This window comes from Streptomyces sp. NPDC002643 (assembly GCF_053592555.1).
On sequence record NZ_JBSFVY010000012.1, the window covers coordinates 156,526 to 213,827 of the forward strand.

49 protein-coding genes and 1 pseudogene (1 of these 50 running past the window's edge) are annotated in these 57,302 nt (G+C 72.0%); 32 read left to right on the top strand and 18 right to left on the bottom strand.

All coding sequences use genetic code 11. The features are described from left to right. Positions 1–126 precede the first annotated feature (126 nt). The gene (locus ACWD4G_RS20035) at positions 127–870 is read right to left on the bottom strand and encodes a VanZ family protein (protein ID WP_451295142.1); all 744 of its coding nucleotides are present in this window, start codon (positions 868–870) and stop codon (positions 127–129) included. A 194-nt stretch (positions 871–1,064) separates the two neighbouring features. Between ACWD4G_RS20035 and ACWD4G_RS20040 the strand changes: the two genes are divergently transcribed. The 4 genes from ACWD4G_RS20040 (at position 1,065) to ACWD4G_RS20055 (ending at position 4,837) form a co-directional block, all read left to right on the top strand. Next, positions 1,065–2,489: a sensor histidine kinase gene (locus tag ACWD4G_RS20040; RefSeq protein ID WP_451295144.1), complete on the top strand. Its 1,425-nt coding sequence runs from the start codon at positions 1,065–1,067 to the stop codon at positions 2,487–2,489. A 161-nt stretch (positions 2,490–2,650) separates the two neighbouring features. Further along, positions 2,651–3,343: a response regulator gene (locus tag ACWD4G_RS20045; protein ID WP_451295372.1), complete on the top strand. Its 693-nt coding sequence runs from the start codon at positions 2,651–2,653 to the stop codon at positions 3,341–3,343. A gap of 172 nt (positions 3,344–3,515) precedes the next feature. Next, positions 3,516–4,427 carry a helix-turn-helix domain-containing protein gene (locus ACWD4G_RS20050; protein ID WP_451295146.1) on the top strand — a complete coding sequence of 304 codons (912 nt, stop codon included), beginning with the start codon at positions 3,516–3,518 and terminating at the stop codon, positions 4,425–4,427. A gap of 44 nt (positions 4,428–4,471) precedes the next feature. Further along, positions 4,472–4,837 (top strand): hypothetical protein, encoded by a 366-nt coding sequence (locus ACWD4G_RS20055; protein WP_451295148.1) that lies wholly within the window; start codon positions 4,472–4,474, stop codon positions 4,835–4,837. A gap of 6 nt (positions 4,838–4,843) precedes the next feature. Here ACWD4G_RS20055 and ACWD4G_RS20060 read toward each other — a convergent pair whose 3' ends face one another. Next, the gene (locus ACWD4G_RS20060; protein WP_451295150.1) at positions 4,844–5,575 is read right to left on the bottom strand and encodes a hypothetical protein; all 732 of its coding nucleotides are present in this window, start codon (positions 5,573–5,575) and stop codon (positions 4,844–4,846) included. 295 nt (positions 5,576–5,870) lie between these two features. Here ACWD4G_RS20060 and ACWD4G_RS20065 point away from each other — a divergent pair, with 295 nt between their 5' ends. The 3 genes from ACWD4G_RS20065 to ACWD4G_RS20075 all read left to right on the top strand — a co-directional run bounded on the left by ACWD4G_RS20065 (position 5,871) and on the right by ACWD4G_RS20075 (position 9,323). Then, on the top strand, positions 5,871–7,001 hold the full coding sequence (locus ACWD4G_RS20065) for a sugar ABC transporter substrate-binding protein (RefSeq protein WP_451295152.1): 1,131 nt from the start codon (positions 5,871–5,873) through the stop codon (positions 6,999–7,001). A 109-nt stretch (positions 7,002–7,110) separates the two neighbouring features. Next, positions 7,111–7,890 (top strand): ATP-binding cassette domain-containing protein, encoded by a 780-nt coding sequence (locus tag ACWD4G_RS20070; RefSeq protein ID WP_451295154.1) that lies wholly within the window; start codon positions 7,111–7,113, stop codon positions 7,888–7,890. A 275-nt stretch (positions 7,891–8,165) separates the two neighbouring features. Further along, a complete protein-coding gene (locus tag ACWD4G_RS20075; protein ID WP_451295374.1) occupies positions 8,166–9,323 on the top strand; it encodes a sugar ABC transporter permease in 1,158 nt (385 codons plus the stop codon). 59 nt (positions 9,324–9,382) lie between these two features. Here the strand turns inward: ACWD4G_RS20075 and ACWD4G_RS20080 are convergent, their stop codons facing one another. Then, on the bottom strand, positions 9,383–10,453 hold the full coding sequence (locus ACWD4G_RS20080) for a hypothetical protein (RefSeq protein WP_451295156.1): 1,071 nt from the start codon (positions 10,451–10,453) through the stop codon (positions 9,383–9,385). Between the two features lie 203 nt (positions 10,454–10,656). On the opposite strand from ACWD4G_RS20080, the gene ACWD4G_RS20085 reads away from it, so the two are divergent. The 9 genes and pseudogenes from ACWD4G_RS20085 to ACWD4G_RS20125 all read left to right on the top strand — a co-directional run bounded on the left by ACWD4G_RS20085 (position 10,657) and on the right by ACWD4G_RS20125 (position 18,605). Further along, positions 10,657–10,998 (top strand): SCO4225 family membrane protein, encoded by a 342-nt coding sequence (locus ACWD4G_RS20085; protein ID WP_451295158.1) that lies wholly within the window; start codon positions 10,657–10,659, stop codon positions 10,996–10,998. A gap of 208 nt (positions 10,999–11,206) precedes the next feature. Beyond that, on the top strand, positions 11,207–11,356 hold the full coding sequence (locus tag ACWD4G_RS20090; protein ID WP_451295160.1) for a hypothetical protein: 150 nt from the start codon (positions 11,207–11,209) through the stop codon (positions 11,354–11,356). Positions 11,357–11,393: 37 nt separating this feature from the next. Beyond that, entirely contained in the window at positions 11,394–11,576 is a 183-nt protein-coding gene (locus ACWD4G_RS20095) for a hypothetical protein (protein ID WP_451295162.1), read from the top strand. A gap of 68 nt (positions 11,577–11,644) precedes the next feature. Then, a complete protein-coding gene (locus tag ACWD4G_RS20100; protein WP_451295164.1) occupies positions 11,645–12,721 on the top strand; it encodes a helix-turn-helix domain-containing protein in 1,077 nt (358 codons plus the stop codon). A 17-nt stretch (positions 12,722–12,738) separates the two neighbouring features. Beyond that, the gene (locus tag ACWD4G_RS20105; RefSeq protein ID WP_451295166.1) at positions 12,739–13,407 is read left to right on the top strand and encodes an RNA polymerase sigma factor; all 669 of its coding nucleotides are present in this window, start codon (positions 12,739–12,741) and stop codon (positions 13,405–13,407) included. Then, positions 13,404–14,555 (top strand): CU044_5270 family protein, encoded by a 1,152-nt coding sequence (locus ACWD4G_RS20110; RefSeq protein ID WP_451295168.1) that lies wholly within the window; start codon positions 13,404–13,406, stop codon positions 14,553–14,555. Before ACWD4G_RS20105 ends, ACWD4G_RS20110 begins: the two co-directional genes overlap by 4 nt. Positions 14,556–14,686: 131 nt before the next feature. Then, positions 14,687–14,818, top strand: a pseudogene (locus ACWD4G_RS20115) (TetR family transcriptional regulator); the annotation flags it as partial. A 497-nt stretch (positions 14,819–15,315) separates the two neighbouring features. Beyond that, entirely contained in the window at positions 15,316–17,682 is a 2,367-nt protein-coding gene (locus ACWD4G_RS20120) for a BTAD domain-containing putative transcriptional regulator (protein ID WP_451295170.1), read from the top strand. Continuing rightward, positions 17,682–18,605 (top strand): peptidoglycan-binding protein, encoded by a 924-nt coding sequence (locus ACWD4G_RS20125; protein ID WP_451295172.1) that lies wholly within the window; start codon positions 17,682–17,684, stop codon positions 18,603–18,605. Before ACWD4G_RS20120 ends, ACWD4G_RS20125 begins: the two co-directional genes overlap by 1 nt. Positions 18,606–18,632: 27 nt before the next feature. Here ACWD4G_RS20125 and ACWD4G_RS20130 read toward each other — a convergent pair whose 3' ends face one another. The 4 genes from ACWD4G_RS20130 to ACWD4G_RS20145 all read right to left on the bottom strand — a co-directional run bounded on the left by ACWD4G_RS20130 (position 18,633) and on the right by ACWD4G_RS20145 (position 28,576). Next, the gene (locus ACWD4G_RS20130; RefSeq protein WP_451295174.1) at positions 18,633–20,045 is read right to left on the bottom strand and encodes a hypothetical protein; all 1,413 of its coding nucleotides are present in this window, start codon (positions 20,043–20,045) and stop codon (positions 18,633–18,635) included. Between the two features lie 118 nt (positions 20,046–20,163). Next, the gene (locus ACWD4G_RS20135; RefSeq protein ID WP_451295176.1) at positions 20,164–21,162 is read right to left on the bottom strand and encodes a hypothetical protein; all 999 of its coding nucleotides are present in this window, start codon (positions 21,160–21,162) and stop codon (positions 20,164–20,166) included. A gap of 2 nt (positions 21,163–21,164) precedes the next feature. Beyond that, complete coding sequence (locus ACWD4G_RS20140) at positions 21,165–22,991, bottom strand: sulfite reductase subunit alpha (protein WP_451295178.1); 1,827 nt, start codon at positions 22,989–22,991, stop codon at positions 21,165–21,167. 5 nt (positions 22,992–22,996) lie between these two features. Next, entirely contained in the window at positions 22,997–28,576 is a 5,580-nt protein-coding gene (locus ACWD4G_RS20145; RefSeq protein WP_451295180.1) for a glutamate synthase-related protein, read from the bottom strand. A 385-nt stretch (positions 28,577–28,961) separates the two neighbouring features. Between ACWD4G_RS20145 and ACWD4G_RS20150 the strand changes: the two genes are divergently transcribed. The 3 genes from ACWD4G_RS20150 to ACWD4G_RS20160 all read left to right on the top strand — a co-directional run bounded on the left by ACWD4G_RS20150 (position 28,962) and on the right by ACWD4G_RS20160 (position 30,679). Continuing rightward, positions 28,962–29,693: a polysaccharide deacetylase family protein gene (locus ACWD4G_RS20150; RefSeq protein WP_451295182.1), complete on the top strand. Its 732-nt coding sequence runs from the start codon at positions 28,962–28,964 to the stop codon at positions 29,691–29,693. Positions 29,694–29,761: 68 nt separating this feature from the next. Beyond that, positions 29,762–29,938, top strand: a complete 177-nt coding sequence (locus ACWD4G_RS20155; RefSeq protein WP_451295184.1) for a hypothetical protein — start codon at positions 29,762–29,764, stop codon at positions 29,936–29,938. Positions 29,939–30,169: 231 nt separating this feature from the next. Beyond that, a complete protein-coding gene (locus ACWD4G_RS20160) occupies positions 30,170–30,679 on the top strand; it encodes an AAA family ATPase (protein WP_451295376.1) in 510 nt (169 codons plus the stop codon). 8 nt (positions 30,680–30,687) lie between these two features. Here the strand turns inward: ACWD4G_RS20160 and ACWD4G_RS20165 are convergent, their stop codons facing one another. Beyond that, a complete protein-coding gene (locus ACWD4G_RS20165) occupies positions 30,688–32,730 on the bottom strand; it encodes a histidine kinase (RefSeq protein WP_451295186.1) in 2,043 nt (680 codons plus the stop codon). Positions 32,731–32,896: 166 nt separating this feature from the next. Between ACWD4G_RS20165 and ACWD4G_RS20170 the strand changes: the two genes are divergently transcribed. Then, positions 32,897–33,877: a CPBP family intramembrane glutamic endopeptidase gene (locus ACWD4G_RS20170; RefSeq protein ID WP_451295188.1), complete on the top strand. Its 981-nt coding sequence runs from the start codon at positions 32,897–32,899 to the stop codon at positions 33,875–33,877. A 90-nt stretch (positions 33,878–33,967) separates the two neighbouring features. Then, the gene (locus ACWD4G_RS20175; protein WP_451295190.1) at positions 33,968–34,474 is read left to right on the top strand and encodes a GNAT family N-acetyltransferase; all 507 of its coding nucleotides are present in this window, start codon (positions 33,968–33,970) and stop codon (positions 34,472–34,474) included. A gap of 38 nt (positions 34,475–34,512) precedes the next feature. On the opposite strand, the gene ACWD4G_RS20180 is transcribed toward ACWD4G_RS20175, so the two are convergent. From ACWD4G_RS20180 to ACWD4G_RS20190, 3 genes are all read right to left on the bottom strand, one after another. Beyond that, entirely contained in the window at positions 34,513–35,061 is a 549-nt protein-coding gene (locus ACWD4G_RS20180; protein ID WP_451295192.1) for a GNAT family N-acetyltransferase, read from the bottom strand. 91 nt (positions 35,062–35,152) lie between these two features. After that, entirely contained in the window at positions 35,153–35,695 is a 543-nt protein-coding gene (locus tag ACWD4G_RS20185; RefSeq protein WP_451295194.1) for an N-acetyltransferase family protein, read from the bottom strand. Next, entirely contained in the window at positions 35,692–36,978 is a 1,287-nt protein-coding gene (locus ACWD4G_RS20190) for an XRE family transcriptional regulator (RefSeq protein WP_451295196.1), read from the bottom strand. Before ACWD4G_RS20190 ends, ACWD4G_RS20185 begins: the two co-directional genes overlap by 4 nt. 240 nt (positions 36,979–37,218) lie before the next feature. Here ACWD4G_RS20190 and ACWD4G_RS20195 point away from each other — a divergent pair, with 240 nt between their 5' ends. The 5 genes from ACWD4G_RS20195 to ACWD4G_RS20215 all read left to right on the top strand — a co-directional run bounded on the left by ACWD4G_RS20195 (position 37,219) and on the right by ACWD4G_RS20215 (position 40,881). After that, positions 37,219–37,665, top strand: coding sequence for an ATP-binding protein (locus tag ACWD4G_RS20195; RefSeq protein WP_451295198.1), 447 nt, complete (start codon positions 37,219–37,221; stop codon positions 37,663–37,665). A gap of 242 nt (positions 37,666–37,907) precedes the next feature. After that, on the top strand, positions 37,908–38,069 hold the full coding sequence (locus tag ACWD4G_RS20200) for a hypothetical protein (protein ID WP_451295200.1): 162 nt from the start codon (positions 37,908–37,910) through the stop codon (positions 38,067–38,069). Positions 38,070–38,517: 448 nt separating this feature from the next. Continuing rightward, complete coding sequence (locus ACWD4G_RS20205; RefSeq protein WP_451295202.1) at positions 38,518–39,705, top strand: asparagine synthase-related protein; 1,188 nt, start codon at positions 38,518–38,520, stop codon at positions 39,703–39,705. 36 nt (positions 39,706–39,741) lie between these two features. Next, positions 39,742–40,257 carry a GNAT family N-acetyltransferase gene (locus ACWD4G_RS20210; RefSeq protein WP_451295378.1) on the top strand — a complete coding sequence of 172 codons (516 nt, stop codon included), beginning with the start codon at positions 39,742–39,744 and terminating at the stop codon, positions 40,255–40,257. Between the two features lie 486 nt (positions 40,258–40,743). Beyond that, positions 40,744–40,881 (top strand): hypothetical protein, encoded by a 138-nt coding sequence (locus tag ACWD4G_RS20215; RefSeq protein ID WP_451295204.1) that lies wholly within the window; start codon positions 40,744–40,746, stop codon positions 40,879–40,881. A gap of 23 nt (positions 40,882–40,904) precedes the next feature. On the opposite strand, the gene ACWD4G_RS20220 is transcribed toward ACWD4G_RS20215, so the two are convergent. Further along, positions 40,905–41,114: a hypothetical protein gene (locus ACWD4G_RS20220; protein ID WP_451295206.1), complete on the bottom strand. Its 210-nt coding sequence runs from the start codon at positions 41,112–41,114 to the stop codon at positions 40,905–40,907. A gap of 147 nt (positions 41,115–41,261) precedes the next feature. On the opposite strand from ACWD4G_RS20220, the gene chvE reads away from it, so the two are divergent. Then, positions 41,262–42,356 carry a multiple monosaccharide ABC transporter substrate-binding protein gene (gene chvE / locus ACWD4G_RS20225; protein ID WP_451295208.1) on the top strand — a complete coding sequence of 365 codons (1,095 nt, stop codon included), beginning with the start codon at positions 41,262–41,264 and terminating at the stop codon, positions 42,354–42,356. A gap of 65 nt (positions 42,357–42,421) precedes the next feature. Here the strand turns inward: chvE and ACWD4G_RS20230 are convergent, their stop codons facing one another. From ACWD4G_RS20230 to ACWD4G_RS20255, 6 genes are all read right to left on the bottom strand, one after another. Then, positions 42,422–45,052 carry a non-ribosomal peptide synthetase gene (locus tag ACWD4G_RS20230; protein WP_451295380.1) on the bottom strand — a complete coding sequence of 877 codons (2,631 nt, stop codon included), beginning with the start codon at positions 45,050–45,052 and terminating at the stop codon, positions 42,422–42,424. Positions 45,053–45,224: 172 nt separating this feature from the next. Further along, positions 45,225–46,049: an SDR family oxidoreductase gene (locus ACWD4G_RS20235; RefSeq protein WP_451295210.1), complete on the bottom strand. Its 825-nt coding sequence runs from the start codon at positions 46,047–46,049 to the stop codon at positions 45,225–45,227. Between the two features lie 50 nt (positions 46,050–46,099). Beyond that, positions 46,100–46,828 (bottom strand): thioesterase II family protein, encoded by a 729-nt coding sequence (locus ACWD4G_RS20240; RefSeq protein WP_451295212.1) that lies wholly within the window; start codon positions 46,826–46,828, stop codon positions 46,100–46,102. Positions 46,829–46,850: 22 nt separating this feature from the next. Next, positions 46,851–47,990, bottom strand: a complete 1,140-nt coding sequence (locus tag ACWD4G_RS20245; RefSeq protein ID WP_451295382.1) for an LLM class F420-dependent oxidoreductase — start codon at positions 47,988–47,990, stop codon at positions 46,851–46,853. Between the two features lie 116 nt (positions 47,991–48,106). After that, complete coding sequence (locus tag ACWD4G_RS20250; RefSeq protein ID WP_451295213.1) at positions 48,107–48,988, bottom strand: ABC transporter permease; 882 nt, start codon at positions 48,986–48,988, stop codon at positions 48,107–48,109. After that, positions 48,985–49,977 carry an ATP-binding cassette domain-containing protein gene (locus ACWD4G_RS20255; RefSeq protein ID WP_451295215.1) on the bottom strand — a complete coding sequence of 331 codons (993 nt, stop codon included), beginning with the start codon at positions 49,975–49,977 and terminating at the stop codon, positions 48,985–48,987. Before ACWD4G_RS20255 ends, ACWD4G_RS20250 begins: the two co-directional genes overlap by 4 nt. A gap of 201 nt (positions 49,978–50,178) precedes the next feature. Here ACWD4G_RS20255 and ACWD4G_RS20260 point away from each other — a divergent pair, with 201 nt between their 5' ends. The 5 genes from ACWD4G_RS20260 to ACWD4G_RS20280 all read left to right on the top strand — a co-directional run. Next, the gene (locus ACWD4G_RS20260; protein ID WP_451295217.1) at positions 50,179–51,933 is read left to right on the top strand and encodes a fatty acyl-AMP ligase; all 1,755 of its coding nucleotides are present in this window, start codon (positions 50,179–50,181) and stop codon (positions 51,931–51,933) included. Then, positions 51,930–54,122, top strand: coding sequence for an acyl-CoA dehydrogenase (locus ACWD4G_RS20265; protein WP_451295219.1), 2,193 nt, complete (start codon positions 51,930–51,932; stop codon positions 54,120–54,122). The genes ACWD4G_RS20260 and ACWD4G_RS20265 overlap by 4 nt, the downstream gene beginning before the upstream one ends. Next, the gene (locus ACWD4G_RS20270; protein WP_451295221.1) at positions 54,119–56,071 is read left to right on the top strand and encodes an acyl-CoA dehydrogenase family protein; all 1,953 of its coding nucleotides are present in this window, start codon (positions 54,119–54,121) and stop codon (positions 56,069–56,071) included. The genes ACWD4G_RS20265 and ACWD4G_RS20270 overlap by 4 nt, the downstream gene beginning before the upstream one ends. A 170-nt stretch (positions 56,072–56,241) precedes the next feature. Then, positions 56,242–56,529, top strand: coding sequence for an acyl carrier protein (locus ACWD4G_RS20275; RefSeq protein WP_451295223.1), 288 nt, complete (start codon positions 56,242–56,244; stop codon positions 56,527–56,529). Between the two features lie 2 nt (positions 56,530–56,531). Beyond that, positions 56,532–57,302, top strand: the 5' end (the start) of a protein-coding gene (locus tag ACWD4G_RS20280; RefSeq protein WP_451295225.1) for an amino acid adenylation domain-containing protein. It continues 16,122 nt past the right edge of the window; the window shows 771 of its 16,893 coding nt (coding positions 1–771); the start codon lies at positions 56,532–56,534; the stop codon falls past the right edge of the window.

The window sequence follows — 57,302 nt, forward strand, 5'->3', positions numbered from 1 at the left end:
CCTTCGGCCGCCGAACAGCCGTCAGCCCCCGAACGCCGATGTCCGCGGGCGGCCGAGGGGGCCGTCCGCGGGCAATGACATGCCTCTCGGGAAGTGTTTCGGAGGGGGAGCGGGGCGGACGGCCGGTCAGCTGTAGGAGAGGTGGGCGCCATCGGCGTCCTGCGTGCCGTTGGTGCGGTCGGTGCGGTCGGCGTCGCCGGTGCCGCCGGGGCGGCCGGGGCCGTTGAGGCCGCGGCGCGGGGCCTGGGCCACCGTGGCCATGGCCGAACCGGGGAGGGCGAGGGTGAGCAGGAGCCGGGCGACCGCCGGGACCCGGAGGGCCAGGCTGAGGACGATGTAGCCGATGAGACCGCCGAAGGTGCCGCCGATGATGTCGCCGATCATCACGGGGTGCGGGTCGCCGCCTGCGATGTACAGGATGTGCTGGCCCATTTCGAGGGCCAGGGCCGACGTCACCGCGAGGCCGGTGACCCGTTCCAGCGTGGTGGCCCTGGAGTACAGCAGCGGCAGCAGCATGCCGAGCGGGAGCATCAGCGCCAGGTTGGCGAGGAGACTGGCGCCGAAGCTGTTCTGCGGCGCGGACTCCAACTGCCCGGCCATGTGACCGCCGTACGTCCCGTAGGTCACGAGGACCGGGAAGACCGCGAGAGCGAGCACCCCGGCGACGTACGCGGCGGTCAGCAGCCGGGTCACCGCGTGGGCGCCGGTCCAGCCGGGCGTTCCGCGCCGGGCGAGTACGGCCACGAGCAGCCCGAACCCGGCCAGCAGCGGCCCGAGCGCGATCGCGGCACCGATCCCGGAGCCGCCGCCGGTGAGGAAGTCGAGGCCGAAGTCGCCGATGCCGATGCGGCCGATGCTGAAGACGCTCATGGGTGTGCTCCTCGCTCCGAGGGGGGACGGTCGGATGCCGGGCGGTGCCGGTGTTGGGTGCCGGTGCCGGCGTCGACGTCCTCCGGCGGCGAGAGCAACTCTCGTCCACCGCACCCCCGCCGCGGATCTTGCGAAAGGCAGAACTTCCGAGGCGCACTACGACTTTCGGCCGATCCCCCGGCTACGCTCCCGGCATGAGGTCCTGGCGATGGTCCCGGTCGGCGAGGTCGTGGCAGCGGCCCGGGGAACGGCCCCGGTCGGCGCGGGTGCGGCAATGGCATGGGAGTTGGTCCCGGCCGACGTCGCGGCTGCGGACGGTGGTGTGGCCCGTGGTCGCGGTGCTGCTGTTCGGCCTCGGTGCCTTCGACTACGGGATGGGCGTGTTCGGTCTGCTGGGCGACCCGTTCGCCAAGGCCGACGCCACCACGGCCGGCCCGCTGCTGCTGATCTCCGAACTGCTGTCGTGCGCCGCCCTGTTGCTCTGGCCGCGCCTCGGCGCACGGCACCTGTCGCTGGTGACCGGCGCCGTGGCGGCCCTGTCGCTCGCCACCACGGCCGTCGTCCACGTCGTCGCGGTGTGGGAACACGGCTCGGACTCCTACACCCCCGTGGGCTCGGTGGGCGGCTTCGCCGAACCGGCCGCGCTGGCGGGGCTGTTGGTCCTGACCGCCTGGCGTGGCTCGCCGCGGTGGGCGGTGCTCGCCGTACCGATGGCCATGGCGGCGATCGTCGTACGCCCGCTGGCCGCGAGGGTCGATGTGGGCGGGGTGCTCCTGGCGTTCTTCTTCACCCTGGTCGTGACGGCGGCCCTGGCCATCGGTCTGACCGCGCGGCTGGTGGCCGAGGACCGCCGCCGCCGGGCGTCGGCCGTACGGCTGGAGCAGCGCGCCGAGTTCGCCCGCGATCTGCACGACTTCGTCGCCCACCACGTCACGGGCATCGTCATCCAGGCCCAGGGCGCCCGCTCGATCGCCGCGCGCCGCCCGGACCTCGTGTCACCGGCCCTGGAGCGCATCGAGTACGCGGGCGCGGAGGCGCTGAAGTCGATGCGTTCGATGGTGGGGATGCTGCGCGACACCGCCGCGGAGGGCTCCACCGGGGCGGACGGGACGGACGGGGCGCACGGTACGGACGGCGGGGACCGCGGACGGGAGGCGGCGGCGCCCCTCGCCCCGCTCGCCGGGATGACCGAAGTCCGCTCCCTGGTCGAGGAGTTCGCGCCGGTGGGTGGGGCGCGGGCGAGCCTGCGGACGGAGGGCGACTTCGACGATCTGCCGATGGAGGTCGTCACCACCCTCCACCGCGTCGTCATGGAGGCGCTGACCAACATCCGCAAGCACGCCCGCGACTTCACCGAGGTCGAGGTGGACCTGGTCCGCACGGGCCCCCGCCTCACGGTCACGGTCACCGACGACGGCCACCCCCGCACCGGCCACCACACCCTCCAGGCCCTCGGCGGCGGTTACGGCCTGAAGGGCCTGAGCGAGCGCGTGGGCCTGATCGGCGGCCGGGTCGAGGCGGGCCCCGTGGAGGGCGGCGGCTGGCGGACCGAGGCCACACTGCCGGTGGGCGGCGCCGCCGCGCCGGCCGGGCGGGTACGGGTGGGGAACGCGGCGTGACGTACGGGAAGCGCGGCCTGACGTATATGACCCCGGATCAGAGTGTGAGCGCGAAGGTGGATGTGGATGTGGACGTGGACGTGGACGCTGTGAGCATCAACCCGAACCCGAACCCGAACCCGAACCCGAACCCGAGTGCGGGCGCGGCCGTGAATGCGGGTGTGACTCCCCACCAGACTCCGCAGGCGGGCCCGGCGAAGATCCGTGTCCTGCTGGCCGACGACCAGGCCATGGTCCGCACCGGCTTCGAGATGATCCTTTCCGCCGAGGACGACATCGAGGTCGTGGCCCAGGCGGCGGACGGCCTGGAGGCGGTGGAACTGGCCGAACGCCACCGCCCCGACGTGGTGTTGATGGACATCCGCATGCCGCGCCTGGACGGTCTGGAGGCCCTGCGCCTCCTCACCCGCCCCGGCCTGGTCGACCCGCCGAAGGTCGTGGTGGCCACCACCTTCGACGACGACGAGTACGTCCACCGGGCGTTGAACGACGGCGCCTGCGGATTCCTCCTCAAGGACTCGGGCCCTGCGCTTCTGATCGAGGCGATCCGGGCGGCGGCCTCCGGCGAGGCCCTGGTGAGCCCGTCGATCACCCTCCGCCTCCTGCGCGGCCGCACGGGCCCGTTGGCGACGGCCCGCCCCCACCAGAACCCGGACTCCGGCCTCTCCTCCCGGGAGACGGACGTGGTCCGCCTGGTCGCCACGGGCCTCACCAACGCCGAGATAGCGGCCGAACTCTCCATCTCCGTCGGCACGGTCAAGACCCACCTCGGCAACATCCAGACCAAACTCCCGGCCCGCAACAGGGTGGAGATCGCGGCGTGGGCGTGGCGGTCGGGAGTGGTGGAGGGGTGAGAGGGGCCTGAGCCGCCGTAGGCGTGCCCGGCCACATCTCGGGAGGCGGTAAGAGGATTGCCGTGAGGTGCGGGGAATGACCGGCTGCCGCACGGGGCAGCCGTCGGGGATACGGCGGAGCCGCCGGGCGGTTCGCTCAGCGCGGTGCCTCGCCGGCGAGGGGAGCCTCCAGGTGGTTCAGGGTGTGCGGGGCCGGTCGGGCGGGGTCGAGGTGGGGCGGCTCGGCGGGCTGTGGCGGGTGGCTCGGCCCTGGCACCCGGGGCTGCGGCCGTTTCTGCGCAGCTACGTCGGCTACTGGGAAGCCGTGGCCACCCCGTACGAGGCCCGGCTGGTGCCGACCGGGCGGGCGACGCTGCTGATCAACCTCGCGGAGCCGTTCACCGGGGTCCGGCGGCTGGGACTGGCGGGCGGGGACAGCGGAAGCATCGGGTCGCTGGTGGTGGGGGTCGAGGACCGGCCCGCGATCTGTGTGCACCCCGGCGGGCAGGAGGCGATCCGCGTCGAGTTCACCCCGCTGGGCGCCTATCGGCTGTTCGGCATGCCGATGAGCGAGCTGACGAACCTGGCCGTACGGATCGAGGACGTACTCGGGCCCGACGCGGGGAGACTGGTGGAGCGGCTGGCGGCCATGCCGGACTGGGCGGGCCGGTTCGATCTGCTGGACGCGGCGCTGCTCGCCCGGCTCGGCGGCGGCCCGGAGCCCGCCCCCGAGGTCGGCCACGCCTGGCGGCTGCTCACCGGCAGCGCGGGAGTCGTCCCGATCGCCCGTATCGCCGCCGAAGTGGGCTGGAGCCAGGGCTACTTGATCCGCCGGTTCACCCAGCAGATCGGGCTCACCCCCAAGGCGTCCGCCCGGGTGCTGCGCTTCCGCCACGCCGTGGCGATGCTCGGGCGCGGGACCGCGAGCCTCACCGAGATCTCGACGGCCTGCGGCTACTACGACCAGGCCCACCTCAACCGCGAGTTCCGCGCCATCGCCGGGACCACCCCCGGCCGGATGATCGCCGCCCGGCGCGTGGAGGGCGCGCTCTCCCTCTCGGGGAGTGCGAATTCGTCCAAGACGGCGCCGCCCAGCGGCCGATAACGTCGCGGCGTGCGGGGCCGGTGTCCGTGCAGGACCGTTGGACCATGTCGGGCCGTTGGCCGGTCGGGCGGCGCGGGGGACCGTCCGACCGGCCCGCAGGACTGGAAGCTCAAGGTCACATCCCAGGGGCCGAACTTGACCGACAACCGCACACGGCCGTACGGGAGTTCCGTCGCGGCGTACGACGACGGCTCCGCGCCCGAGCGTCGGCCGTTCTGGCGGCGCGGGGCAGACGTGCCGTCGAGTTCGGCGCGGCCTGGCTCATCGGGGGCCTGCTCGCCGCCGTCGTCACCCACGACCAGGCCGAGGGCGCGCTCGGGTATGTGGTGAGCTGGGGGCCGATGCTCTACGGCGTCCTCCGCATCGCCACCGGGGTCCGACTCCTCGTCAGGAGCCGTGAGTCGCCCTGAGCGTCGTCATGCCCGGCGGCGCCGGTTGCCGACCACGTAGGCGAGGGCGAACGCCGTGCCGGCGGCGAGGACCAGGCCGAGCGGGGAGGTCCAGTCGACCCCGCCGCTCCCCTCGTCGTTCCACCACGCCTTGGCCGGGAAGAACGGCTCGTAGGTGATCAGGTCCCAGGCGGCGGAGGGGGTCTCCTCGATGGCGAAGATCAGGGGGAGCGCGTTGGTGTAGCCGAAGAAGGCGGCGAGCGCGGCGATGATCGCCGCGGCGACCCGCGCGCCGGCGCTGCGGCCGCCGACCAGGCCGATCAGTGAGCCGACGATCGCCGCGTTGAGCAGGGCGTGGCCCAGGTAGAGGGCCGTGCTCGTGGCGAACGTCAGGTCCTCGTACGTGGTCGCGATGAGGATGGTGAAGAGGAACGCGACGAGGAACGAGACGGCGAAGCCGAGGAAGACCGCGCCGACCGGGTGCCCGCCCGAGTTCGGCCGCGGCGGCATGGGCTGCGGCCGGAACGGCGGCGCGGGGTGCCCCGGATGGCCCAACTGCCCCGGGTGCCCTTGGTGGCCCGGGTACCCCGGCTGCATCGGGGGCGGCCCGGCGGCGGGCGTGGACTGCGGTCCGTAGCCGGGCGGCGGCTGCTGCGGGACGGGCCCCGGCGGCTGCTGCGGGACGCCCGCTTGTGGTCCGCCGTACGGGTTGTAGGGGTGGTGCGGCGGCTGCGCGGGCGGCGGTGGTTGCTGGTTCATCGGTGTCCCCCGTTATGAGCTGATGGGGCAGCAAGCTATCAGTGCGATCCGAGGAGCCGGTCGGCACCGGGGGCGGGGCTTGTGAAGGCGGGTGAGGGCGGGGGAGGCCGGGCGGAAGCAGGCACGAAGCCGGGCGGGAACGGGGGTGAAGCCGGGCGGAAACGGGGGTGCAGCCGGACGGGAACGGGCGCGGGCGTGCGCCGACGGGCCGGGCCGATGGCGGGCGCTTCGTTACGCTTGGGGGCAAAGGTCCAGTACATGGATGTATCGGACAAGCCTCCCTAAGGAACCGAAAATGGGTCTCGGTGTCTGGGTTTCGGTGGTGCGGCGCGGCCCCCTCGCGCGTGGGGCGGCGGCGCTCGCGGTGGCTTCCGCGCTGGCGCTGGCCGCCGGGTGCGGAGGGGGCGGGGACGGCGGCGGGGTAGGGAGTGGGGGCGACAGCCTCAGTGTCGGGGTGCTGCTGCCCGGCGGCGGGGCCTCCCGATTCGGGCAGTTCGACCAGCCGTTGATCGAGGAGCGGCTGAAGGAGCTGTGTCCGGACTGTCCGGACCCGGCCGTCGCGGCCACCCCCGAGGCGTCGACCCAGCGGCAGCAGCTCGAAGCCATGATCACCCGGGGCGTCGACGTCCTGATCGTCGCCGCCGTGGACCCGGAGGCGCTGCGCTCCTCGGTGGAGGCCGCGGAGCGGGCCGACATCCCGGTCGTCGCCTATGACCGGCTCGCGGAGGGGCCCATCTCCGGTTATGTCACCTTCGACGGCGAGACAGTCGGCGAACTCCAGGCCGAGGGCCTGCTGAAGGCCATGGGCGACAAGGCGGACGGCGGCCAGATCGTCATGATGAACGGCGCCACGGTCGACCCCAACGCCGCCTGGTACAAGCGGGGAGCCCTCTCCGTCCTGGAGGGCAAGGTGAAGATCGGCAAGTCGTACGACACCGTCGGCTGGCGGCCGGAGAACGCCTACGCCAACATGAACGGCGCCATCTCGGCCCTGGGTGCCGAGAACATCGACGGCGTGCTCTCCGCCAACGACACCATGGCCGGTGCCGTGATCTCCGCCCTCAACGCCGCCGCCGTCAGGCCGCTGCCGCCGGTCACCGGGCAGGACGCCGACCTCGCGGCCGTCCAGCGGATCGTCACGGGCGAGCAGTACATGACCGTGTACAAGCCGTTCAAGCCCGCGGCCGACGCCGCCGCCGAGATGGCCGTCGCCCTGGGGCGCGGCGACAGCGTCGACTCCATCGCCACCGGCACCGTCGACAGCCCCACCGACCAGGACATCCCGGCGGTCCTGCTCCCCTCGGTCTCGGTGACGGCAGGCAACATCGAGGACACCCTGGTAAAGGATGGTATGTACACCATCGACCAGATCTGCACCCCGAAGCTCCGGGCGGCCTGTGAGGAGGCCGGACTGACGGCCGGTTGAGCACCGGACTGACGAACGGTTGAGCACCGGACTGACGGCCGGTTGAGGCGGGAAGCCGGACCGATCGGGCGCAACGGGGAGACCGGCTGAGCGGAAGGAGGGGACCGGAGTGGTTCAGCCTCTGCTGGCGTTGCGCGGCGTCTCCAAGCGCTTCGCCGCCGTCCAGGCGCTCGTGGACGTCGAACTGGAGATCAGGGCCGGGGAGGTCGTCGCCCTGGTGGGGGACAACGCCGCCGGGAAGTCCACCCTGGTCAAGGTGATCTCGGGGGCCGGTCCCGCCGACAAGGGCGACATCGAGTGGGAGGGCTCGGCCGTACGGATCAAACGGCCCCAGGACGCCAAGGAGCTGGGCATCGCCACCGTCTACCAGGACCTCGCGATGTGCGGGAACCTCGATGTCGTCGGCAATCTCTTCCTCGGCCGGGAGATCCACCGGTTCGGCGTCCTCGACGAGGTGGAGATGGAGCGCCGCACCCGTGAGCTGCTGAAGATCCTCTCCATCCGCATCCCCGACGTACGGGTGCCGCTCGCCACGCTGTCCGGCGGGCAGCGGCAGGTCGTCGCGCTCACCCGCTCCTTCCTCGACCCGCCGAGACTGCTGATCCTCGACGAGCCGACCGCCTCGCTCGGCTTCGAACAGACCAACCAGCTCCTCGACCTCATCGAGGAACTGCGCGACCGGGGCGCCGGGGTCCTCCTGATCAGCCACAACATGGGGGACATCAAGGCCGTCGCCGACCGGGTGGCCGTCCTGCGCCTCGGCCGCAACAACGGCGTCTTCAACGTCAACACCACCTCCCAGGAACAGATCATCTCCGCCATCACCGGCGCCACGGACAACACCGCCGCCGCCCACCACCCGGCCCGCCCGGAGGAGACGTGGCCGTGAGGGGCGGGGGGAAGGGGATCGGCGGCGGGGAGGGGATCGGCGGGGGGAAGGGGATCGGCGGCGGGGACGGCGTCGGCGAGGAGCGGCCCCAGGGCGGGGACGGGGAGTCGGGCGGCGAGCCCCGCCCACCCCGCCCGCCGACCGGGCGACGGCCCTACGGCGCGCACCTCCGACCGCGCTTCCGGTCGTACGGCGCACGCCTCCGGTCGTACGGGGCGCACCTCCGACCCCACTTCCGGTCGCACGGCGGACACGTTCGGGCGTACGCGGGCAGGGTGCGGCGGCAGGTGCGTGAAGGGGACGTCGGGCCGGTGCCCGCGCTGCTCGCCCTCGCCGTCACCTGGATCGTCTTCCAGAGCCTGAACTCCAACTTCCTCTCGCCGCGCAATCTGTCCGTGCTCAGCGTGGACATCGTGGGCACCGGCATGGTCGCCATCGGTGTCGTCTTCGTCCTGCTGATCGGCGAGATCGATCTGTCGGTGGGCTCGCTCGCGGGCTTGTCGGGCGCCCTGTTCGCGGCCCTGAACGTCAACCAAGGGGTGCCGGAGGGGCTCGCCGTGCTCACGGCGGTGGCCGGGGGCGCCGCCGCCGGGGCGTTTCACGGGTTCGTCTTCACCAAGATCGGCGTTCCGGCGTTCGTCGTCACCCTCGCGGGCCTGCTGGCCTGGAACGGTCTGATGCTCTATCTGCTGGGCCCGGAGAGCACCATCCACTTCGGCGGCGACGGGTTCGTCGGCGAGCTGACCAGCCGCCACTTCGGTGACGCCGCCGTCACCTACGGCCTGGCGGCGCTCGGCACACTCGCCTATCTCCTCGTCTCGTACCACGACCGCCGACGGCGCGCGGCGGCCGGGATGCCGGCCCGGCCGGTGGGGGAGATCTGGGTGCGTACGGCGGTTCTCGCGGCGGTCGCGTTCACCGCCGTCCATGTGCTGGGCCGGTTCGAGGGGCTGCCGCTGGCGCTGCTGATCTTCATCGCGGTCGTCGTCGCGTCGGACCTGTTCCTGCGCCGTACCCCGTACGGCCGGCAGGTCCTCGCGCTGGGCGGCGGGGCGGAGGCGGCCCGGAGGGCCGGGGTGGCCGTGTCGCGGGTACGGATCTCGGTGTTCCTGCTGTCGGGGACGCTGGCCGCGATCGGCGGACTGTTCGTGGCGTCCCGGCTGACCGCGGCGACGCAGGTGCCGGGCTCCGGGATGCTGCTGATCAACTCCATCGCCGCGGCCGTCATCGGCGGCACCAGCCTCTTCGGCGGCCGGGGCTCGGCCTGGTCGGCCCTCCTCGGCGTCCTCATCATCCAGTCGATCGCCTCCGGCATGGCCCTCCTGGGCGTGGCGCCCGCCGTCCAGTTCATGATCACTGGCGGTGTCCTCCTCATCGCCGTCATCTTCGACTCCCTGGCGAGACGGGCGGCGGAGTCGCGGGGGCGGGCGTGAGCGCCGCCCGGGCGGAACGCGGTCAGCGGGCCCCTGTGCCGAGTGACAGGTCCGACAGTTCACTGGATCAGGTCGGTGTGTGGATGCTCGGGCGAGGCCGGACAGACGTAGAGCTGCATATTGTCCGTGCTGCCCACTTCGACCCTCGTCGGCTGCGCCGGGTGCCGGCCGGCGTGATGACCGGCGGCGTAGGCGGCGGCCCGGTCTTCGTACGGCGCCCAGCCGCGTCCCTCACCACCGTCCCATTCGAAGGAGGCGATGGTCAGCAGCGGGACCATCCGGGCGTCGCAGACGGCGCAGTACCGGGGGTACGGGTCGGTACGGCCCCAGGGCGGCCAGCCTCCGACCTTCCAGCCCGGAGCGTCGGCCAGATGGTCGTCGTAGAACTCCTCCGGACAGTCCGCGTACGAGTCGTCCACGTCCACGCCGGCTGTCCGCCATCTGCTCCAGTCCCCCACCGCCGATCTCATCTCCGGGCTCAGATCGAGGCTGTTGGGGTACTCGGTGATCGCTTCCGGTGCCAGCAGACAGGGCTCCGGCACATAGCCCGGGTAGTCCGCCTCATACGGTTCCGGCGGCGCGGCGAGGACATCGACGACCGAGGCGGCGGACCGCCAGAACACCGCGGTCGCGGGCTTCGCGTCCGGGGCGTGGTCGTAGGGACACCAGAGGACCTGGAGCAGATCGGCCTCTCCCGGCGGCCGCAACAGGGGTATGTCGCGCAGATACAGCTGAGCCACGGCCACCATGGGGACCGGGCACTCCGCGGGCCAGGGAGGGCCGGCGTCGCGTCGCTGCGCGAGCCTCGCGGCATTCCGCTCCTTGACCGCCTCCTCCTCGGCCGTGAAGGCGGGACCATGGGGATCACGGTGCAGCCGGGCCAGCCTGCGCCTCTCCAGCCGTACGTCCGCCGGCGACTGGCGGAACCCGCTGTCCAGGTGCGCGCTCTCGCAGTGCGGCCACGGCTCCTCGGCCGGCCACAGCAACGGCCCCCCGACCGAACTCTCCCCCGCCGAAGGCGACCCGGGACGCGGATGCAGCCGAATCGCGGGACGCGCCAACGGAGCCAGCTCGGGAAGGACCGCGGTCACCTTGACAGGACGCGGCGGAGTCGTACGTACGAGAACCATGCCGGTGATCCTGCCAGCAGCCACCGACAGTCCCCTGTCACTCGCGGGGATCGGTTGCCCCAAAGGGCAGGGTTCGGGCGGCGTGACTGAGTAGCGCAACTCATGCCGTGGTTTCCCCGTCTCGGACATCGTGAGGAGTGGCTGCCGGATCTCTTTTCGGACGAGTCCGGGCGGGCCTCTCGACCAACCGATCGGAGAAGACCATGAGTTACTCGCGCCGCGCCCGTGCCCTGTTCGCTCTGGCCGTGAACAACTGGGTGTCCCGTGCCTACTTGGCCGTCGTCGCCCTCACGGGTGGATACGCGCTCTACGAAGAGCTGTTCCTGAGCAGAGCCGACGCCTCCATGGCGTATGTCGTGCCGATGCTGCTGACCGCCCCGCTGAACTGGGTGTTCACCATCGCGCTCGGCTGGATTCCCACCGACGCGCCCTTCTACGCGGGGATGGCGATCGGCGCCGTCGCGAACGCCGCCGTCATCGGGGCGGTCGTCCGCGCGCTGAGCAACCGCCGCCCGTCGATCACCCGCCCCGCGCCCGGCGCCTGACCGCCCGGCCCTCCGGCACCTGACCGGCCCACGGGCCCGGCGCCCCCGCCCACGGCTTGCCACCACCCGCGAGCCCCCGCCCACTGCTTGCCCGCAGGTCCCGAATGGGCAAGGCGGATGTCCGCCTCGGGAAAGACCCGGTGTCCGCCGACGGAGTTCACTGTCGGCCGCCCGATCTCCCGTTGCTCAGAGACAAAGGGGGCCGACCATGCCCGAAGCCGCAGGCGGTGAGTTCTGGAAGGGGCTCAAGCCGATCCAGGACTCCGTCAAACCGGACGCGCTGCCCGAGGTCTGCCTCCCCCAGGTGGCCACCGACGACGACCGCTACTACGCGGCCCTGGACCGCCCGAGCCGGTGACTTCGTCTACGAGGCGCCGGGCGAGGGGCACACACTCGTGGCGTACGAGAGCGACGAGCCGATGAAGGCGTTCTTCATCGTCAAGGGCCCCCTGATCTGGCTCGACGAGGACGGGAACACCGCCGGTTACTTCGACGTCCACGACTACATCGAGATGTGCCGTACGCACTACGAGAAGGTCGGTATCGGGGCCGACTACGTCAACTCGCTCTTCCGGTGATCCGATACGTCGTCGATGCGCTGATACACCGATGCGCCGATACACCGATGCTCCGGTAGCTTCGCCGTGTGAGCGTGGCCCTCGTCTCCCGTGTGTCCACCCTGTCCGTCGACCCCGACGACCGGATCGAGTTCTGGCAGGAGTACAACCGGCGGGCCCTGGTCGGTCTGACCTGCTCGTCGTACTCCCCCGACGGTCTGCTGGCCACCCAGACCAACTTCCGGCTGGGCGGACCACGGCCGGACGGACTGCGGCCCGCCGAGATCTCCGGCAACGAGCACGTCATCGAACGCACCCGGCGCACCTGCCGGGACCTCCCCAAGGACTCCGTCTTCGGCAGTCTCCTCACGGCCGGTCAGGCGGTGTTCTTCCACGAGGGCGGCTGCCACACACTCCGGGCGGGCGACGTCGTCCTCTACGACACCCGCCGCCCGTATCTCTTCGGCTTCCCCTCCGCCATGCGGCAGTTGCTGGTCGACATCCCCCGCGAGACCTTCACCGAACGCTGCGCCGCCGGTGACCTGCCGGCACCCCTGCTGTTCGAGCGGGGTCCGGCGGGCGAGGGCGCGGTGGCGGCCGCCTTGGAATCGGTACTGGAAGGCCGGGGCACCGAGGATGCCGTACCGATCGAGGACACCGCCCTGGACCTCGTACGGGCCCTGGCGGCGCCCCGGTTGGGGAACGGGGCCGTCCCGCCGACCGCGTCCTCGCGGCTGGCCATGGCCCAGGACTACATCGAACGGCATCTGCGCGACCCGGGTCTGAGCGCGGAACGCGTCGCCGACGCGATCGGGGTCTCCGCCCGCCACCTCAGTCGCATCTTCCGGACGACCGGTACCGGTACGGGTGCCGAGGCCGGTGGTGACGGTGACGGTGGTACGGGCACCAGCCCCGCCCGTCACATCCTCGACCGGCGGCTGGCGCAGGCGTATGCGCAGCTCACCGACCCCGGCTGCCGCCATCTCACCGTCGCCGAGATCGCCCACCACTGGGGCTTCGCCGGCCAGGCCCACTTCACCCGGGTCTTCCGCGCCCGCTACGCCCGCACACCGGGCGAGATCCGTCCGCCGCGCCCCAGGCAGCCGCCCCCCTCCACGACTGTGACGCAGGTCATGGGAAGGCGGCAGAGGGTGCCGGACAGCTGACGGGAGTGAGCACTCATATGCGAACCCGGGTACGGGCCGGGGAATCCAGCGCGTTCGCGGAACTCTTCGACAGCTACGCCCGCGCGGTCTACAACCATGCCTTCCGGCTGACCGCCGACTGGTCGGTGGCCGAGGACGTGATGGCCGCGACCTTCCTTGAGGCATGGCGGCTGCGGGAGAAGGTGGACCCCGAAGGCGGTTCCCTGCGGCCCTGGTTGCTGGGCATCGCCACCAACACCGCCCGCAACCAGTACCGGAGCAACCGGCGTTACCGCGCCGCCGCCCATGCCGCCGCGGCGGCCGAGCTGTCGGTGCCCGACCACGCCGACGAGGTGGCCGACCGCGTCGACGACCGCCGGCGCCTCGCCACCGCCCTCACCGCCCTCGCCGAGCTGCGCAGAGCCGAACGCGAGGTCGTCACCCTCTGCCTCGGCGAGGGACTGGACTACGAGGCGGCGGCGGAGGCCCTCGGCATCCCGGTCGGCACGGTGGCCTCCCGCCTCTCCCGGGCCCGCAAGAAGCTCCGCGCGATCGCCGGCACCGGCACCCATGGCGATGCCGACACCGATGTGCGCGGTGAGTCGTACGGAAAAGTTCGCGGAATTCGGGAAGGCGGTCGCGCTCCCCGACAGACAAGAGGTGATCGCACCCACGTGATCCGGCCCGCACAGGAAGGAAACCGATGAACGCGAACACGTCCCGGCAGAACCCTGCCGAGTGGGATGAGAGCGCGGCGGAGCTGCTGTCCCGGACCGCGCGTGACCTGCCGCCGGGCCGCCACCGGTTCCACAAGGAGCAGCTGATGGCCCAGATCCATGACATGCGGCAGGACGTACAGGGTGTACAGGGTGCACGGGGAGAGCGCACCGAGACGGCGGCGGCGCCCGCGACCACCACCGTACGGCCCCGGCGGCTTCGCCTCCCCCGCCCGGCGTTCGCGCTGCCCGCGCTGGCGGCGGCCGTGGCGGCGGCGGTGATCGCCGGGGTGTCGCTGTCCGGCGGTGACGGCACCGGGGTCAGGGACAGCGGGGTCGCCACCGGACCGGCGCTGACCACGGAGATCGGCAGCGCGACCACCAAGGGTGTGCCCCAGCTCCTCGACGAGATCTCGCTCGCCGCGGCCGACACCACCCACCCGGACGTCGCCCCCGGCCAGTACATCTACATCGAGTCCAAGACGGCCCAGACGTACATCAAGACCGTCGACGACAAGTCGAGCCTGGTCAGTGACGAGTTGCACCGCCGTCAGGTGTGGGAGTCCCCGGACGGCACCAAGGGCTGGCTGATCGACCCCGGTGTCAACGACAGCCCCGAGGGCGAGACCCTGAGCCTGCCCGACGAGCGGGGCGACACCCCGGAGGCCACCCTCAACGCCCCGTCGTACGACTACCTCGCCGACCTCACCACCGACCCCGACGCCCTGCTGGCCAAGATCTACAAGGAGACCGAGGGGCAGGGCAACTCCCCCGACCAGCAGGCGTTCGCCACCATCGGGGATCTGCTCGGCGAGAGCTATCCGCCGGCGGAGCTGTACTCGGCGCTGTTCAAGGCCGCCGCGAAGATCCCGGGGGTGGTGGTCGTCGAGGACGCCGTGGACGCCGACGGGCGGCACGGGGTGGCCGTGGCCCGGCTGGACGAGACCAGCGGACAGCGCGAGGAGTGGATCTTCGACAAGAAGACCCATGTCTTCCTCGGCGAACGCATCGTCCAGATCCACAAGGGCACCGGCGACGACGCCCTGCTCACCCCCGGCACCGTCGTCTACACCAGCGCCGTCATCAACCGCGCGATCGTCGACGAGCTGAAGCAGACCCCTTCGCGGTCGCGGTTGTAGTCACAGTCGGGGGTGGCCTCCACCCCGTGCCGCCGAACGCCGCCCCTGGGTCCCTGCCCAGGGGTCGGCTCCCCCGACTTTCGTTCTCCGGGCCCACCACGGCAGTGCCGCCCGTGAGGTGCCGGTCCGGCAAGCACGGGCTCGCCGCCCCGCCGCGGTCCGACCACGCCGGTTTCGAGGCGCTGCACGCGTACGTCCTCGACCGGCTGGTCCCCGTCCGCACCGAACTGCTCGACGCGTCGGCCGCCGCCGGCGAGCCGCGTCACCGCCGGACACGTGCACCCCGGACGGACCCGTCCCGGACCCGTCCCGGACCCGTCCCGGACCCGTCCCGGACCCGTCCCGGACCCGTCCCGGACCCGTCCCGGACCCGTCCCGGACCCGCCCCGGGCCAGGCCCGGGGCTCCCCGAAGGGCTACGTCCCCCCCACCCCCTCTCTATCTCTGGTTGCAGACGGGCGGGCCGCAGAGCAAGCCCTCCCGGTGATGTGACCGGAGGACCGGCCTCCGAGAATTTCAACCGAGCTGATCAGGAATCGCTGGGAGGGCGCGGTGACGGTTTCCTCGGCCGAGCGGCCCGGTACGGGCGCGGCGACAACACATGAACAACAGCGGAGCAACGACGCATTGGTTGACTGCGTGACCGGGGACGTCGACCCGCCGTCCCGGCCTCCGCACAGGTCAGACGCGTACCCTGCGTGCCCCGATGCCGTGTTCGGCGACGCCCTTCGTACGCTGCGCCACCCAGGAGGGCCCACCCGGTGAACTCACGTCTCGGACCCGAAATGCGTTTCGGGGTGCTCGGCCCCGTCGAGGTGCACAGGGGCGAGGACGCCCTCGAACTGGGCCCCCGGCAGCGACGGTTGCTGCTGGTCCGGCTGCTCATCGAGGACGGCCGACCCGTCTCGCAGCACACGCTCTGCCGCGACCTGTGGCCGACAGACCGCCCGACGGGCGCCGCCTCCTCCGTACGCGCCCACATCAGCCGGTTGCGCGCGGTGCTCGACCCCGACCTCCAGGGCCGGTCGAACATGCTGGTCAGCGGCCCCGCCGGGTACGCCCTGAAGGTGCCGCGCGAGGCACGGGACGCGACCCGCTTCGAGGAGTCCGTGGGCCGCGCCCGCGAGGCCCTGCGGCAACGGCACCTGTCCACCGCCCGCCAGGAGATCGACGCGGCGCTCGCGCTGTGGCGAGGCGAGGCCCTCGCCGAAGCCACCGAGCACGCCTTCGCGATCCGGGAACGCACCCGCCTCGACGGCATCCTCCAGGACGCCCGGGAGCTACGGGCCGCGATCCTCGTCCAGCAGGGCGAGACGGAACTGGCCATCGACGTCGCCGACGACCTCGTCCTGAAGGAGCCGCTGCGCGAGACGTCGTGGGCGCTGCTGATGCGGGCGCTGTACGCGGCCGGGCGGCCGGTGGAGGCGCTGCGGCAGTACGAGCGGTTCCGCGACATGCTGGCCACCGAACTGGGCCTCGACCCGAGCCCCCAACTGCGGGACCTGCACACCGCGATCCTCCGGCACGACGTCGTCGTCCTCGGCACACCGCGCCCGTCGGCTTCGGCCGCGCTGGCGGCGATGCCGGGCGGGGGCGCCGTGTCGCCGGGTGCCGCTGTGGCGCCGGGTGCGGTGGTTTCACCGGGGGTGGCTCTGGCGCCGGGTATGGCTGTGCCGCCGGGTACGGTCGGGGCGCCGGGTACGGTCATGTCGCCGGGTACGGCGGTGTCGGGCGCGGGCGGGTTCGGCACTGTGGAGTCCGGCGGGGCGGTGTCCGGCGGGGCGGTGTCCGGCGGTGCGCTGTCGCCGCGCCACGGCCTCGGCGCCGGGGACGTATCCCCGTACCCCACGCCCGGCCCTGACCACATCCACAGCCGTAACCACAACGTCAACCACAACCTCGGCCTCGACCCCGTCGACGTCACCCCCCTCGTCGGCCGGGGCCGGGAGATGGCCCAGCTCGCCGCGCTGTTGTCGGCCGCGACGGCCGGGCGGCCCCGGTGGGCGGTGGTCGGCGGGGAGCAGGGGTTCGGCAAGACGCGGCTGGCGGAGGAGGTGTCGGCGCGGGCGGCGGCGGCCGGGTTCACGGTCGCCCGTACCCGGGCCGGTCAGGCGCTCAGCGGCAACCGGGGTATCTCCCAGACCTGCCCCACCGTGCAGCTCCTCGACGCGCTGCGGCAGGACGGCAAGGACTCCGCCGAGGACGAGGTGGCGCAGAAGGACCCCCTCGCCACGGTCGTCCACGAGCTGACCCAGGCGCCTACGCTGGTCGTCGTCGACGATCTCGACCAGGCACCGCAGGGCTTCCACCGGCTGCTGCGGCGGCTCGCGAAGGTACTCCGTGAGGGCCCCGTCGTGTTCGTGTGCACCCTGCGCGGCGACTTCGACAACCCGGCGACCAGCATGCTCCTCGCCGACCTCGCCCTGCTCGACACGGCCTGGCTGACCCTGGAACCGCTGACCGCCGCCGACGTGGCCCAGCTGCTGGTGGCGCACGGCGAGGAGGCCACGCCTCAGCGGGCGGCGGGGCAGGCGACCGCGCTGCACCGCCGGGCCGAGGGCCACCCGTTCGCGCTGGCCGAACTGCTCAAGCTGCCGCCCGAGAGGCGCACCGGCCCCGAGGCACGCATACCGGCCGCCGTACGCAACCTCCTCCACGCCCGCCTCGTCGAACTGCCCGACCCGGCCCGCACGATGCTCGCGTACGCCGCCGCCGACGGCGCGTGGCTGGACGTGGAACTGCTGGCCGAGGTCCAGGACCTGGCCCCCGACGAACTCCTCCCCCTGATCGACGCCGCCGTGACCGCCCGCATCCTCGTGTGGGACACGGACACCGCCACCACCACCACCACCGACATCGGCAGCGCCACCGACATCGGCAGCGCCACCGACATCGGCAGCGGCACCGACATCGGTCGCTACCGCCTCCCCGAACTCCCGCGTGACGTGGTGCTGAGCACCCAGACCCCCTCCGCACGGCAGCTGCGGCACGCCGCCCTCGCCCGTGCGCTGGCCCGCCGGGACGACGTCGACCCGGCCCGACTGGCCCGGCATCTACGGGCGGCGGGCCCTTCCCTCTCCCCCGGACACACCGGACACACCGGACACACCCACCCCAGGAGTCTGTGATGAGCACCAAGACCGGCCCCCAGCGTTTCCCCGGAGCCAGCCGGGCGAACTGGTACCAGGACGACTTCGGCGGCGACCCGATGCAGGTCAACGTAGTCGTCCTGCACACCACGGAAGGCCCGAGCCTGCCCGACTACGGCGGCGGCACCTCGGCCCCCAACCTGACGGCGGTCCCCGACCTCGCCGCCAAGAAGCTGAGGTGGTACCAGCACTTCGACATCGAGACCTCCGCCCGCGCGCTGGTCAATCTGCGCGGCGGTGTCGAGACGAACACGATGAACGTCTGCCAGGTCGAACTGGTCGGCACCTGCGACCCGAAGACCCACACCAGGTGGAAGGCGTCGGGCAGGTCGCACGTGTACTGGCCGGACGCCCCCGACTGGGCGTTGCGCGGTATCGCCCGCTTCCTCGCCTGGATGCACGAGGAGCACGGCGTACCGCTGACCGGCCCCAAGTCCTGGCCCGCGTACCCGAGTTCGTACGGCAATGGTGGCGGCCAGCGGCTGACGGGGGCGCGGTGGACGGACTTCAAGGGGGTCTGCGGTCATATGCACGTCCCCGAGAACACCCACGGCGACCCGGGCGCGGTCGACTTCGCGCGTGTCCTGAAGTACGCGAGGACCGAGCTGGACCTCGACCTCGACGACGACAAGCCCGAGACGACGCCCCCCGCCAAGCCCAAGCCCCCCGCCTTCCCGGGCCGCAAGCACTTCACCGCCGGCGCCTCGAACGCGTACGTCCTCCAGCTGGGCAAGCAACTGGTCAAGCGCGGCTTCGGCGACCACTACAAGGTGGGCCCCAGCAAGACCTGGGGCGAGGCCGACCGCCTCAACGTCCGCGACTTCCAGAAGTCCCGCAAGGAACTGCGCGGCGACGCCGACGGCACTCCGGGCCCCCTGACCTGGCGCCTGCTGTTCTCGTAACCGAAGTCCCTGCCGGCCGCCCCGGTGTCAGCCGACGTCGAAGAAGTAGTCGTAGGGCGCCAGTTGGATGCCGGAGGCGGTCGTCGCGTAGACCGAGAGGTAGTGGAAGCCGTCCGTCGGCGGGGTCCAGTCGATGCTCGCCCCGTGGTCGGCGTTCGCGGGGATCGTGGTCTCGGGGCCGCTGTCGAAGGAGTAGGTGTAGCTCACGACGTTCTGCACCTTCGGAGTGAGCGCGAAGGTGCCGGGTACGCCCGCGCCGCCGCCCGAACCGTTCTCCGGGTAGACCTCCGAGGTGACGGTCGGGGTGGTGTCGTAGCCGATGTACCAGGAACCCGCGTCGCTGACCCAGCCGTTGGCGCTCCTGCTGGTCACATACACGGACTCACCGTGGATGCCGTCCAGCGTGAGTTCGACCTCCGCCGTGCCGTCGGCCGCCGCCTCGACCTCCACGGTCCGGTCGTTCTGGCCGCCGACGGTCCGTACGGAGTAGCCGACGACGGGGCTCTTCGACTGCAGCCCGGCGTGGGGCCGCAGTGTGAACTCGGTCGGCTCGCCGAACTCGGGCGACGGGACGGCCGGGGTGACCGTGGGCGCCGTGGAGCTGACGCGGAACGAGTAACTGGTGATCGCCGAGGTGTTGTACGCCCGGTCCAGGCCGCGCACCCACAGGGTCATCGGACCGGAGCCGGTCGGCGGGATCAGGCTGAGCGTGGCCGAACCGCCGAGCGCGTCGGCCCGCTTTCGGTAGCGCGTGCTGTCGTACGGGTCGACGGGCTGCGGAACGCCGTAGTCGCCGATGCTCGTGCCGATGACGGGGAAGTCCTGCTGCCAGGTGAACTCGAAGCCCTCGACGTCGGCGGCACCGTTCGCGCTCAGCTCGAACGTCACCGGCTCACCGCCCTCCACCCAGCCGTCCTGCGGATAGTTCGGCGAGGTGATGGTGGGCGCCTTCGCCGGGCGGGTGTTGTCGATGGTGACGTAGCAGGGGGCCGACCAGTCCGAGGCCGCGTCACCCGCCACCGTCCGCGCCTGCCAGGCGTAGGTCTGTCCGTCGGCGAGCGCGGCGGCCGGCAGCGTGGCCGGGGCCTCGTAGCCGGGCCTGACGTTGTCGCGGCCGACGGTCGTGATCTGCGCCGGGTCGGCGACCGGCCACACCTGGTAGCCAATGCCGAGCAGCGAGGTGTCGGAGGCGTCGGTGGTCCCCGGGATGCCCTCGACGACCAGCCCCTCGCCCGCCCAGCGGTACGAGGGCCGCTCCGCGTCGGTCGAGCAGTGCCGGTGGCCGTTGAAGAGTTGGGTGGGAGTGGTGGGCGTTCCGTCGGCCGCGCTCGCGGGCGCCGCGGCGGTGAGCGCCAGGGCGAGGGTGCCCAGAGAGGCGAGTACGGCGCGCGATCTGGCGCTTAAGGGCGTGGGCGTGGGTGTGGAGACGGACGTGGACATGGTCGAGTGATCCCTCCCGTTTGGATGCCCCGCACATTGGCTCATGCGCACCGTGATGCGCACTGGTGTGCGGGCGGCGAGGGGGATCGTATGGGTTGTCGCTGACGGCCGCTGGGAATTAGCGGCGCCCGTCCGGCAGTGATGCCATGAGGTCTTCCCACGCCTCGTGCGCGCTCTCGCCGACGATGCCGAGTTGGGTGATGACCGCGACGCAGTGGCCGTTCTCGTCGTCGAGTTCGAGGGCCGCGGTCGGGCCGTGGGCGGCTGGGGAGTGGACGAGGTGGCAGGAGCGTATGCCGGTGAGGTCGAACTCCACCGAGGCGGTCTGGCCGATCGCCGCGAACACCCGGCCGTCGACGGTCCGGTCCGTGACGTGTACGCGGCCGGTGCACGCCTGCATCGCCGATGGGGCGAACACCGCGACGCCGATGGGGAGTTCGGCGGAGCGGACGTGGTCGAGGAGGGTGGGGAGGGCGTCGATGTCGATCGGGCGATCACCGGCCCGGTGGCCGTCGAACGCGTTGCGGCGCCGGGGCGACCTGCCCTCCGTGAGGATCGCGTCGAGGTGGGCGAGCTGGTCGCCGTTCTCCCACGCCGGCTCCTCCGACGTCGGCGCCTCCCACGCCGGTACCTCGGTCGCCCTGTACGGCAGCGCGGTCCCCGCCCCCGCCAGCGCCCCTGCTCCAACAGGGGCCACCAGCCCGGCCAGCACGCGGTCGCCCTCGGAGAGCAGTCGGCCCCGGTGGGCCGTACGGCCGTCCGCGTGGAGCAGGCGTACCGTGACCGCGCCCGTGGGCTCGTCCCGGGTGAGTACCGCCGAGGTGACGCCGGTGGGGTCGAGCCGCAGGGCGATCGAGTCCGGGTGGACGGTGAACGCTTCGCCGCGCAGGGTCGGTACCGCGTAGCCGCCGACCTGTTCGATCCTCGCGACCGGGCCTCCGGTGACCGCCTGGACGTACTGGAAGAGGGTCAGACAGCGCGCCAGCTCCGGCATCCGCGCGTCTATCAGCCGCGCGCTGCGCCTGCCCCCTCCCCGCCGCCCACAGCAGTCCTCGAAAGCGCAACCGCCGTCGGCGTCGGCGTCGGCGTCGGCGTCGCGAGGATCGTGGGGCGTCATGCTCAGTACACGTCCCGTACGTAGCGCTTCGTCCGGCGCAGGTCCGCGAGGTACTCGGCCGCGTCGTCGTCACCGCGTCCGCGCTGTTCGGCGATGACGGACAGCAGGGCCGTCTCGACGTCCTTCGCCATGCGGGAGGCGTCGCCGCAGACGTAGAGGTGGGCGCCCTCCTCCAGCCACGCGTACAGCTCGCGCGAACGCTCCCGCATCCGGGTCTGGACGTAGATCTTCTCGGCCTGGTCGCGGGAGAAGGCCAGGTCGAGTTCGGTGAGGACACCGCTCTTGCGCAGCTCGGCCAGCTCGTCCTCGTAGACGAAGTCCGTCGCGCGGTGCTGGTCGCCGAAGAACAGCCAGTTGCGGCCGGTGGCGCCTCGCGCGGCCCGCTCGTGGAGGAAGCCGCGGAAGGGGGCGATGCCCGTGCCGGGGCCGATCATCACCATCGGGGCGTCGTCGTCCGCCGGGACACCGAAGGCCGCGTTCGGCTGGACGTATACGCCCACCGGTGCGTTGTCGGCGACCCGGTCCGCGAGGTACGTCGATGCCACGCCCTCGTACGTCCGCAGGTCGGCGCTGCCGTAGCGGACGGACGCGACGGTGAGGTGGATGCGGTCCTGGTGGGCGAGGGGGCTGGAGGAGATGGAGTACTGGCGGGCCTGGAGCGGGCGGAGGAAGGGGAGGAGGTCGGTGAGGCCGGGCGCGGCCGTCCCGGCGTCCCGCAGGAGGTCCAGTACGTCGCGGCCCCACAGCCAGGAGTCCAGGTCGGAGCGGTCGCCGTGGGCGACGACCGACGCCAGTTCGCTCGTCGGGGCGCGCTCCACGAGGTCGGCGATCAGGTCCTTGGACGGGGTGCGGATCTCGCGTTCGGTGCGGAGCACTTCGGCGAGGGGGCGGCCGTCGATCTCCTCATCGCCGCTCGCGCCCAGATGCTCCAGCAGCGAGCCGACGAGCGCGTCGTCGTTCACCGGTACGACGGCCAGCGCGTCGCCCGCCTCGTAGGTGATGCCGCTGTCGCCGAGGGCGAACTCGTAGTGCCGGATCTCCTTCGCGCTGCCCGGGGAGGAGAGGAGCCGGTTCACGACGAGGGGGGAGGGGTAGGGGTTGCGCTTGTTCCAGGGGGAGCGGGTGCGGGAGGGCGTGCCCGTAGCGCTGGTTCCGGTGGCCGTGCTGCCCGCCGTCGCCGCCGTCGCGCCCGTCTCCGCGGCCAGCTGGTCCAGGACCGCCGTCGACCACTCCGCCGCCGGTTCCTCGAAGTCGACGTCGCAGTCCACGCGGTCGTGCAGCCGGGTCGCGCCCAGCTGTTCCAGGCGGGTGTCGATGAGCTTCGCGGCCTGGCAGAAGTCGTCGTAGCCGCGGTCGCCGAGGCCGAGGACCGCGTAGGCCAGGCCCTCCAGGCGGGGGGCGGTGTCCGACTGGAGCGCCTCCCAGAAGAGCCCGGCGTTGTCGGGCATCTCGCCCTCGCCGTACGTCGAGGTGACGACGAGGACGTGGGACATCGCGGCCAGCGCCTCGGGGGTGACGGCGTCCAGCGCGGTGGCCCGGCCGCCGAGGCCGTGGGCGCGGGCCCCGGCGACGAGTTCACCGGCCAGGAACTCGGAGTTGCCGGTCTGGGTGCCGAACAGGACGTCGATCGTCGCGGCGGGCGCGTCACCCGCCGCCGCGCTCCGCCGCCCCGCCGCCGCGATCCCGGCGATGAACCCGGCGAGCCAGGCCTCCTGCTGGGCGGAGAACGGCGCGTCCGCCGGGATGAGCGCCCCGGTCGGGGGAGCCGGGGGCGCATTCAGGGGCGCGGGGGTCGTGAGGGCGCCGGTCTGGGAGCCGGTGGAGGGCATGAGGGTCACCTGGTCACCGCCTCGGTGGGGGTCTGCGGGATGTGGCTGTGGCGGGCCGCGATGTCGGCGAGGTCGTCGAGCGCGGCCGTGGCGAGCAGTTCGTCGAAGCGGGCGGCGCGGGCGCGGCCGGCGTTCTTGATGGTCTGGTGGAGTATCCAGCCGTAGGTGCCGGGGGCGTCCACGCTGAGGTTGTTGCGCTGGCGGAGCGCGCTCTTGTAGTCGTCGAGGCGCTTGATCGCGATGAGCGTCGCCAGTTCCTCGTCGTCGAAGCGGTCCAGCGTGCCGCGCAGATACTTCACGACGCGCTGCTTGACGGAGAAGTCCTCGGTGAGGATCAGATGGCGTACGGCCTCGGCGACCCGGGGGTCATGCGGGCCGGTCGCCCCCGGCACCCGCTGGAGCGCGAGGTCCTGGGCGGCGCCGAGGACCGTGTACGACGACAGCAGCGAGAACATGTCGTCACTGCCCTGGTCGCCGAAGGCGGGGGCCCGGCCGCCGAGCACGGTACGGCGGTCGCGGTAGTCGACCTTGAACGCGCGCAGCTTGTCGGAGGCGAGGGAGGTCGCCAGCTCGTCCAGCAGCTCGGAGCGGGTGGCCGCGGCCAGGATCTCGGTGGAGTCCTGGTACAGCAGCAGCGCCCGGGGCATCCCGCAGTACACGTACTCCCGCTCGCTCTCCCAGTCCTCCAGCAGCCGGGCCGCGAGCGGTGATCCGGTGGCCTCGACGTGCCAGGTCAGCAGCAGTCGTACGGCCTCCTCGTGGAAGTCGCCGTGCGCGGTGTCGGTCACCGGGAAGACGAGGAGCGAGTCGGCGCTGACCCGGCCGGGCAGCTCGCCCGAGGGGTCGTACTGGTAGAGGAAACCGCCGCTCATGCCGTTGCCGAGGCCCTTGCCGAAGCCGCCCAGGTTCAGGACCGTACCGCCGGTCATGTACTCGCAGCCGAAGTCGCCGACGCCCTCGACGACCGCCGTGGCGCCGGAGTTCCGTACGGCGAACCGGTCACCGGCCTCGCCCTGCACGAACGTACGGCCGCCCGTCGCGCCGAACAGCGCGAAGTTGCCGATGAGGACGTTCCCGCCGCGCTCGGCGCTGCCGCCGCCGGGGGCGCGGACGACGATCCGGCCGCCGCTCTGGCTCTTGCCGACGCCGTCGTTGGCGGTGCCGGTGTGTTCGAGGGCGATGCCGTCGTTGCAGAAGACGCCGTACGACTGTCCGGCCGAGCCGGTGGTGCGGATACGGACGGCGCCGTCGGCGAGACGGCGACGGCCGCGGTCGTCCACCACGACGGCGGGGACGGCGGAAACGTCCAGGGAGTCGATCTCGTGGTTGAGGAGGCGTTCCACGTCGATGCCGAGCTGGCCGCCGACCGACTTGTCGCTGTTGCCGAGGTGGATGCCCTCGACGAGGAGGGTCGGCTCGCGGCGGTCGATCAGTGCCGCGCGGACCCGCTCGATCAGGGCGTCGTCGGTGGTGAAGTCCTTCTCCAGGTACTGCGGGTTCTCGACGATCTTCTCGGGCACGTGCGCGAGGAGGCGGCGGACGTCGAGGCGGCCGACGCCCGCCGGGTGGTCGAGGAGCTGCAGCAGATCCGTACGGCCCCGGGCCTCGCGCAGCGAGCGCAGGCCGAGGCGGGCGAGGATCTGCCGTACGTCGTGGGCGATGTTGAGGAGGTACTGGGCGAGGGCGCGCGGGTCGCCCTCGAAGACCTCGGGGTTGGTGGTGAGCCCGGCGGGGCACTTCACGTTGCAGTTCTTCGCCATGACGCAGCCGAGCATCATCAGGGCCGTCGTACCGAACTCGAAGCTGTCCGCGCCGAGCAGCGCCGAGGTGACGACGTCGCCGCCGGTCTGGTGGGCGCCGGAGCAGCGCAGCACGACCTTCTGGCGGAGCCCGTTGGCGACGAGGGCCTGGTGCACCTCGGCGACACCGATCTCCGCCGAGCGGCCCGCGTACTTGAGGCTGGTGACGGCGGCGGCGCCCGTGCCGCCGGTGTTCCCGGCGACGTTGATGACGTCCGCGCCCGCCTTGGCGACCCCGACCGCGATGGTGCCGATGCCCTCCGAGGACACCAGCTTGACGATCACCCGGACGCGGGCGGCCTTGCAGTCGTGGATGAGCTGGGCGAGGTCCTCGATGGAGTACGTGTCGTGGTGCGGGGGAGGGGAGATCAGCTCGATGCCGGGGGTGCCGCCACGCGCGGCGGCGATGTCGACGGTCACCTTGGGCGCGGGCAGCTGACCGCCCTCGCCGGGCTTGGCGCCCTGCCCGATCTTGATCTCCAGTTCCTGGAGCATCGGGTCGGCGAGATAGCCCGCCCAGATCCCGAACCGGCCCGACGCGAACTGCTTGATCCGGGAGCCGCGAATCGTGCCGTACCGGGTGTGGTGCTCGCCGCCCTCACCGCTGTTCGACATCCCGCCGACCATGTTGGTGCCGTGCGCCACGGCCTCGTGCGCGGTGGCGACGAGCGCGCCGTGGCTCATCGCGCCGGAGGCGAGGGTCGGGGTGATCTCGTGCGCGGGCTGCACCTCGTCCAGCGGGACGCTGTCGGGGGCGCGGGAGAGGAGGGCGAGGAGACGGGCTGCCGTGCCGGTGGCGGTCACGGTCACTCCGTCGGGGCCCGCTTCGGTCGTCTCGACCTCGCCGGGGTGCGCGAGGGCGAGGCCGTCGCCGAGGGCGGTGTGGCGGTCGGCGGCGTCGGGGCCGTCGTAGGGGCGGGGGCCGCCGGTGCTGTCGTGGCCGGGCGAGGTGAGGCGGAGGCGGACCGTGCCCTCCTCCAGGGCGGTTACGACGACGCCCCGGGCCGTGACGCTGGTGTTGCCGTCCGTCGAGAATCGCCCCAGCTCACGGGCGAAGTCCTCCGCCGTGCGCAGCCCGGTGACATCGGCGGGCAGCGCCAGCACGTCCCGCAGCGCGGAGGGGCGGCGCGACCGCTCCTCGTGGGTGGTCCGCAGGAAGGCGCGGTACCCGGGAGTGATCCGGAACGCGTCGATCTCGGCGTCGCTGAGGGCGTCGTAGCCGGTGTTGCGGTAGGCGGCGTCGGTGATGCCGAAGGCGTCGTCGAGCTGGCCGAGGGTGAGCAGGCGCAGCGCGTCGGAGTCGCCCTCCTTGCCGAACTCCGCCTTCTCCTCCGTCATCCCGCCGAAGCCGCGTACGGCCGTGACACCGAACGAGTGCCCGGCCCCGTCCGACCGCTCCTTGAACAGCCCCAGCAGCGGAATCTGCTGCTCGGTCTCGACCGTGCGGGCCCGCGCGTGCCAGTCCGTCGCGGCCTGCGCGATCCGGGCGAAGCCGACGCCGCCGACCGGGGCGTCCATGTGCGGGAAGGCCCGCGCGAAGATGTCGTCGCGGGTGTCGAGGTAGTTCGGTTCGAAGAACTCGCCGCCGATGTAGCTCTCGGCGGTGCACAGCCCGACGCGGCCCATGGTCTTGGCGAGGGCCTTCTCGGCGGCCTTGCGGAACTTGGCCAGCGCCCGGTCGGTCTCGGTGATCTCCCCGGCGGGGGCGGGCGCGCTCGGGTACTTCTCCTCGGCGCGCAGCCGGGCACTGAGGCTGTAGACGGCGGAGGCGCCGAAGCCGAGGGCGGTCGCGACGTGGTGGGAGTGGGCGAGCTGCCCGCTCTCCACCACCAGCGAGACCCGCAGCCGCAGCCCGGTCTCGATGAGCCGCTGGTTGACGGCGGCGACGGCGAGGATCACGGGCAGCGGGGCGCGGGTGGAGGAGACCGCCCGGTCCGTGAGGAGTGCGATACCGCCGCGTTCGGCGGCGAACCGCTCGACGTCGTCGCAGAGCGTCGTGACGGCGGCCCGCAGCGCGTCGGCGTTGGCGGCGCTGTCCCCGGCGACCGGCTCGTAGAGCATGGCGAACCGTTCCAGCGGCACGATCCGCTGGTCCCGCAGCCGCACCATGTCGAGGTGGCCGAGCACGGGCGAGGACACGACGAGCTGGCGGCCGTTGGTGTCGTGGGTGCCGTCGGGCTTGGGGCCGAGGGCGACCCGCATGCTCATGCCGTCGGCCTCGCGGATGCTGTCCAGCGGAGGGTTGGTGACCTGCGCGAACCGCTGCGAGAAGTACTTCGCCATGCCGCCCTCGGTGTCGCTGAGCGCGTTGATGGCGTTGCCGTAGCCCATCGCGGAGATCCGCTCGGACCCGCTGGCGAGCATCGGGTCCAGCATGAACCGGAAGCTCTCCTGGTTCAGCGAGTACGCCACATAGCGCCCGGCGAGGGAGAGGTCGCCGTCGTAGCCGAGGGTCGTGGTGCCGCGGTAGTAGTCGGGGGCGGGGAGATCGTCGAGGTTGATCCGCGCGGCGGCGAGCAGCTCGCTGTACGGCCGGCGCGCGGCGAGGGCGTCGAGCACGTCCCGCGTCCGCATCGTACGACCGCTGCGGTGATCGACGACGAGCATGCCGCCGGCCTCGATACGGCCCCGGTGCACGACCTCGTCGTCCGGGAAGGCGACCTGTCCGGCCTCCGAGGCCACGATCAGATACTCGGCGGTCTCGACGGTACGCAGCGGACGCAGCCCGAGCCGGTCGAGGCGGGCGCCGACGACGTCACCGTCGCTGAAGATGACGGCGGCGGGCCCGTCGTTCTTCTCCTCGTAGAGGGAGAAGTACTCCAGCATGTCGCGGACGGGGTCGGGGAGGGTGCGGTCGTTCTCCCAGGCGGGCGGCATCAGGGTGACGACGGCCTCGACGATGTCCAGGCCGTCGTCGAAGACCCGGCTCTGGAGGGTCTGGTCGAGCCGGCTGGAGTCGGACTGCCCCGGCGGCCGCACGATGCTGCGCGTGCGCGCCCGCGCGAGGGCTTCGTCGCTGAGCCGGTTCTTCCTGTCCGTGTTCAGCTCACCGTTGTGGGCCATGAGCCGGAAGGGCTGGGCCATGGTGGGGTGCGGCTCGGTGTTGGTGGAGAACCGGGTGTGGAAGTAGAGCGAGCGGACCGAGTGCCGGGGGTCGGTGAGGTCGCGGAAGAATCCGATGACCTCGCCGGAGTTCAGCCGCCCCTTGAGCACCTGGGTGCGCGCGCTCAGGGAGAGCGGGTACAGCCCGGCGTATGTGTCGGTGTCGGCGTAGGCGACGGCCTCGACGGCGAGCAGGGCGCGGTTGGCGGCGGAGTCGACCTCGGCGCGCTCCCAGCCCTCCGGGGCGCGGAACACCCACTGCACGATGGGGAGTTGGTACTGCTCGGCGGCGGGGCGGGCGACGGAGTGGTCGACGGGGACGTCACGGACGAGCAGGGTCTCGAAGCCCTGGTCGGCGAGGGAGCGCCCGACGAGGGCGATGGCGTCCTCGCGGCGCCCGGCGTCGGTGGGCACGAAACAGTTGGCGACGCCGAAGTGCCCGGCCCGAAGGCTCTCCCCGGTGATCGCGCCGAAGAACTCCACCGACAGGTCGACGCTGACACCGGCGCCGTCACCGACGCCCTCGGCGGACGCGCCGCCCCGGTGCGGGATGGCGCAGAGCGCTTCATGGCCCTTGCGGATGACGTCGTGGCTCGGCGTTCCGTCGAGACGGGTGATGAAACCGACACCGCAGTCGCTGTGGTCGAGGGCAGGGTCGTACAGCCCGAGGGGGGAGCGGTTCAAGTGCGCGTCCTATGAGCAGGGTGTTCCGGCTTGGGGGTACCTCCCAGGCCCTCAAGGCGCTGGCACGGCCTTGAGGCACTGGGGGAGGACGGCCAGGCTGCGTCGGTGGAGCGCTCGCCGCGCGGGTGGACCGGTCCCACGGTCCAGACCCTGAGTGGTGCGATTGAGCATGGTAAGGCTTACCTAATTTTCACCGCAACCACTGTTCATCATATCGCCTGACCATAGGTGATCGCCCGACCTTAGGGGCGGCTCAGGCGGTATCGGATCTTCCGGAAAAACGTACAGAATTGCCGGAAAGCCCGAGCATCCAAGCGCGCTCGACGTTCGTCTTACAGGCAAGTCCATTGCCCACAAGGGCAGTTCGCCTTGCCTGGAGGATCGAATGCAACGACGCCTCGTTCCCTCGGCCACCGTCGCCGCCCTGTGCGGCACCGCGCTGGTCGGCACCACATTGATCGGTACCGCCACCACCGCCGCCGCCGCGCCCAAGGCCGTCGACTGCCGCAAGGTGAAGTGCGTCGCCCTCACCTTCGACGACGGGCCGGTCGCCGACACCCAGCGGCTGCTGCGCATCCTGAAGGAGCAGAACGTCAGAGTGACGTTCTACGCCGTCGGCACGAACGTCCAGCGCTACCCGTCGACGGTGAAGAACGCGGCGGCCGCCGGCCACCAGATAGGCAACCACAGCTGGGACCACGCCGATCTGACCAAGCTGAGCAGCGCGAAGATCAAGTCGCAGTTCTCGCGGACGGACGAGGCGATCAAGAAGGCGACCGGCAAGAAGCCGACCACCGTCCGCGCCCCCTACGGCGCCCACAACGCGGCGGTCCGCAGCGCGGCGGGGCGGCCGCTGGTGCACTGGAGCGTCGACACCCTCGACTGGAAGTACCGCGACACGGCCCGCCTCATCAGGACCGTCAACACCCAGACCAGGCCGGGTGACGTCGTCCTCATGCACGACATCCACAAGACGACGGTCAACGCCGTCCCCGGCATCATCAAGGCCCTCAAGGCGAAGGGCTACCACTTCGTCACCGTCGACCAGCTCTTCGCCCCGACGAAGCTGGCCGCGGGGAAGGTCTACTACCACAACCGGGCGGCGTATCGGCCGTGAGCGGCCGTCGCCCGGCGTTGTTGACGACGGTGCCGTCGGCCGTACGCCGGCGGGCACCGTCCACAGCGGTGACGGGCTTCCCTCATGATGCCGATGCCGATGCCGATGCCGATGCCGATGCCGATGCCGATGCCGTATCCGTAGCCGACGCCGTCATCGTCGTCGGCTACGGTGAAGGCATGTGCTGCTGCGCTGCCATGACCACGCGTACCGCCACTCAGCGGCGGTACCCGAGGCTGCCGTAACCGCGGCCTCATCGCTGCCCCCTGCCGGGGGCAATGCCGAGACGTACCGCCGGATCAGTGTCCTGCCGGCAGTCACCCGCTCATCGCTGTGCTGCCGGGCCGTCCTGCCTGATCAGGGGAGCCATGTCCCAGCCGCAGCGTTTCGATTCACCGTACGAGCACCCATTCCCAGCCGGGCACGCGGCCGGGCCCGACGTCCCGCAGGACCCGCGCGCCGCCACCCTGTTCCTGATGGTCGGGCTCCCCGGAGCCGGGAAAACCACCCGGGCCGAAGAGCTCGCCGCAACGCACCGGGCGCTGCGGCTGACCCCCGATCACTGGATGATCCCGCTGTTCGGCGATTCGATGGCCGACGGCAAGCGGTGGGTGCTCGAAGGGCGGCTCATCTCGCTCGCCCTGCAGGCGCTACGGCTGGGAACCAGCGTCGTCCTCGACTACGGCCTCTGGGCCCGCGACGAACGGTCGGCACTGCGCTGGCTGGCACGCTCGGCCGGAGCCGCATGCCAGGTGGTCTACGTGCCCGTGGACAAGGACGTCCAACTCACCCGCATCGCGCACCGCCAGGCGACGACACCGCATCAGACGTTTCCGATGAGCGAGGCCGACGTGGACCGGTGGCGGGAGCAGTTCCAGACGCCCGACGCCGCCGAACTGGACGACGACGAGCTTCCCACCCCACCGACGGGCTGGCCGGGCTGGCGGGAGTGGGCGATGGACCACTGGCCCTCGTGTACCGACTAGCTTGTTGATCATCCGCTCGACGGCGTTCCGTTCCTTGGAGAGCCCGGCGTCGTGACTGACAGGTCTGCTCCCTTGCTGCCCTTCTCCTCCTCGGTGGCCTTGTCGGGTGTCGACTCCTCCAAACCGTGCAGGAGTTCGCGCATGGCGGCCAGGGCCGAGCGGGCGTCGGTGGCGACCTCCTCCAGTCGTCCCTGCCGGGCCCGTTCGACGAGTGCCCTCGTGCGGTGCAGTACGGCGTCCTGCAACCTGGCCGCCAGGCGGTGGCGTTCGGCGTCGGCGGCCTGTTCCGCGTGCCACAGGGCTCCGGCCAGCGCGTAGTCGTCGCGGGCCAGGATGTTCAGCCGTCGGCGTCGTACGGCGAGCCCGGCGCACCACAGGCCGACGAACACGATGGCCAGCGCCATGGCCAGGGGCACGAACATCACCACGGCGAAGAACCAGGCCGAGCGCTCGCCCAGCAGCTCGCCGTCCGCGCCCGCCGTGGCGACGAGCGCCCCGGACAGCGAGACCGTGGCCGCGCAGCACGCGGGCCAGGTGCGGGCGGCGCCCCGGCCGTAGACCGCCATCGCGTACACCGCCAGCGGTTCCGCGACCGCCCCACCGGCGAAGAACTCGGACATCCGCCCCGGCACCGCTCCCGCGACGACCGCCACCGGCCACAGCCACGATGTGGCCAGCACACCGATGAGCGCCGCCCACGGGGCCCGTCGCCGCCACAGCAGCGGCAGGGCGTGGACGGTCAGCAGGGCGGCCACGACGAGCAGGCCGGGGACCGCGCCGCGCAGGCGCGCGCCCGTCCACTCCTCGACCGTGATCAGGGCGAACACCAGGGGCAGGGCCGTCGCGGCGAAGGCCAGCGCCGGGTCGGCGAGCCGCTGCTCCCGCAGGGCGCCGCGCCGGTCCGCACCCTCGGGCGGCGCCCACGGCCCGGTGACATCGGGCAGCGTGGCCCGTACCCGCCAGCCGCCGTCGGGCGCGGGGCCGGCGGTCAGTTCCCCGCCCACGGCCGCCGCCCGCTCCCTCATCCCCCGGACGCCGCGTCCCGAGCCGAGGCCGCCCGCGCCGTTCGGTGCCGAGCCGCGCGGGGCGGCGTTCTCGACGCCTAGTTCCAGGAGGCCGTCCTCTCGCCGGACGCGCACGCGCGCGGCGGAGCCCGGGGCGTAGCGCAGGGCGTTCGTCAGGGCCTCGCGGACGATCCCGTGGACCGCCTCGGCCGCAGGACCGGCGAGGTCGTCGGGGAGTTCGGCCTCGATGGGGCGCCCCAACCGGCCGAATCCGGCGATGAGTTCCTCGATACGGGCGGTCATCGGCCGGGGGTCGGGACGGTCGGCGTCGCGCAGCAGCCCGACGAGCCGTCGCAGGGCCGTCAGGGTCTCGGTGCCGGTGCGTTCGGCGAACGTCAGCGCCTCGGCCGTCAACTCGGGCCGTTTGCCGCCGAGTCGGAGGGCGGCGTCGGCGGTGATGACGACGGACGTCAGATGGTGGGCGCTGACATCGTGCAGTTCGCGTTCCAGCCGCCGCCGTTCGGTGGCGCCCGCCCGCCGCCGGGTCTCCTCCGCCCCGGCCAGCCGACGCGCCGCGAGCGACCGCCCCTTGAGCCACTGCCGCCGGCCCTCGCCGAGCCCCGCGCAGACGACGTACACGAGCGCGCCGAGCGCCCACTCGGCGGCGAGTTCGGGACGCGGCCCGACCTGTACGAGGGAGAGGAGCCACTCGACACCCACGGTCGCGGCGACCGCGCGTACGGTCACGGATACGGGGCGTCGCACGGCCACCGAATACACCGCGACCACGGCCCCCGGCCCCAAGTACCCGTCGGGCCAGGCCAGTTGCCCCACCGCCAGAGCCCCGAGCGACCAGCCCAGCGCCCACACCGGCGACTGCCTCCGCCGCCCCAGCGCGACCGTCTCGGCGACCACGGCGGCCAGGACGACGACGAGTGCCGCCGCACCGGGCACCTCTATGTCGGCGGCCCGGGCGCCGCCCCACAGCCAGCCGACCTGCCCGACCGCAAGCAGAGCGGGAAGCAGCCAGTTACGTATTGTCTCCATCGCCGCACGAGCTTAGGGAGTACGGCCCCGAACGGCACGGCCCCGGCCCCGCCCCCGGTGCGACGGCCCCGATGCCCGGTGCGACGGCCTCTCCAACTTCCGGTAGAGACACCCTTCGTACCGGCGATCGATGTGAAGCCACCGACCGCCGACGAGGCTTGCCACCATGACCAATCCGCCCGCCGCCCCGGCGCCCGCCCCGCATCTCGCCGCTGCTGTGCCCGCACCCCTCCCCGGACCGCCCGCCACCCCGAACCCTCAGCCCGTCCCCGAGCCACCCACCCCCCTCCCCTACCACCGCATGGCCCTCTTCTCGGCCGGTCACCGGTGGTGGCGGCCGGTGGTGGGCACCCTGTTCGTGGGCGTGGTGTATCTCGTCGTGGCGACGGTGTTCTACGCCCTCACCTCCGCCCTCGGAACCGCGAAGGGTTACGACGAAGCCGCCGACGGGACCGTCGAGTTCGGTCCCGTCTCGGGTACCGCCGTCGATCTGGTGGGGCTCGCGCTCGCCATACCGGTCGTGCTGCTCGCGGTGCGCTGGATCGGCCGCCGCCCGGCCGGGACGGTCTCCTCCGTGACGGGCCAACTGCGCTGGCGCCGACTGGCCTTGTGCGTGCTGGTGGCCCTCCCGATCTTCGCCGCGTCCATCGGCGCGGTGCTCCTGCTGCCCGACCATGGCACCCCGCCGCCCCGGTGGGCGGGCTGGGAGGTCTTCGGCCCGGCCCTCGCCATGCTGGTCGTCCTGGTACCGCTGCAGGCCGCCGCCGAGGAGTACCTCTTCCGGGGCTGGCTCACCCAGGCGGCCGGCGCCTTCCTCCGCTCCCCCTGGTGGGCGCTGCTGCCGCAGGCGGTCCTGTTCGGCGCCGCCCACGGCTGGGGCACGCCGTGGGGCTTCGCCGACCTGGTCGTGTTCGGCTTGGTCGCGGGCTGGCTGACCGTACGCACCGGCGGCCTGGAGGCGGCCATCGGCCTGCACGCCGTGAGCAACCTCCTCGCCTTCGCCTCGGCCGCCGCAGCCGTCGACGGCCTCGCGACCGACGAAACCGCCGCGGACGCGACGTGGCAGGTGGTGGCCATCGACCTGACGGGCATCGCCCTCTACACGGCAGCGGTCCTGTGGCTGACCCGACCGCGAGGCAACCGGTAATCGGTGGCGCCCTCCGGCGAGCCGTAGAGAGCAACCGGTAATCGGTGGCGCCCTCCGGCGAGCCGTAGAGAAGCCGTAGAGAATACGTCCATGCGCATCCGAGCCGTACACCTGGACGAACTCCCCGTCCTCCAGGACATCGAGAGGGCCGCCGGACAGTGCTTCCGAGATATCGGCATGCTGGAGATCGCCGAGGACGAGCCGCTCCCACTCGACGAACTCGCCCGCTACCACCACTCGGGGCTGGCCTGGGCCGCGGTCGACGACGCCGACTGCCCGGTCGCCTATCTGATCGCCGACCGCGTCGACGGCAACCTCCACGTCGAGCAGGTCTCGGTGCACCCGGACAGCGCACGTCGCGGTGTCGGCCGGTCGCTGCTGGACCATCTGGCGACCGAGGCCACGAACGAGGGGGCACCCGCCCTGACCCTCACCACGTTCACCCAGGTCCCCTGGAACGCCCCCTACTACGCACGCTGCGGCTTTCAGCTCATGGACGACAGCGAACTCACTCCCGGCCTACGGAAGATCCGCGAACGCGAGGCGGCACACGGCCTGGACCGATGGCCACGGGCCTGCATGCGCCGCCCACTGTGACACCACGGTGCCGTCCGGCACCCGCAGTTCACTATCCGTCATGCGTCGGGGTCGCGGAGGCCGACCGCGTCATGCCGCCAGAACGGCTCCGCGTAGACCAGCGTCCCCGTCATCCAGGGCTCGTACGACGGGAACCTGACGACCTGGAAGGCGTCGTCCGGGATACGCAGGGAGGGCTTTCGAAAGCCCAGGCCGCCACCGGGCGCGAACCCGAAACGCGAGTAATAGCCCGGATCGCCCTCCAGGAAGACGAGGGGAACGGCCCGCTCGGCGAGAACGCCCAGTCCGTGTCGGACCAGGGCGGCGCCGATACCGCGCTTGTGGAGCTGGGGCAGCACGGCCAGGGGACTGAGGACGTGCACTTCCACCAGCCGCCGAGGGGCATCGAGCAGACCCCGGGTGAACATGACGTGGCCGACGACATGCCCGTCGTGCTCGGCGACCAGAGAAAGTCCGTCCCCGGCCGTGATGGTGTCCCTCAGACTGTCGACCAGGTCGGCCACGACAAGCCCGTGATCACCGAACGCCTGCGAGTGAACATCCCGCACGGCCGGCCCGTCCCCCGGAAGTTCTTCACGAAGCTCCATGCGAGGAGGGTAGAGACCCCGCCGGCCGGCTCGCACACCGTTTTGGAGCCGGGTGAGCACAGGGCCGGTAACCGCTCATGGGCGGAGCCGGTCAGCGGGTGCCACGGATCATCACGGTGAGCACAGGCGAGGCCAGTGACGGCCGGCTCTCGCCGATGTCCTCGTACCCCCACGACCGGTAGAGCGCGTGGACCTTTCCGTCCCCGGCGGCCGGGTTGACCATGAGCGTGACGTACGGCTCGTCGCGGTTGGCGAGGAGGGTGTCGTGGATGCGACGGGCGGTGCCGGTCTTTCGCCAGGCCGGTCGAACGCCGATCTCCTTCAGGGCCACGGCCGGATGCTCGGTGTACTTGTTCGGCGGCGTCGGGCTGGTGCGCTGCCAATAGCGGTCGCCGTGCTCGATGGTGTTGCCGTAGGCGTAGCCGACCGGATGGCCGTCTGCGTATGCGAGGACGGCCGTGAATCCTGGCTCGGTGCCGTGGCGGTCCAGGCGTTCGCCGAACGCGGTGACCGCGTAGTTGGGCAGGTGGAGGAGCGGGGCGCGTCGTCGGCGTATGCGTTGAGGGTTGAGGGGTGCCCCGGATGGAGTCGTGGGCGGTGCATGTGCGCGGTTGGTGGCGGGTGCCATGGTCATGTGGTGGTTCTCCGGGTGGCGACATGCTCGGTCCAGGTCCGCGCGGTGGCACTGTCTGGTGCTGTGGCGTGCAATGCGGCACTGAACCCTTGCAGCATGCGTGTCACCCGGGCGTGTTGGGCGGCGATGTCGGCGGGGACCTTCATAGCGGTGGCGAGGGCGGGTTCGAGATCGCCTTGTCCGAGTTGGGCGGCGGCGAGGCGGACGGTGTTGATGGCGTGGTCGCGCCGCATCTGAGGGCGGAGCATTGTCAGACTTCGATGGGCGTGAGCTTCGGCTTGGGCGAAGTTTCCGAGGCGGAGGTGCGCGGCGAGGGCGAGCGTCTCCAGCTCTGATCCGTCGCGGACTCCGGTCATCCACACCGGTCGCGGGAGATCTGGGTCGGAGCGTTGGAGTGCGTCCTGAGCGTGACCGAGGGCGTGCTGTACACCGGTGGCGTCGCCGATGAGGCCCAGCGTGGCGGCCTGACGAGCATGTCCCAGGCAGGCGAACAGGGGGTCTCGGCGTGTGAGATGGAGGTTGCGGGCCACGTCGTTTGCGGCGAGGGCGTCGGCGGGGAGGCCCAAGTGCCGGTACATGGTCCCGGCATGGCTCCAGATGCGGAACTTGATCGCCTGGTCACCGGACATCTCGGCGAGGGCTTGGGCCTCTCGCATGTGCGTCTTGGCGTTGTCGTAGCGGCGGCCGTCGATAGCGGCCCACATCGCCGAGGAGCGGAACGCCGCCGCAGACGCGTAGAGGCTGCTGCGTACGCGCTGGGTGGCGCTGCCCGCGTTCTGAAGGTTCAGCGCCTCGTCAGCGAGGGCGGCGGCCAGGTGCTCAAGTCCGAGTCGTCCGCCGTGTCGTTGGTCGCTGGCGATGATCTCGGCGAAACGTTGCTGGAGACGGTCGACGTCGCTCATGCCAATCCGGCGCGATGATGCGGTGCCGGGGGCGGCTGCGGCCACGACGGCAGCCGCCGCTATGCCGCCGACGAGGGTACGGCGCTTCATTTCGAGGTCCTCCTGCCGTGGTGGGGCCGGGGTGGACGAACTCCGGCCCCGCGGCACGAACCCTAAAGCGACGGCGGGCAGACCTGTCACATCCTCAAGTGCCTTGCGAGTAGCCGATTTGGGCCACTTGACCCGGCCCGCCTTCCAGTCCCGCACCGATGAGCCGTCGAGGCCACCGGGTCGGCCGGTCAGTCGTTCCACAGCACTGTTCACAGCGTCGGCAAGGCTGTTGGAGCTGTAGCCGTGTTCGGCCATCCAGGCCACAAGAACGGCGTTGCGTGTGCTGGTCATTCACGCACGGTAGCTCTTACGTCACCGAACTCGCCAGGTAAAGGGACAGTCAAATCGACCTAGGTCATTGTGTCGAGTGGCTGCCCCATCACCCTAATCGCCTTGCCTGGAAAGGGAGTTGTCTGGTCACTGGTCGCCCATCGCGCTCCGCTGCACGGGCGGCTGTTGACGGCCCTGCCCGTCCTGCGGACCCCCGCGAGGGCGGATCGGGCACCGGAGACAACACGAAGGCTCCACCCCATGACGAGTCTCAAGACGCCAGTGAAGGCCGCCTCAGTCGGCCACCCCGCCTACAGCCAGACTCTGCCGTGTGAGCTGGCCACCGCCGAGGTCGGCCGCAAGCTCGTCCGGGACGTCCTCGCGATATGGCGTCTCGACGCGCTTGCCGACCCCGCCGAGCTGATCGCTACCGAGCTGATCGCGAACGCTGTCAGGCACACCCACTGCCGTCCGATCCGGCTGATCGTCGGCCGGCCGAGCGCCACGCTCGTACGGCTCGGGGTCGTGGACCGTGCGCCGTCGCGTCTGCCGGTGCTCAGACCGGCCGGTGCGGAGGACGAGTCGGGCCGTGGTCTGCTGCTCATCGACGCGGTTGCCGACCGCTGGGGCTACGACCTGCGCGGCCCCGGCAGACGCCCCTGGGGCAAGGAAGTCTGGGCCGAACTCGTCGTAAGGGGCGGCGAGTGAGCATCCCGGCCACGGTGACGCCGCCCCTCCCGGACATCGCCCGCCTCCGTCCCCGCCAGCAGATGGCCATTGAGTGCGCACGCTGCGCCCGGCACCTCGGGGCGAACGGCGAGGTGTTGGGCGATGTGCGTCATCGGGGCTTGCTGTTCCGGCTCTGGGTCTGCGGGCCCGCCTGCCGGTAGCTCACGTGCACGACGTGCCGGGAAGGTCTCGGCATCAGTGGAGTTGAAGGAGGAACAGAGGTGGAGGAGTTCACGCCCCCGCCGAAGCGTGTTCGCCGCTTCGAGACGTTGTTCACGACCAAGGCGCAGCGGCGGATTCAGTCACCGGCCGAGACACACGAGTACAAGAAGGTCTCGGGTTCGTCGGACGGTGCCAAGACGTACGACACCACCGCTACCTGAGTCGTTCGGACTCAACGCCCGAGGGACTCGATCGCCGCGCCCCTCGGGCCCACCCGAAAGGTGATCACGCGTGATCCAGCTACGCCTCACTCCATATGCCAGCACGGTATGGACGTGGAACGGACGCAGGTACGTCACTGCCGACGGGACGAGTGAGATCGCCCCGTATGAGCACCCCTTGGTGGAACACCTCGCCGTCACGGATGGTGTCCGCACACTTCTCGTCGTACGTGAGCGCGTGGCCGGCCGGGAGACGCGCGATCCGACGCCCCGCGATGTTACCTCGGCTGAGTTCGACAGAACTCGCACTCTGGTGGAGCAGTGGCCCACGGACTACGTACTCGTGGAAACGGCTCCGGGCGATCCGTGCCGTGTCACTGCGGGTCCCGGAGGTGTCGCGCCGCTCTACGTCGCACACGACCGCACAACCCTGCACGGGTCGTGGGACATGGCTGACCTCGCTGAATACGCCTGTGGCCTCAGCCCTCGTGAAGTCGCGCGGCTGCTGATCTACCGGCCCCGATACAGCACCGAGACGGTTTTCCGGGGCATCCACCGCGTGACCGAGCGCGCGACCGCGATCTACGGCGGTCACCTCCACCTGCACTACCCCGAGCCGGTATTGCACAGTGGACCGCGTGAACTGGCTCCTGATGCCAACGTTCTCGGGGCGTTCGTGGAGGCGATGGACGATGCCCTTGACCTGCGGCCGATCGACCGCGTGGAGACGGTGTTGCACCTCACGGGTGGGTTCGACTCCGGCACCGTGGGAACCCGCCTCGCCGAGCGGTACCCGTACCGCTTCCCGACCGCAGCTCTGCTGATCGCCGGCCCCGGACGCGCCCACCAGGCCCGCCGACGCTCGGAGATCATCAAGGCGCTGCCGTTCGCGGCGCCGGATCACCTGATCGACGCTGTGGAGTACGCGCCGTTGTCGCCGGAGTGCGCTCGGGTCAGGGGCGAGATGATCAGCCCGTACGAGGAGCCTCTGCACCTGCCGTTCACCAAGCTGACCGAGGAGCTGGCCAGCCATGGTGCACGTGTGGTCGTGACCGGGCTCGGCGGAGACGAGATGGTGGCCCTGTCGCAGGCCGAGTATCCACACAAGTCCATGGGTGAGATCAGCGACGGCCTGCCCTGGATCGGTGACCGAGCACGCGCCGCGCTGGAGTTCGCCGACGAGGGCGTCGCCCCGCCCGCTGCCGTCAACTCGATGACCTTGCTTTCGCTGGAGACCACGGCACCGGTACTCCTGAGGGCCGGCATCTGGCCTGTGCACCCGTTCGCCAACCCGGGCATGGTCCAACTCGGCGAATGGCTGCCCATGCACTGGCGTGAGCTGAAGCAGCTTCAACGGCGACGGCTGGCCTCCCTCGGGCTGAGCGCGGACGTCACCGAATCCCGGCAGCGGGAGTCGTTCGCGGAGGTTGTTCAGTACACGCTCACCACGATCGCGCGGCCCCTGTTCGCCAAGATGTTCCACGAAGGTTCGCCGCTCTTCGACGAGAAGCTGGTGAACCCCGACGGCCTTCGGATCGCTGTCCGCCGACTCGCGGAAGGACCGTACCGCGAGGACGGAGACGCGCAACTGCTCGAAGTCCTTGACCTCCACTTCGCCGCTCGGTCCTTCCTGTAGCCCCCTTTTCACCCATGAGGAGACAGCGTGTTCGCCATGCGCCCGGCCACAGTCGATGACATCCCTGCCGTTGAGAGCCTGGTTCTCGCCCGCTCCCACTGGCTGGAGGAACGTGGGCTTCCGAGCTGGCGGGAGAACGCGGCCGAACTCGCGCGGCAGGCGGAGAATCCCGATGGCGACATGTGGGTTCTCGCAGAGGATGGCGGGCGGATCATCGGATGCACCACCGTTCAGGACCAGACACCGCCATGGGGCTGGACGGAAGCCGAGCTGAACGAGTCGGCTCACTATCTGTACTCCACCGTCACGGACCCTGCCCACCGAGAGAAGAAGCCAGGCACCGTGATGGGGCTGTGGGCGGTGGACAGGGCCGCACGGGAAGGGCGCACATGGGTTCGCCGTGGCTGTCTCTTCCTCGAACTGGTGAGGTACTACGAGACCCAGGGCTTCACGTTGGTGCACGAAGTGCGGCGCACGTGCACCAAGGTCTACCTCATGGGCCGCCGAGCCGAGCGTGTCGCTGACATGGAGGCGAGGTTCCGGGCGCTCTAGGGCGTGTATCGGGTCGTGATCAATCGGCGCAGCGCGACGCCATCGGGGCGGGCCTGGCTTGGTAGATCTTCTTGCGTGATGCGAGCACAACTGACAGACAAACAACGGGAGTTCGTTCGAGCCGTACCTGCCGAGGCCACCTACGAGGCCACCGGCAAGGTCACAGACGCGGCCCTCGACAAGGTGTGACCTTGTGACCTGGTGATCGCGTGACGGGTGGTGTGCCTGCCCCCTCATGACGTCGTCCTCGGTCACCGCCAGAAAGCGCCTCCGGCCTGGCTCCGGCTCGGCTTCCGACCCAGCCCCCGACCCACCCCCGGCCCCCCACCCTTCTGCAACCGTCTGTGTTCCCTCCGTTGACACCCCGCACATCCCCTCTTAAGGTCTCGCCAGCATTCCGGCCGTTTGGCGAAATCTCGAACGAGGGAAAGGCGAGTGCCCTGCGCAGCACCGAAGTCAGCTCACGCCCGGCCGGGACGCCGTGGCGTGAACCGACCGGTGAACGAGGGCGCGACGGCCGACGACCAGCCGGGCGACATCTCGCGCGACCTGCCGGGCGACCAGCCGGGCGAACTGCCGGGCGACCTGCCGGGCGATCTGCCGGGGCGGCGTGATCCGCGATGAACTCGACGCGATCCGCCCGCTGGTCACCACCGCAGACTGCGGTGCGCCACGCCCGCCGAAGACCTCGGCGGCCGGATGTGGACGCGGACGCGGATTCCCGAGATCGCCGAGCGGACCCTCCGCAGCCGCAGCCGCAGCCGCAGCCGCAGCCGCAGCCGCAGCCGCAGCCGCAGCCATGGCCCCGGCCTCCGGGCCCTCGCCGCTCCACCCGGACTCCGGTCCGTCCAGGGCACCCGGAACCCGCCCCCACCCGCGTCGCCGGACCCGCCGCCCGCCGCCCGCCGTCCCAGGACCGGCCCGGCCCACCCCCACACAACTCCCCGCCCACGCCCGGAATGCCCTCACCCTCTCAACGACGACAGGAACAGGGAACGATCACCATGCGCAACCGAAGATCCGTCCTCGCCGCCCTCGCCGGAGCGGCCTGCCTCGCCCTCACCACGTCCGCGTGCGGCGGACAGGGCGGCGAGGGTGACTCCGAGGGCGGGACCATCGGCATCGCCATGCCGACCCGGGCCTCCGAGCGCTGGCTGACCGACGGCCAGAGCGTCGTCGAGAACCTGAAGGCCAAGGGGTACAAGACCGAGCTGGTCTACGGCGAGGACGACCCGGCCACCCAGGTCTCCCAGATCGAGAAACTGATCGAGCAGGGCGTGGACGCGCTGATCATCGCGGCCATCGACAACAAGTCGCTGAACGAGGCCCTCAAGCAGGCCGCCGACGCGGACATCCCCGTGATCTCCTACGACCGGCTCATCCTCGGGACGAAGGACGTCGACTACTACGTCTCCTTCGACAACGAGCAGGTCGGCCGGCTCCAGGCCCTGCACATCATCGACAAGCTCGGCCTGGAGAAGGGCAAGGGCCCCTTCACCATCGAACTGTTCGCCGGCTCCCCCGACGACAACAACACCAAGTACTTCTACGACGGCGCGATGCACCTGCTCCAGCCGTATCTGGACAAGGGGCAGCTGGTGGTCCCGTCCGGCCAGAGCGACCTCGAAAAGATCACCACCCTGCGCTGGGACGGGCCCACCGCGCAGAAGCGCATGAACAAGATCCTCGCCAACTCCTACGGTGACGGGACCAAGACCGTCGACGCGGTGCTGTCGCCGTACGACGGCATCTCCATCGGCGTCCTGAACGCGCTGAAGGCGGACGGCTACGGCTCCGCCGCCAAACCCCTCCCGGTCGTCACCGGCCAGGATGCCGAACTGGCCTCGGTGAAGTCGATCATCGCGGGCGAGCAGTCGCAGACCATCTTCAAGGACCTGCGCCAACTCGCCGAGATGGCCGCCACCATGGTCGACGACCTGCTCAACGGCAAGGCCCCGAAGGTCAACAACAGAAGGGCCTACAAGAACGGCGTCAAGGCCGTGCCCGCCTACCTGCTCCAGCCGGTCAGCGTCGACAAGAACAACTACGAGTACGTACTGGCCGTGAGCGACCGCTACACCGAGGTCGGCGTCGGCTGATCACCCAGTCGACCAGCCACTTGATCGGCCGGCCCCCACCCGCATGGCGGGGCCGGCCGATCCGGTCAGGCGTCCGAGGGCCGGAGGCTCGCGACCGTCCCCCGGATCGTCGGGTGCCGGTACAGCTCGCGCAGCCGTGGGGACGGCAGGCCGCGGGCGCGCAGGGCGGCGCCGATGCGGACGGCGAACAGGGAGTTGCCGCCGAGTTCGAAGAAGTCGTCGTCCGGGCCGACGGGCACGCCCAGCACCTCGCTCCAGATCTCGGTGAGAGTGGTGATCAGGGTGGTGGTGAGGCCTCCGGTGCCCGTGCCGTCGTCGTCCGCCGGTTCGCCGCTCCTCGCCGGCGGGCGCAGGACGGTCGGTGCGGGGAGCTTCGCCGCGTCCAGCTTGCCGTTGGCCGTCAGCGGGAGCGTGTCCAGCGCCGTGACGGTGGCGGGGAGCATGTACTCGGGCAGGATGCCCGCCGCCCGTTCGCGCACAGCGTGCGTGTCGCCCCCGGTCAGGACCACATACGCGTCGATACGGGCGCTGGCGGCGTCGGACGGGTTGTCGCGGTGGACCAGGACGGCCGCCGCCCGTACGTCGGGGTCCTCCAGGAGGACGGAGCGGATCTCGTCCAGTTCGATGCGGAAGCCTCGGATCTTGACCTGGTTGTCGATCCGGCCGAGGTGTTCGAGCCGCCCGTCGGGGCGGAGCCGGCCCAGGTCGCCGCTGCGGTACATCGTGCCGCCGGTGTACGGGTCCGGCAGGAACCGCTGGGCGGTCAGCTCCTCCCGGTTGAGATAGCCGAGCGCGACGCCCGCCCCGCCGACGTAGATCTCGCCGACCACCCCGGGCGGCACGATACGGCCGGCCGGGTCGCGTACGTAGAGGTGCCAGCCGGGGAGGGCGGGGCCGACGGAGCGGGTGGCGGCGAGGGCCAGTTTCCGGGTGAGGGTCTGCTCGGTGACATGGACGGTGGTCTCCGTGATGCCGAACATGTTCACCATCCGGCAGGACGACTCGGGATGCCGGTCGAACCAGGGCAGCAGCATCCGCGCGTCCAGCGGCTCCCCGCCGAAGAAGACGACCCGGACGGCGACTTCGCCGTGGTCGACGCCCAGGAGCTGCGCGAAGGCCGACGGGGTCTGGCTGAGCACGGTGACCTTCTCGGCGACCAGCAGGTCCCGGAAGGAGTCGGGTTCGCGGGAGACGAAGTACGGCACCATGACCAGCCGCCCGCCCGTCGCCAGACAGCCCCAGATCTCCCACACCGACAGATCGAAGGCGCTGGAGTGGAACCAGGTCCATACGTCCGTGGCGCCGAACCCGTACTCGTCGCGGGTCGCGTCTATCAGGGCGATCACGTTGCTGTGCGGGACGACGACACCCTTGGGGCGACCGGTGGAGCCGGAGGTGTAGATGACGTAGGCGGGGGTGTCGGGGGAGGGGGAGGTGAGGGGCGACTTGTCGTCGGGGGCGGACGCCGCCGCGGCCGACAGCCCGTCCGGGGTCAGTGCCACACAGCCCGGCACCGTCGGGAACTCCGGCAGCCGGGTGACCACCACGCCCAGTTCGGCGTCCCGCGCCGTGTGGGCGATGCGGTCCTTCGGGTAGGCCGGGTCCACGGGGACGTAGGTCGCGCCGGCCTTCAGTACGGCGAGCAGGACGACGACGAGTTCGGCGGAGCGCTCCAGGCATACGCCCACCCGGTCGCCGCCGCCGACCCCACGGGCCCGCAGGCCGTGGGCCAACAGGTCGGCCCGCTCCTCCAGTTCGCGGTAGGTCAGGCCCGCCGCCCCGTCGGTGACGGCGATCGCGTCGGGTGTCGCCGCCGCCGCGCGGGCGACCGCCTCCGGGATGCTCTGCTCGGTGGTCACCAGGGTGCGGGTGGGCCGGCCGAGGGCCGCCGTGCGGGCGCGTTCGGCCTCGTCGAGGAGTTCGACGTCGTCGACCGGGGTCCCCGGGGACCGCAGGACCTGCCCGTGGACGTGGGCGAGATGCCGTACGAAGCGCTCGGCGATCTCCGGGGAGACATGGCCGGCCAGGTGGTCGCAGCGCAGCCGCAGTCCGCCGGAGTCCCGGAAGACCGAGAGGGTGAGCGGGAAGGGGGGAGCGAGGCAGGGCACGTACTCGGTCTCGGTCCCGGCGAAGCCGCCGCTCTCGCCGTCGCCGGGGAACCCCGTGTCCTCGGCGCCCTCGAAGAGCAGGCCCGCGAGGGCGGGGCCCGTGGCGGGGGACGGCTTCAACTCGCCCAGTGTGCGGGCGGGTTCGACGGTGAAGGTGCCGTGGTCCGTGCCGATGACGGGCGCGGTCTCGTTCTCCGGGTCGTACCGGCGCAGGGTGACGTCGAGTGCCGTCAGCCAGCTGGCCTCGTCGCCCGCCTCGCCGTCCAGGGTGAGGAGGACGGAGGAGGCGGCCGGGCCGTCGTCGTCACCGCCGCCCAGGCCCCAGGGGGGCGCGGGGGGAGGGGGAGTGGACGTACGGGGGGCCGCGGGGACGTCGTTCGGGGGGACGTGCCGTCCGTCGGCGAGCCGGGCGAGGGCCTCGCGGCCCCAACGCTCGCGCGGGGCGACGACGATCAGGTCGGACCGGCCGTCGCCGTAGCGGAGGAGGACCCGGCGCACGCCGTCGGCGGGGCGGGCGAGTTCGGTGGCGCGGCGGCGTTCCGCGCGCGGGTCGGCCGCCGGTACGGGGAGGTCCTCGGCCCAGGTCATCGCCTCCGACCGTTCGGCGGGACCTGGGGAGCGCTCCCATCGGACGCGCAGCGCATGGCAGAGGGGGCCGGGGTTGCCGATGGGGAGGGGGTCGGACGGTGAGGCGGACAAGGGCGTACTCCTTGGTGTTCGGGGGGAGTTGTCCGTGGTGTTCGGGGGAGTCGGCTGTCCGTCAGCGGATGCTGAAGCCGCCGTCCACGGTCAGGACCGACCCGGTGATCTGCCGGGACTCGTCGGAGGCCAGGAAGACGATCGCGGCGGCGACGTCCTCGGGTTCGATCAGGGAGTTCATCGGCTGGGCCTCGACGAAGGTCTGCTCGTGTTCGTGCACCGGTACGTCCAGCGCCCTGGCGATCTCGGCGAGCATCCGGCCCTCGGCCCGTACGTCGTCGCGCACCGAGCCGGGGCAGACCGCGTTCACGCGTACCTTCGTCGGCGCGTAGTCAAGCGCGGCGGCCTTGGTGAGGCCGACGACGGCGTGCTTGGCGGCGACGTACCCGGCGAAGTGCCGGTAGCCGACGAGCCCGGCGGTGGAGGCGACGTTGACGATGCTGCCGCCGCGCCGGGCGCTCATCGCCTTGCCGACCTCGCGGATCACCCGCCAGGCGCCGGAGAGGTCCACGTCGATCATCAGGGACCACTCGTCCTCGCCGATCTCGTGCACCGGCTTGCCCGAGGGCGCGGCGACGCCCGCGCTGTTGACGGCCACGTCGATCCGGCCGAACCGGTCCTCGGCACGGGTCACCGCCTCCCGCACGGCCCTCAGGTCGCGGATGTCGGCCTCGGCCGTGAGCACGGCCGCGCCCGCCTCCCGGCACAGGGCGGCGGTGTGCTCCAACTGGCCGGGGGTGCCCAGCGGATAGGGCACGCCGGGCAGATCGGCGCAGATGTCCAGCAGGGTGAGGTCGGCGCCCTCGGCCGCGCAGGCGACCGCGGCGGCCCGGCCGAGCCCGCGGGCGGCGCCGGTGACGAGGACCGACTTGCCGTCGAGACGCATCGGATGCTCCTTGATCCTTGGAGGTGGGTGGGCTCAGGTGTGGGCCGGGGTCACAGGACCGACGAGACGATCAGGCGGACCAGCGACGGGGCCTCGTCCGTCAGATACATGTGGCCGCCGGGCATCTCGACGTGTTCGAAGTCCTGGCCGGCCGCCTTGCTCCAGGCCTCGGCGTCGTCGTAGTCGACCAGGTCGTCGTCCTCGCCACGGATGACGGTGAGGGGGGCCTCCAGCGGGAGGTCGGTGCCGGGGGTGTAGTTCTCGTGCATCTCGACGTCCGCGCGCAGGGTGGGAAGGATCATGGCGCGCATCTCCGGGTCGTCGAGCGCGGGGTGGTGGTAGCCCGCGAACTCGCCGACGCGGGCGAGGAAGTCCTCGTCGGAGAGGCCGGTGGCGTGCTGTTCGCGTCCGTTGGAGGGTTCCGGGGAGCCGCTGACGAAGAGGTGGACGAGTTCGATGCCGGGCTCGGCGACCAGCCGGTGGGCGAGTTCGTAGGCGAGTACGGCGCCGAGGCTGTGCCCGAAGAGGACGACGCGGTGGTCGTCGCCGTCAGCGTCGCCGAGGCGTTCCTTCAGCTGGGCCAGCAGCCCGTCGGTGGCCGTCCGCACATTCCGGTACGGCTCCTCGTCGATCAGCCGTTCCCGGCCGGGCAGTTGCAGCGCCACGACCTCCAGCGCGTCCCCGGCCAGGGCCGCCCAGGGGCGGTAGAACGAGGCGCCCGCTCCGGCGTACGGAAGGCACACCAGCTTGGTGGTGTCGGTCGAGTTGCTGGCGGTCATGGTCGAGAACTCCTTGGTTCGGTCAGGCATGGGTGTTCGGACGGGTGTGGGTGTCGGTGTCGGCTGGGGTGTCGGTGTCGGTGTCGGTGTCGGCGGCCGGGGGCAGCAGGCCGGCCAGTCGTGCCGCCTCGACCGCCGTGCGCAGGGCGCGGGCCGCGCGGTCGGTGCCGGGGGGCAGGCCGGGGCCCACGGGCATCACGTTGAGCGTGGTGACGCCGGCCTCGGCGTACGCCGTCATCCGCTCGGCGATCCGCTCCTTCGGCCCCAACAGGGCGGTCGCGTCGAGGAATTCGAGCGGTACGGCGGCCATGGCGCCGGGGTAGTCGCCGCTGAGGAATCGCTTCTGCACCTCGCGTGCCTGGGGGCCGTACCCCATGCGCTCGGCCAGCTGGGTGTAGTGGTTGTCCTCGGGGCCGCCCATGCCGCCGAGGTAGAGCGCGGCGTATCCGCGGACGCGCCGGGCGCAGCTTCGCCAGTCGGGGCCGGGCACCAGGGGGACCGTCGGGGCGATGTCGAAGCCAGGCCCTAGGGTGCGTCCGGACCGGGCGAGGCCCGCCCGTAGGTGGGTGAGGTGCTTCTCGGCGTGCTCGGGTGCGAAGAACACCGGGAGCCAGCCGTCCGCGATCTCCCCGGCGAGTTCCAGGTTTCGGGGGCCGAGGGCGGCGAGGTAGACGGGGATACGGTCGCGGGGCGGGCGGATGGTCAGGGCGAGCGCCTTGCCGGGGCCGTCCGGCAGCGGCAGCGTGAAGTGGGTGCCGTCGTACTCCAGGGGCTCCCGGCTCAGCGCGCGGCGCACGAGGTGCACGTATTCGCGGGTGCGGCCGAGCGGTGCGCCGAACCGGACGCCGTGCCAGCCCTCCGAGACCTGTGGGCCGGAGACGCCGAGGCCGAGCCGTAGCCGTCCGCCGGACAGGGTGTCCAGGGTGGCGGCGGTCATGGCCGTGGTCGCGGGGGTGCGGGCGGGGATCTGCAGGACGGCGGTGCCCACGTCGATACGGGAGGTGTGGGCGGCGATCCAGGTCAGGAGGGTGACGGCGTCGGACCCGTAGGCCTCCGACACCCACACCGCCGAGTAGCCGAGCCTTTCGGCGATCGGGGCGAGGGCCAGGCTGGAGGCGTCGTTGCCGCCGACCCAGTAACCGAGGTGGAGACCGAGACGCAGGGAGGGGACGGGCATGAACAGCTCCTGTGCGGTGCGTCCTTCGCGGGCGGGGTTCCGCTCGCCGGGCGCGGCGCGTGTGGGGGCGGGGTGGGTGGCTCGTACGGGCGCGGGCCGGGTCAGCGGCTCGTACGGGTGCGGTAGCGCCATGTCGAGAGGGTGGTGAAGACGGCGATGAGCAGGGCCGAGAAGGCCACGGTGTAGAGCGCGGGATGGTGGGCCGGCCAGTCGTCCTGGAGGCGGAAGCCCGGCGGCGGGGTGTTGCCGAAGAGCCGGCGCAGGGCGTTCGCGAGCGAGGTGATCGGGTTCCAGGCGGCGACGGTGGACAGCGGGCCGGGGAGGCTCGTGCCCGAGACGAACCCGGAGGAGATGAAGGTGGCCGGGAACAGCCAGATGATGCCCACGCTCGCCGCCACCTGGACGTTCGGGGAGATGAGGCTGACGAACACGCCGATCCACGACATCGCGAAGGCGAACAGCAGGACCAGGGCGAAGCCGATGGCCACCTGGACGGGGTGGGTGTGCGGGTGCCAGCCCATCAGCAGCCCGCACACCGTGGTGACCGCGACGCTCGCCACACAGGTGGTGAGATCGGAGGTGGTCCGGCCGAGCAGCAGGGAGACCCGGGAGATCGGCAGGGTGCGGAAGCGGTCGACCATGCCCTGTTCCAGGTCCCTGGACAGCCCGACCGTGGTGAACGTCGTCGTGAACGCCACGGTCTGGGCGATCAGCCCCGGGACCATGTACGAGCGGTAGGCGTCGCCGCCCAGGCTGTTGCCGAAGACGTAGCCGATCAGCAGGGCGTAGACGACGGGTTCCACCAGGCAGGAGACGAGGAGTCCCGGTGACCGCCGTAGGTGGAACAGGTTCCGCATGGCGAGATCGGCGCTCTCGCGGGCGATGCGGGGGAGGGCGAGACGGGTGAGGGGGCTGGGGGCGAAGCCGGTGGGGGCGGCCGGGCCGGCCGGGCCGCCCGGGCGGGCCGGGCTGGTCGCGCTCACCGGGCCTCCTGGAGTCGCGGGGCGTGCGCCGCCGGGGGCCGCGCGGCGCCCTTGCCGGTGAGGGCGAGGAACACGTCGTCCAGGGTGCTGCGGCTCAGCCCCACCTCCAGGACGTCGACGCCCTCCTCGTCCAGCGAGGCGAGGGCGCGGCCGAGGACGGCGGGCCCGGCGGTGACGGCCGCCTCAAGGCGGCGGGCCCGGCGGTTGACCTCCGGTTCCGTGCCGGTGGCGCGGGTGAGGGCGCGTACGGCGGGGGCGAGTTGGCCGTCGTCGGCGACGCATACGACGAGCCGCTGTCCGGCCCCGGCCTTGAGCTGGTCACTGGTGCCCTCGGCGACGACCGTGCCCCGGTCGATGACGGTGATGCGGTCCGCGAGCCGGTCCGCCTCCTCCAGGTACTGGGTGGTGAGCAGGATCGTGGTGCCGTCGGCCACGAGTGCGCCGACCGCCTCCCAGATGTCGAGTCTGGCCTCGGGGTCGAGTCCCGTGGTGGGCTCGTCCAGGATCACCAGGGGCGGCGAGCCGACGAGCGCGGCGGCCAGGTCCAGCCGACGGCGCATCCCGCCCGAGTAGGTGACCGCCGGGCGTCCGGCCGCCTCGGTGAGCCGGAACCGGTCCAGCAGATCACCGGCGACGCGCCGGGCCGACCGGCCGCCCATACCGCGCAGCCGCGCGACGAGACAGAGATTCTCGAAGCCGGTCAGTACATCGTCGACGGTCGCGTACTGGCCCGCCATTCCGATCGATGATCTCACTTTTCCGGGTGCGCTCGTCACATCCCAGCCGTTTACCAGGGCGGACCCGGAATCCGGTTGCAGAAGTGTCGTCAGGATCTTCACCAGAGTGGTTTTTCCGGCTCCGTTCGGCCCCAGCAGGGCCATGACCTCTCCAGGGGCCACTTCCAGTTCCACTCCACGTAACGCGTGATGGTGGCGGAATTTCTTGTGGATTCCGCTTACCTGGATGGTCGGCGCGGTCGGGGGATGCACGGGTGCCCAACTCGTCTCTGTAGCTGGCTGTTGGTGTCTGCCGCTCCCTGTTGTACTACCGGCGGCGACCGTTGATCCATCTAGAGATGATCAAGGTTTTTTGGGTTCCGCTTGGTGTTTCTTGATCGTTACTTGAGGGGGGATTGGGGAGTTCGGTGGATCAGTCGGCGTAACGTTTGCACCGTGCGAGAATTACTCACGATGCTTCGTGAAAGGGCCCTGCGCGACCCGCACGAGCCCGCCGTGACATTCGTTTCCGAATTCGATGAGATCCGCTGCGCGGTGCGCACCAGAAAAGAACTCGATCTCATTTCCCGGCGCATTGCCTCCTGGCTCCAGGAAAGGCTCTCCCCGGGCGACCGGGTCCTTCTTCTCTATCCGCCGGGCATCGAGTTCCCCGCCGCTTTCTCCGCGTGTGTCTACGCCGGCGTCATCGCCGTCCCCGCCCCGATGCCGGGCCGCTACCGCCATGAGCGCCGCAGGCTCGCCGCGATCGCCCGGGACGCGGGCGTACGGGCGGTGCTGACCCAGGGGTCGGGCCTGCCGGACGTGGAGAAGTGGGTGGCCGAGGAGGGTGTCGTCGGCGCCGTCGTCCACGCCACGGACGCCGCTGAGGGCGCGGGCGACCCGGGCGCCTGGACCGAGCCCGAGGTCTCCCCGGACACGCTGGCCCTGCTCCAGTACACCTCCGGTTCGACCGGCACCCCGAAGGGTGTGATGGTCAGCCACGGCAACCTGACGCTCAACGCGGAGTGGGTCGAGCGGGCGTACGGCCTCGGACCCGAGGCGCGGTGGGGCAGCTGGATTCCGCTCTACCACGACATGGGCCTCATCGGCATGATGCTGCCCGGCCTGCTGCGCGGCAGCGGCTACGTCCAGATGGACCCGATGTCGTTCCTGCGCCGCCCGTACAACTGGCTGCGGATGCTGGACGCGCTGGACGTCCACGGCACCGCCGCACCGGACTTCGCCTACGACCTCTGCGTACGCCGGGTGACCGACGAGCAGCTCGCCGGGCTGGACCTGTCGCGGCTCGGCGGCGCGGGCGACGGCTCCGAACCGGTCCGCGCCGGCACGGTACGCCGCTTCTGCGAGCGGTTCGCCGCCGCCGGGTTCCGGCGGGAGCGGTTCCTGCCGGTGTACGGGCTGGCGGAGGCGACGCTGATCGTGTCGGGGACGTACGGGCGGCCGCCGGTCCTGACCGAGGCGGACGCGCCCGCGCTGGAGGAGGGGGTGCTGCGGCCCGCCGAGGGGACCCACGGGGGCGCGGCCCCCGCCCGCACGCTGACCGGATGCGGTCCCTCGGCCGGTGCGGAGGTGCTGATCGTCGACCCGGAGAGCCGTCAGCTCCTGCCCGACGGACGGATCGGCGAGATCTGGCTCGGCGGCCCGTGCGTCGCCGCCGGGTACTGGAACAACACGGACGCCACGGACGCCGTCTTCCGCGCGTACACCGCAGACGGCCGGGGCCCGTTCCTGCGCACCGGCGACCTCGGCGGACGACTCGACGACGACCTCTACATCACCGGCCGCCGCAAGGACGTCCTCGTCCTGCACGGACGCAACCTCTACCCCCAGGACATCGAGGACGAACTGCGCTCCCAGCACGAGGAGTTGGAGGGCCTGCACGGGGCGGTGTTCATGGTCGGCGACACGGACGGCGTGGACGCCGAACCCTCGGTCGTCGCCGTGCACGAGATACGCGCGCACTGGGGTGCCGAACGGCTCGGCGAGATCGCCGTCGCGATGAAGCAGACCGTGGCCAGGGAGTTCGGCGTCCCGGTCGGCGCCGTGGCCCTCGTCCGCCCCGCCGGCGTACGCCGCACCACGAGCGGCAAGGTACAGCGATCGGCGATGCGCGCCCAGTACGTGAGCGGCGAACTCCAGCCCCTGCACCTGAGCGAGGACCCCCGGCTCACCTCGGCCCTCGTGGAGCGTCGGCGGGTGAGCGCGTGAGGACCACGACGAGGGCGGCGACGGGGGCCACTGGGGCCGCCGGGGCGACCGGGGCCGCCGGGACCGCCGGGGCGACCGGGGCCGCCGGGGCGAGTGCGGCGACCGGGGCGACTCTCGCGGGCGCGACGCCCGCGACGACCGCCGCCATCGACGGCCGTGCTCCGCTCCACCCCGGCGGGCTGACCACGGCCGAACTGGAGGCCCTGCTCGCCGCCCACGAGGACGACGTCTTCTCGCCGGACGGGCTCGCCGCGCTCGACGAGCGTGAGGAGTTTCCCGAGGGGGCGGTCCGCGTCCTCGACGCGTCGGGGCTCGCCGGGCGGTACGTCCTGACCCCGGACAGCGACATCAGCGAGACCGTACGGCTGCTGCGGACGGTCGCCCGCCGTGATCTGACCGTCGCGATCGCCCACGGCAAGACCTTCCTCGGCGCGGTCCCCGTATGGCTGGCGGGCAGCCCGGAGCAGACCGCACACCTCGCGGAACGGGTACGCGCGGGCGACCCGGTCTGCTGGGGCCTGACCGAACGCGCCCACGGCGCCGACCTGTTCGCGTGCGAACTGGCGGCGGTGGCCGAGGGGGTGGAGAACGACGGTGCCGGGGCCGGGGCCGACGGAGTCGGAGACCGCGCCGATGTCGGGGCCGACCCCGAAACCGGAGCGGGAGCGGGAGCGGGAGCGGGCTTCGGAACCGATGGCGATGGCGATGGCGATGGCGGGGGCGCGGCCCCGGCGGGAGCCGGGGCCCGGTCCGGAGCCGTGGCCGGGGCCGGAGCCGGGGCCGGAGCCGGGGTCGGAGCCGGGGTCGGGGCCGGAGACCGAGCCGGAGCCCTGGCCGGGGCCCGAGGCCGAGCTGAAGCCCTGGTCGGGGCCGGAGGCGAAACCCGGGCGGGAGCCGGGGCCCGGTCCGGAGCCGGGGCCCGTGCCGGCGCCGGAGGCGATCGCTGGCGGCTGGACGGGGAGAAGTGGCTCATCAACAACGCCACCCGGTCCGCGTTCGCCTGTGTGCTCGCGCGGACCGACCCGGAGGGTGGCCCCCGGGGCTTCAGCCTCTTCCTCGTGGACAAGCGGCGGCTCCCCGGCGGCACTTGGCGGAACCTGCCCAAGGTCCGTACCCACGGCATCCGTGGCGCGGACATCAGCGGCTTCGCCCTCGACGCCGCCCCGCTGCCCGCCGACGCCCTCGTCGGAGCGGTGGGCGACGGCATCCCGGTGGTGCTCACCTCGCTCCAGCTCACCCGCGTCGCGTGCGGCGCGCTCTCCCTCGGCGCCGCCGACCACGCCCTGCGCCTCGCCCGGGACTTCGCCGCCGAGCGGCAGCTGTACGGCCGCCGCCTGGCCGCCGTACCCCAGGTGCGCCGCGTCCTGGGCCGGGCCGCGACCGCCGCGCTGATCGCCGAGGCCGTGGCCCTGCTGGCCGCCCGCTCGGTCCACACCCTTCCCGGTGAACTGAGCGTGGTCTCGGCGATCAGCAAGGCGTTCGTGCCGACCCTGACGCAGGACACGCTCACCTCGCTCGGCGAACTCCTCGGCGTACGCGGCTTCCTCACCTCCCCGCCCGGCGGCGGCTTCGCCAAGCTGGAACGCGACCACCGCATCTGCGCGATCTTCGACGGCAGTACCGCCGTCAACCGTGCCGCTCTGCTCCACCAACTCCCGCGACTGGGACGGCAGTTGAAACGCCGCCGGGTCGACGTCGACGCCGTGCGGGCCACCGCCGACCTCACCGCCCCTCTGCCCCCCTTCGACGCCCGCCGGCTGTCCCTGCTCTCCGTCACCGGCTGCGGCCTCGTCCAGAGCCTGCCCGACGCGGCGGACCGGGCACGGCGCGAAGGGCCACCGGAGCTGGCCGCGCTCACCGACCGGCTGCTCGGCGAACTCGCCCTGCTGGAGGCGGAGTCCGTGGCGTTCGTACCGGTGGCGGGCGGACTGCCGAGCGCCGCGTTCGACCTCGCCGCACGCTACGAACGCGCCTACGCGGCAGCCGCCTGCCTCCTGCTGTGGCTGGAGAACCCCGCCCTGCGGCAAGGCCGGCTCGGCGCGGACGCCCTGTGGCTACGCGCCTGCCTGACGGCCCTGCTGGGCGAGGAGCACGGGCACGAGGGCACCCCCGAGGTCCTCGACGCCATGGCCGAGGCCCTCCTCGACTGGACCGCACCGGAGTTCACCCTGCTGGGAGATACCGCGTGACCCACACCCCATCCCCCACCGGCACCCCCGCCTCGCGGGTCGAGAGTCCTGTAGTCCGGGGTTCTGCCTCGCAGGTCGAGACTGCTGCGGTCTCGGGCGTTGCCTCGCAGGTCGAGAGTCCTGCGGTCTCGGGCGTCGCCTCGCAGGCCACGACCGCTGCTGCTCCGGGCGTCGCCTCGCAGGACGTGGTTCCCGCGACCTCAGCCCTCGCCCCGCAGGACGCGCCCCCCGCCACCCCCGGCCTCGCCCCGAAGCGTGCCGACGCGCTGGAGCATCTGCTCGGGGGTCTCCTCGACGCCGGCAATCCCACGGGTGCCGCCGCGATCCTCGACGCCGATGAGCGGGCGGAGACGTTCGCCGCCGGGGAGTCGCTGCTGGACTCGTACGGGCTGAACGCGGAGTTCGTGCCGCCCGCGCTCGGCGGCCGGTTCGAGCGGGCCGATCACCTCGCCGAGGTCATGCGGAGCGTCTACCGCCGTGACCCGGCGCTCGGCCTCGGCTACGGCGCCAGTTCGCTCATCGCGGGGGTCACCCTGTGGACGGCCGGGGACGAACGGCAGACCGGGCGGGCCGCCCGCATGCTCCTGGACGGCCGCCGTATCGCCATCGCCTTCCACGAACTCGCCCACGGCAACGACATGGCCGGCACCGACTTCACCGCCACCGCCACCCCCGAGGGCCTGCTGCTGAGCGGCCGCAAGGAGGTCGTCACCAACATCCGGCGCGCGGACGCCCTGGTCGTCCTCGCCCGCACCGACCCGAAGCCCGGCCCGCGCAGCCACTCCCTGGTCCTCGTCGACCGCGCCACCGCCGACCCCTCCCGGCTGACGGACCTCCCGCGCTTCGCCACCGTCGGCATGCGCGGCGTCCAGCTCGGCGGGCTGGGCTTCGACGACCTGCCGGTGCCCGCCTCCGCCGTCCTCGGCCACACCGGAGCGGGCCTGGAGTACGCCCTGAAGGCCCTCCAGATCACCCGTACCGTGCTGCCCGCCATGGCGACCGGCATCCTCGACACCGGGCTGCGCCTCGCCGTCACCCACCTGAGCGAACGCCACCTGTACGGCGGCCCGGCCACCGACATCCCGCACGTCCGCTCCACGCTGACCGGTGTCTTCGCCGACCTGCTGCGCGCCGAGACACTGTCCGCCGTCGGGGCCCGCGCGCTGCATCTGCTGCCCGGCTCGGCGAGCGTGTACTCCGCCGTCGTCAAGTTCGAGGTGGCCCGGCTGCTCCTGGAGGCCATGGACCGCCTGGCGGAACTGCTCGGCGCCCACTTCTATCTGCGGCAGGGGCCGACCGCGCTGTTCCAGAAGCTGCTGCGCGACCTCGCCCCCGTCGGCTTCGGCCATATCGCCCGCGCCGCCTGCCAGATGAGCCTGCTGCCCCAACTCCCGCTGCTGGCCCGCCGCTCATGGACCCCCTCCGGCACGGGCGGGTCCGTCGCCGAGCCGCCCGCCGACCTGTTCGCCCTCGCCGAAGACCTGCCGCCGCTGCCCTACGACCGGCTGGCCCTGCACGCCGCAGGCCGCGACCCCCTCACCGCCTCGCTCCACGCCCTGGCCGACGAACTCTGGGCGCCGGACCAGGCCGACCTGCATGCCGCCGTCCGCTCCGACCTCGCCGACCTGGCCCAACTCGCCGAGGAATGCGTCCGGTTGACGCCCCTCGACCTGGGCGTCGACGCCCGCCCCGACCACTACGACCTCGTCACCCGGTACGTACGCCTGCTGACCCGGACCGCCTGTGTCCAGGTGTGGCGCCACGCGGACCCGGCGAGTTTCCTGGCCGACCCCGCCTGGCCCCGCGCGGCCCTGCACCGCTCGGCCCCCGGCCCCCACCGGCCGGGCCCACCGCCAGGCCCGGTCGAGGACGCCCTCTTCGCCGAACTCCTGCACCGCCACAGCACCGGCCGCTCCTTCGGCCTGACCGCCCGCCCGCTCGCCGTGTGACCGCTCATCGTGTGACCGCTCATCGTGTGACCGCTCGCCGTGCGATCGCTCGCTGTACGACCGCTCGCCGTGCGGCGGGGACGGCTCCGCTCCCGGCCGATCTCACCGCCGCCCTCCCCGCCGTTCCCACCGCCTCTCGTCCCGCCCCCACCCAGAAAGAGAACTCCCTGATGACCACCGCTGGCTCCCGTGACGTGCACACCTGGCTGACCGAGCGGGTGGCGACGTATCTGCGCCGCTCGCCGCAGGACATCGACACGTCCGTCCCGCTGGCCGACTACGGCCTGGACTCGCTGACCGCGCTGGCCGTCACCGCCGACATCGAGGACGAGTTCGAGGTGACCGTCGACGACGCGCTGACCTGGGACCACCCCACCATCGACGCGCTGGCCACGGCCCTGGCCGACCTGGTCGGGCCGCAGGCAGAGGCGGAACTCACGAGCGAGAAGAAGGCCTGACGATGCGGTACGAGGAGCACCAGCAGGACACCGGCGCGGCGCACCCCGGCCTGCCGCTGACCGCCGCCCAGCACGGCGTGTGGGTCGCCCAGCGGCTCGCCCCCGACAGCCCGATGTACACCTGCGGCATCTACTTCGACGTCCCCGGCCCGGTCGACCGCGACCTGCTCGCGTCGGCCGTCGCCCGGTCGGTGGCCGAGACCGACGCCCTCCGGGTCCGCTTCCACGAGACGGGCGAGAACGGCGAGGACGTACGGCAGGTCCTGGACCCGTCCGTGACGGGCGAGCTGGCGTACGCCGATGTGAGCGGCGAGCCCGATCCGGACGCCGCCGCGCTGGCCCGGATCGACGCCCTCCAGGTACGGCCGATCGCCCTCGACGGGAACGGCGGGCCGCTGTTCCGGCACACCCTGCTGCGGCTGGGGCCCGAGCGGCACTGGTTCCACTTCGGCTACCACCACATCCTTCTCGACGGACGGGGCCAGGTCCTCCACTGCGGCCGGGTGCTCCAGACGTACACCGCGCTCGCCGCCGGTGAGGAGCCGCCGCCCTCCGGCTTCGCCACCCTGGACGAGGTCATCGCCGAGCAGGACGCCTACCGCACCTCCGGCCGCCGGGAACGCGACGGCGCCTACTGGCGGGCCGAGTTCGCCGACCTGCCGGACTCCACGGAACTCGGCACCGGCACCCCACAATCAACCTCCGGCGCCACCGACCTCGCCCCCAGCCTTCCCAGCGTGACCGGCCGACTGTCGCCGGACGTCGCCCACCGG

What these genes read in the sequence shown, in the direction of transcription:
- ACWD4G_RS20065 (WP_451295152.1), top strand. Translation starts at nt 5,871, where the DNA reads ATGGGTCTCGGTGTCTGGGTTTCGGTGGTGCGGCGCGGCCCCCTCGCG.
- ACWD4G_RS20170 (WP_451295188.1), top strand. Translation starts at nt 32,897, where the DNA reads ATGACCAATCCGCCCGCCGCCCCGGCGCCCGCCCCGCATCTCGCCGCT.
- ACWD4G_RS20175 (WP_451295190.1), top strand. Translation starts at nt 33,968, where the DNA reads ATGCGCATCCGAGCCGTACACCTGGACGAACTCCCCGTCCTCCAGGAC.
- ACWD4G_RS20085 (WP_451295158.1), top strand. Translation starts at nt 10,657, where the DNA reads ATGAGTTACTCGCGCCGCGCCCGTGCCCTGTTCGCTCTGGCCGTGAAC.
- ACWD4G_RS20040 (WP_451295144.1), top strand. Translation starts at nt 1,065, where the DNA reads ATGAGGTCCTGGCGATGGTCCCGGTCGGCGAGGTCGTGGCAGCGGCCC.
- chvE (WP_451295208.1), top strand. Translation starts at nt 41,262, where the DNA reads ATGCGCAACCGAAGATCCGTCCTCGCCGCCCTCGCCGGAGCGGCCTGC.
- ACWD4G_RS20140 (WP_451295178.1), bottom strand. Translation starts at nt 22,991, where the DNA reads ATGCCCTCCACCGGCTCCCAGACCGGCGCCCTCACGACCCCCGCGCCC.
- ACWD4G_RS20180 (WP_451295192.1), bottom strand. Translation starts at nt 35,061, where the DNA reads ATGGAGCTTCGTGAAGAACTTCCGGGGGACGGGCCGGCCGTGCGGGAT.
- ACWD4G_RS20275 (WP_451295223.1), top strand. Translation starts at nt 56,242, where the DNA reads ATGACCACCGCTGGCTCCCGTGACGTGCACACCTGGCTGACCGAGCGG.
- ACWD4G_RS20055 (WP_451295148.1), top strand. Translation starts at nt 4,472, where the DNA reads ATGTCGGGCCGTTGGCCGGTCGGGCGGCGCGGGGGACCGTCCGACCGG.
- ACWD4G_RS20135 (WP_451295176.1), bottom strand. Translation starts at nt 21,162, where the DNA reads ATGACGCCCCACGATCCTCGCGACGCCGACGCCGACGCCGACGCCGAC.
- ACWD4G_RS20110 (WP_451295168.1), top strand. Translation starts at nt 13,404, where the DNA reads ATGAACGCGAACACGTCCCGGCAGAACCCTGCCGAGTGGGATGAGAGC.
- ACWD4G_RS20230 (WP_451295380.1), bottom strand. Translation starts at nt 45,052, where the DNA reads ATGACCTGGGCCGAGGACCTCCCCGTACCGGCGGCCGACCCGCGCGCG.
- ACWD4G_RS20080 (WP_451295156.1), bottom strand. Translation starts at nt 10,453, where the DNA reads ATGGTTCTCGTACGTACGACTCCGCCGCGTCCTGTCAAGGTGACCGCG.
- ACWD4G_RS20090 (WP_451295160.1), top strand. Translation starts at nt 11,207, where the DNA reads ATGCCCGAAGCCGCAGGCGGTGAGTTCTGGAAGGGGCTCAAGCCGATC.
- ACWD4G_RS20160 (WP_451295376.1), top strand. Translation starts at nt 30,170, where the DNA reads ATGGTCGGGCTCCCCGGAGCCGGGAAAACCACCCGGGCCGAAGAGCTC.
- ACWD4G_RS20240 (WP_451295212.1), bottom strand. Translation starts at nt 46,828, where the DNA reads ATGACCGCCAGCAACTCGACCGACACCACCAAGCTGGTGTGCCTTCCG.
- ACWD4G_RS20060 (WP_451295150.1), bottom strand. Translation starts at nt 5,575, where the DNA reads ATGAACCAGCAACCACCGCCGCCCGCGCAGCCGCCGCACCACCCCTAC.
- ACWD4G_RS20210 (WP_451295378.1), top strand. Translation starts at nt 39,742, where the DNA reads ATGCGCCCGGCCACAGTCGATGACATCCCTGCCGTTGAGAGCCTGGTT.
- ACWD4G_RS20035 (WP_451295142.1), bottom strand. Translation starts at nt 870, where the DNA reads ATGAGCGTCTTCAGCATCGGCCGCATCGGCATCGGCGACTTCGGCCTC.
- ACWD4G_RS20130 (WP_451295174.1), bottom strand. Translation starts at nt 20,045, where the DNA reads ATGTCCACGTCCGTCTCCACACCCACGCCCACGCCCTTAAGCGCCAGA.
- ACWD4G_RS20235 (WP_451295210.1), bottom strand. Translation starts at nt 46,049, where the DNA reads ATGCGTCTCGACGGCAAGTCGGTCCTCGTCACCGGCGCCGCCCGCGGG.
- ACWD4G_RS20150 (WP_451295182.1), top strand. Translation starts at nt 28,962, where the DNA reads ATGCAACGACGCCTCGTTCCCTCGGCCACCGTCGCCGCCCTGTGCGGC.
- ACWD4G_RS20260 (WP_451295217.1), top strand. Translation starts at nt 50,179, where the DNA reads ATGCTTCGTGAAAGGGCCCTGCGCGACCCGCACGAGCCCGCCGTGACA.
- ACWD4G_RS20190 (WP_451295196.1), bottom strand. Translation starts at nt 36,978, where the DNA reads ATGACCAGCACACGCAACGCCGTTCTTGTGGCCTGGATGGCCGAACAC.
- ACWD4G_RS20185 (WP_451295194.1), bottom strand. Translation starts at nt 35,695, where the DNA reads ATGACCATGGCACCCGCCACCAACCGCGCACATGCACCGCCCACGACT.
- ACWD4G_RS20165 (WP_451295186.1), bottom strand. Translation starts at nt 32,730, where the DNA reads ATGGAGACAATACGTAACTGGCTGCTTCCCGCTCTGCTTGCGGTCGGG.
- ACWD4G_RS20195 (WP_451295198.1), top strand. Translation starts at nt 37,219, where the DNA reads ATGACGAGTCTCAAGACGCCAGTGAAGGCCGCCTCAGTCGGCCACCCC.
- ACWD4G_RS20105 (WP_451295166.1), top strand. Translation starts at nt 12,739, where the DNA reads ATGCGAACCCGGGTACGGGCCGGGGAATCCAGCGCGTTCGCGGAACTC.
- ACWD4G_RS20205 (WP_451295202.1), top strand. Translation starts at nt 38,518, where the DNA reads ATGGCTGACCTCGCTGAATACGCCTGTGGCCTCAGCCCTCGTGAAGTC.
- ACWD4G_RS20125 (WP_451295172.1), top strand. Translation starts at nt 17,682, where the DNA reads ATGAGCACCAAGACCGGCCCCCAGCGTTTCCCCGGAGCCAGCCGGGCG.